The organism is Thioalkalivibrio denitrificans (assembly GCF_002000365.1).
Taxonomy (GTDB): domain Bacteria; phylum Pseudomonadota; class Gammaproteobacteria; order Ectothiorhodospirales; family Ectothiorhodospiraceae; genus Thioalkalivibrio_A; species Thioalkalivibrio_A denitrificans.
Map to the genome: position 1 here is coordinate 1 of NZ_MVBK01000040.1, position 56,378 is coordinate 56,378.

Below are 56,378 nucleotides of genomic sequence, written 5' to 3' on the forward strand. Positions count from 1 at the left end.
GCGGGCCGTGCCCGCCGTCAGCCGTGCCCGCCGTCAGAAGGCGGCCATGGGCCGCCCTATGAGCAAGCGCGACAGGCCGAGAGGCTGTAAGCCTGTAGGTCGGCCTTCAGGCCGATGACCGTGGCATGTTCAGGCACTGCTTGTCGGGCTGAAGCCCGACCTACGTCCAGGAAGCATAGGGCGGGCCGTGCCCGACGTCAGCCGTGCCCTCCGTAAGCAGGCGGCCATGGGCCGCCCTATGAGCAAGCGGAACAGGCCGAGAGGCCGCGAGCATCGCGACAGGACTCCGGCGGGAACAGTCTGATACGCTGATGTTTGGCACCATTCCAACGAATTCCCCCTTTTGTTTCGGCCTGTTGTGCGGTAGAGCCGGTGTCCGGCCGGGCCGTACATGGCGGGACCGGGAAAAGCCTGATAAAATCACTCAACTACTAATTCATTGATAGCAGGAGCGGTGAGCATGCAGGCTGTTGTGGACGGCAAGGTGATTCAGTTGAGTGAGGCCGGCTGGCTGGAGAATCTCGACGAGTGGAGCGAGGCACTGGCGGTGGAGATCGCCCGGAACGAGAACATTCCGGAACTGACCCAGGAACACTGGGACATCATTCACACGGCACGTGAGTACTTCCAGGACAACGGTGTGGTGGCGGAGCCCCGGGCGTTCTCCAAGATCATGAAGAACAAGTTCGGTGCGGAGCGCAGCGACCAGAAATACATTTACTCCCTGTTCCCCACGGGGTTGATCAAGTGCGCCAACAAGGTGGCCGGTCTGCCGCGACCGAAAGGTTGCAGCTGAGGCAGCCTCGCCCCGATGGTTTATCGAAGCGCCCGCACAGACCGTGCGGGCGTTTTCGTTTCTGTAGCTTTAGCTCACGATGGTTCGGGGCCCGGCCGCATGATCCGTGCATGACTCATGTCAAACGAGGGAGATTCGACAAGGCTCTGGACTCCGGTGGGGTCGCCCGGTCACTCGGCTCTTCGGTAGACTGCCGGGCAGCCACTCAAGCGATAGGGTAGTCGGCATTCCATGTTCAGGAGAATCCGGACTGGCGATATCGTCATTGCCGTACTGGTCCTGCTTCCGCTGGTGATTGCCTGGCCGGGCTCACGGCTCTTGCCGGGGGCCGGGGCGGGTGCCGTGCTGGGCGCGTGGGGGCAACTGGCCGGCGTGCTTGGGCTGAGTGCGCTGTTGGTCGGTGCCATGCTGAGCGTGCGCCTGCCGGGCCTGGATCGCTGGTTCGGCGGTCTGCCGCGCATCTGGACCCTCCACCGGATGCTGGGTTTCTCGGCCTTTCTCCTGATCATGCTGCATGTGGTGCTGCTTGCCTTGGGAGCCCTGCCGGTCTCACCGGAGATGGCGGCCACAGTGCTCTTTCCGCCCCTCGATGACGGTGCGGTGTGGATCGGCTGGGGGGCGCTGGTGCTGATGGTGATCTTTCTCGCACCCACCTTTCAATTTTTCGGCAGGCCGCATTACCAGCGCTGGAAGCGACTGCACCTGTTGTCAGTGCCCGCGTTTCTGCTCGCGTTCATGCACGTCGTCATGCTCGTGGAGCATGCGGCGCTCTGGTGGGCGCTGGTGATCCCGGCGCTGGGCGCGGTGCTCTGGCGCAAGGTGCTCTCACCCCGGCTGGGGCGCCATGACTACACTGTCGAGGCCGTCACCGCGCTGGCGTCGAACGTGGTCGAGATCACGCTCGCCCCGAGAGGCCGGCCCATGACATACGAAGCGGGGCAGTTCATGTACCTCACCCCCCACGACCCGGATCTGAAAGCCGGCCGCGGGGAGGAGCATCCCTATACCATTGCCTCGGCGCCGGGTGAGGACGCCTTAAGGGTGGGCATCAAGGCACTGGGTGACGCCAGCCGGGCATTGCAGACGGTGACACCGGGCACCGCCGTGCAGATCGAGGGACCCTACGGGCAGTTCTTCGAGCGACGTGAACCGCAACGCAGACAGCTCTGGTTCGGCGGCGGCGTCGGCATCACGCCCTTCGTGTCAGGCGCCCGGACCCTCAAACGGGAGCCCGGATCCGGACCGGACGTCACCCTGATCTACCTGGCCAATCGGCCGGAGCGCGCCTACTACATGGAAGAGCTTCGGGAGATCGCGCAGGGGCACCCGCACTTCGATGCACAGATCCATTACTTCCAGGAACGCGGCCCCGTTGACGAAGCGTTCATCCGTTCCCATTGCCCGGACCTGGAGGAGCGGGAGATCTATATCTGCGGGCCGCCCGGCATGGTGGATCACCTGATGGGCCTGCTGACCCGCGCCGGTATATCCAGGGGCCGAATTCATACGGAGGCGTTTGATTTCCTATGAGCATGAACCGGATCGCGTACACGGCCTTCGTGGCCTTCTGCGCCGTGATTGCCACCCTGTGGGCCGTCAGCGTGTTGGTGGCTGAGAACCGTGAGACCGATGATGATCGGCGCCTCATCACGCAGCAGGAACTCGCTGCCAACGACAGCCTCGAGAGCTGCTGGAAGGCCATCGACGGCAAGGTGTACGACGTAACGGAATACATTCCGCGTCATCCCACGTCTGAGGACGTCATGCTCGAGTGGTGCGGCCGTGATGCCACGGAGGGCTGGTACAACAAGACGCCCGGTCGTCCGCACAGCGCCAGGGCCGCCTCCATGCTGGAACAGTACCTGATCGGGGAACTGGCCGATGCGCCGGCGCCCACGGCACAGCCCGAAGAGCCGGCGCCCGCGCCTGATCCCGCCGCCCATCCGCAAGGCAGGGTGCTGCTGGGTCTGTCACCCGGGACCTATCTGGACGGACGTTACCGCGGCATGTTCTCGGACCGGGGGGCCATTCAGGTCAATATCCAGTTCGATCTGCGGGACCATCATTTCCACAACGTCCGTTTCCGGTACCTGAGCTACCGCGACGTGGATTATCTGGCGTTGGAGGAACACGAGGAACTCTACGCCGTGATGCGCCAGCACCGGCAGATCGTCGAGTACCTCGAGGGCCGGCCCTTGTCGGCGATGTTCGATCTCTATGCGCCGGAGAACGTGGTGGATGACATCGACGGCTTTACCGGCGCGACCCTGCGGGGCAACAAGCTGATCTCGGCCATTCGTGACGCGCTCAACCGCGGCGTGTATCAGTGGCCGTGACATTGCCGGCATCGCTCAGGACAGGAGCGCGGCGCGCAATGCCAGTATCTCCGAAGTGCCGGCCCACGCCCGCCACGCGGCCGTGAGCATGATGACAAGGGCCACCACCAGCATCGCCCATTCGGCGTGCACCACGTGGGTGGCCACCGCGCCGATCATGAAGGCGACAAGGCCGGCCGACGCCAGTGCCGAGATGCGCGGCACCAGCAGCGCGATGCCGCCGGCCACCTCCAGTGTTCCGGCCAGGTACATGAACCACAGCGGGTAGCCCCAGCGTGTGAAGGCCTCGATCTCGAACTCCAGCCCGGCCAGCTTGGCGCCGCCGGACAGCAGGAAGATGAGGGCAAGGATCCAGGAGACGATTCGGGTGGCGTTGTCGTTCATGTTCGGATGCCTCTTTGTTGATAGGTGACGCCCGGTGTCAGGCAGTGTGGGCGGGCCCACGTGAAGTCAGTACGCGGGTTGGCGGGAAATGGATGCACTTCGGGCGGGTTCCTCCGGTGGCGATCGGATGATTGTGAGCTAATCTGATGAGAACGCCATGTCCCGTCGGACGGCAGGAGTCGTTCATGTCCCGCTCCCCCGCGCTTGTGATTCGCAACCTGCGTGTGCGCACGGTCAGCGTCCCGTTACGCCTGCCCCTGGAGACCAGCGGCGGCACGATCGGTATGGCGCCCCTGGTGCTTGTCGATCTGGATACGGAGGAAGGCGTCACGGGGTGCGCTTACCTGTTCTGTTATACCCCCCTGATCCTGAGGCCGATGGCGTCCCTGCTGGTTGAACTGGGTGAAGTGATCCAGGGTGCAGAGGCCGCGCCCCGCTCACTTGAGGCGGTACTTCAGCGGCGCTTCCGGCTCCTGGGCAACAAGGGGCTGACCGCCATGGCGCTTGCGGGCATCGACATGGCCGCCTGGGATGCCCTGGCAAAGGCCAGTGATCTGTCACTGGTGCGCCTGCTGGGCGGTGAGCCCGGTCCGGTGAAGGCCTACAACAGCTGTGGCCTGGGCCTGATCGGCCCGGATCGCGCCGCCGAGGAGGCTGTGCAACTCCTGGAGCCCGGGTTTCGGGCCATCAAGGTCCGGCTCGGCTATCCCGACCTGCGCACGGATCTGTCCGTGGTGCGCGCCGTGCGTGCCGCGGTAGGCGACGACATCGTGCTCATGGCGGACTACAACCAGATGCTGTCCGTTCCCGAGGCCATCGAGCGCATACAGGCATTGGCGGACGAGGGGCTTTACTGGATCGAGGAACCCACCAATGCAGAGGACTACGCGGGGCACGCGCGCATACGCGAGAAGGCCGGGGTAGCGATCCAGATGGGCGAGAACTGGTGGGGCACCCGGGAGATGGCCAAGTGTGTGGCGGCCGGGGCCTCCGATCTGGTAATGCCGGACGCCATGAAGATCGGCGGAGTGAGTGGATGGCAGCGGGCTGCGGCCATCGCCGGAGCGGCGGGCCTGCCTGTGTCCAGTCATCTGTTTCCCGAGTTGAGCGTCCACCTGCTGGCCGTGACGCCTGCGGCCCACTGGCTGGAGTATGCCGACTGGGCGGAGCCGGTTCTGGAGACACCGGTGCGAATTGAGGACGGGCATGCACAGTGCCCGGATCTGCCGGGCGCCGGTATTGTCTGGAACGAGGAGGCCGTGGAGCGCTACCTCGTGCAGTGAGCGGCCGAAATCGCGCTGTTTCAGGCACCGCGGCCGCGCGAACCTTCAAGCAGTCCGTGTGGGGAGGGAAGAACCATGACCGAGTATCACGGCAGTTGCCATTGCGGCAAGGTGCGCTTTTCCTTCGAGTCTGCACCCATCGAGAAGGGCATTCGATGCAACTGCTCGATCTGTGCCCGCAAAGGCGCCCTGATGTCGCCGGATCCGCTGCCCGAGGAGGCGCTGAAGATCGAGGCGCCTGACGATGCGCTGGTGCTCTACCAGTTCGGGGCCAGGACCGCAAAGCACTTCTTCTGCCGGCACTGCGGCATTTATCCGTTCCACGAAACGGCCCGCAAGGCCGGCCACTACCGGGTCAATCTGGGTTGTGTGGACGGTGTTGACACCTTCGCCCTGCCGTTCGACGTCTTCGACGGCAAGCACCTGCTCTAGCCTGCATATCTCTCCACCGTTCGAGGTGGCGGCGTCGAGACAAGCGGGCCAGGTCAAAGGGCGGCCCATAGCCGCCTGCTGATGGCAGGCACGGCTGACGGCGGACACGGCCCGCCCTATGCTTCTTTTCCAGAGACGGCACGAGACAGGCCCGGAGACCAGAATCATTCGCGATCCCTGGTGCAACACCCCGGCTACCTGTGATCTCTCACCACCGATCGAGGTGAGGGCGTCGAGACATGCGGGTCAGTGTCCTGCCGCAAGAAAATCTTGAGGCAGATCAATCGGTCGCGAGTCCGTGGCGGACTCAGCGACGGCGACCGGTAAACTGGAGCCATGTACGCGACATCAACCCATGACGCGCGCGGCATGGTGCCCCGGGGCTCGCCCTTTGACCTCGACAACGAGGATGCCTATTGCCGCTGGCGCGACGCGAAGCTGGCCGGCTACCCGCAGCAGGCGGAGGCGCTCATCGTGGAGGTGGGCGACCCTCGTACGCTGTCCGACACGGAGGCGCATGAACTACTGCAGCAGGTGCGCAAGACCAACATGGCCGTCTATGCCGGCGCGACGGGGGACGATCCGGACAAGGGCATCCTCCGGGCGCTGGGGCGGCGCTTCGGCCTGCTGCGCATGGACAGCAACTACCTGGCCGATGATGACGGGATCACTTCGCTGACCGTCAATCCGCAGGGCGAGCATCCGGCCTACATCCCTTATACCAACCGGCCCATCAACTGGCACACGGACGGCTACTACAACCCCCTGGAGAAGCAGATCCGCGGCCTGATCCTGCATTGCGTCCACCCGGCGGGTGAGGGGGGCGAGAATCGCCTGATGGATCCGGAGATCGTCTACATCCTGATGCGCGAGGAGAATCCTGACCTTGTCCGTGCCCTGATGCGCCCGGATGTCATGACCATTCCGCCGGGCAGGGACAGCGAGGGGGGCGAGCGCGGCGCCGCCACGGGGCCGGTGTTCTCCTGGCACCCGGGTACGGACAGCCTGCACATGCGCTACACGGCGCGCCGACGCAACATCGAGTGGCGTGCGGATGCCGAGACCCGCGAGGCGGTCGCGTGTCTGGAGCGACTGCTGGAGAGTGACACCCCCTTCCGGTTTGCCACCCGGCTGGAGGCCGGCATGGGGCTGGTCTGCAACAACGTGCTGCATGACCGCAGCGGTTTCAATGATCCCCCGGGACATCCGCCACGGTTGCTCTATCGTGCGCGCTTCTTTGACCGGGTGGCGGGTACGGGGCTGAGGTCACCGGGTTAGCGCACCCCGGTTTTCAGACGGATCCTGCCCCGCTTTCGGCGGTCCCGTGGAATACAGATGAAAGTCCTATTTCGGCATGTCTTGCCTGAAGCGCAACCGCAATGCACTCCATCGGGCGTGCCTCGCGGGTGACGCCGTCCGGCATTGACTTCAGAACCCAGGTACCTGATTGGCCCCAGAGGCATGACCTATGACTCCGAGACCCTTTCGCTGGATCTACATCATCGTCGGGTGGCTGTTCACCGGTCTGGGCATCATCGGCGCCTTTCTTCCGGTCATGCCCACCACGCCGTTCCTGCTCGTGGCGGTGTGGGCCTTCAGCAAGAGTTCGCCGCGTCTCGAGCAGTGGTTGCTCAATCATCCCCGTTTCGGACCCACCCTGCGGGACTGGCACGAACACGGAGCCATCGGGCGGGGCGTCAAGGTGGTCGCCATCACGGCCATGGCGGCGAGCGTGCCGATGCTCTACTCGATGACGAACAACATGGTGGTGATCGCCCTGCATGGCACCCTGGTGACGCTCACGGCGGTCTTTATCCTGTCGCGGCCTTCGGGTCGCCCTGAGCCGGGTTGACCCGCTGCCTCTCTCCCCCGGGGGAGGTTCATTCACGGGCACGGCTTGTACCGGTGTCCACAATCCCCCGTTACTGGTTGAACGGGTGATTCGCAGGGGCGTATGCTCGATTGTGGGCCGTGTGCACCGGGCCGCAGGCCGGAGAGGCGGTTGATGGACATTCACAAGATCACGGTCGTCGGCGGTTTTGGCCGCGGCGGTGAGAAGGAGCCCCTGGAAGGGTTCGAGCTGGAGATGGGCGATGTGGCGAGCATCGTGGGTCCCACCGGCTCGGGGAAGACCGCGCTCATCAACGACATCGGCCTGTTTGCCGCCGGCAACACGCCGACCCGCCGGCGGATTCTGATTAACGACAGCGATCCGCCGCCTGAATTCCTCGAGGATCCGGCCCGCAATCCCATCGCGCTGATCACCCAGCATACGAGTTTCCTGTCCGATCTCCCGGTACACCGGTTTCTCTCCCTGCATGCAAAGATCCGCAAGCGGGGCCGTCCCGAAACGATCGTCGAGGAGACGCTGGATTTCGCCAACCAGCTCACCGGCGAACCGATCAACGTGGACAGCGCCATGACCGAACTCTCGGGTGGCCAGAGCCGGGCCCTGCTGATCGCCGATGCCGTCGTGATCGGCAATTCACCGATCATCCTGCTGGACGAGATCGAGAACGCGGGCATCGACCGCAGCCGGGCCCTGTCGCTGCTGCGCAATTATCAGAAGATCTTCCTGTTCGTGACCCACGACCTGCATATCGCGCTGCTGTCGAACGCCCGACTCGTCATGCGCGCGGGCGCCATGCAGGCACTGATCGCCACCGAAGAGAGGGAGCAACGCATGGCCGGTAGACTCAGGCAACTGGACGAGATGATGCTTCATTTCCGCGACCGCATTCGCGCCGGTGAGCGGCTCTCCGAGGAGGATCTGGAGGCGCGGCTGGCCGCATTGACGGGTGCGCAGCCATGAAGGTGGTCATCTGCGCGGGTCCGCCCACCAGCGGCAAGACCACGGTCCTCAAGCAGGCGGCGCGCAAGCTGCTGGACCGGGGTCGCCGCCTCGCCTATCTCAAGATCGACGTGCAATACGCCGACGAGGATGAGTTGTTCTCAGGGCAGCTTGGCATCCCTGCGCGCAAGCTCTATTCCGGTGAGCTCTGCCCGGACCATTGCAGCGTGCTGGTGCTGGGTGATGCCATCCGCTGGGCGGAGGGAGAGGGGGCCGGGATTCTCTTCGTGGAGACAGCCGGGCTCTGCCTGCGCTGCGCGCCCTATATCGAGCGTTCGCTCGGCCTGGTGGTGCTGGAGGCCACCTCGGGCATGAACCTGCCGCACAAGATCGGTGCCATGCTCACACTGGCGGATCTGGCCGCGGTGACCAAGATCGATCTCGTCTCGCAGGCGGAAAAGGAGGTGTTCCGGGCCAACATACAGGAGTCCGCCGACATTCCGGTGGTGGAGACGGACGCTCTGCACGGCATCAACATCGATCCCATCGTGGCGCGCATCGATCGCATGGAGGAGACCACCGAACCCTGGGTGCTGCGCGGCAATCCACCGGTGTCGACGTGCACCATCTGTGCCGGCAAGAAGGATATCGGCTGGGAGAAGCACTTCGGGATCGTGCGCGGGCTCGATACGGACCTGTTCTACCGGGGTCAGTGATGCAACATACCGTCGGAGATATCCTCGCGCTGCTGCCCGGCAAGGACTGCGGCCAATGCGGCTTTCGGACCTGCCGGGACTTCGCCGAGCATCTGCTCGCACAGCCGGCGGACATTCGCCGCTGTGTGCACCTGGATGCCGACAGCGTGAGGCATTTCCGCATTCCGCCCGTCACGATGGAACTGCGGCCACAGGACATCACCTGGCGGGACCTGCTGGACCGGGAATATGACGTGGTGCTGGAACCGTTCCCGGAGGATCCCGGGCCGCGAGAGGTGATCCTGCCCTTCAACCCCCTCAATGTGGAGCGACTGGACGTCGCCAAGGGCGATATCCTTTTCGGTCGCCCGGCGCAGGCGGCGTGCCCCATCACCCATGTGGGGCGGGTGATGGAGGCGCCGGATCTGCTCAATGCGCTCATCACCTGGTGCGTGGTCGGACCGCTGGCGGCGAGGGAGGCCGAATCCAAGGAGATCGGCAATTACACGCCGGTGGCCTATATGGGTCTGGTGCGTCATGCCCGGGTGGAACTGCAGGTGGGCCGCCGCTACCACTTCCTGCCCGGCCTGTGCATGCTCCAGTCACGCCACTCCGGCGTGATCACCGAACTGGCCCGGCGCCCCGAGGCGACACGCGTGCGCTTCGAGGGGATCTGGATCAGCTGAGAACGGCGATTCAAGATTCAAGATTCAATATTTAAAGGGATAGAGCGGGAGCCCCCGGAATACCTGCCAGGCCACTGCCTTCCCTTTGAATCTTGAATTTTGAATCTTGAATATCTCATATTCAGTTCGGCAGATAACGCCTGATTGCGGCTGTCAGTGCTGCCGGATCACTCGCATGGGACAGGGTCTCCCGCAGTTCTCCCCGGGGGTCGATCACGTAGGTGGAGGCCGTGTGGCTGACCGTATAATTCTCCCCCGGCTCGTGGGGATCGATGATGAACCCGGCGGCATACTGGCGCGTGATCCGCTTCAATTCATCAACGGAGTGTGTGGCGCCGATCATGCGATCATGGAAATAGCCGGCGAACTCGCCGAGGCTTTCAGGTGTATCCCGGTCGGGGTCGACACTGACGAACAGGCCGCGCACCTTCTCCTGTTCCGGCTGCTCCAGGCCGTTGAGGGCCAGACGCATGACGCTCAGATCGGTGGGGCACACGTCGGGGCAATAGGCATACCCGAAGTAGAGCACCACGACCTCGCCCTGCAGGTCGGACAGTGACAACGGTCCGTCTGCCGTCAGCACGGTGAAATCCCCGCCGGGTGGCAGCAGCTGCGGTGCGGCCACCTCCTGTTCGGGTGCCATGACCCAATGCATGGTCGTCCAGGCGGCCACGATCACCAGCACGATCAGTGATACGGAAAGTACGAATTGTCTGAACATTGGAACCTCTACGTCGTTCGCGGTTGTATTCGGGCAGCCCGTGGACCTTACATCGAAGCGATAGCCATGCGCTCGCCGAGACCCTGCATGAGATTGAACACGATCAGCGCCATCACCAGGATGATGACGAAAAAGATTACGGTGCGGTTCTGAAAGGGTGCACCACGATAGGCCTCGAGCTTTCTCAGGACCCAGTCGGAGAAGAAATACAGAAAGGCTCCTGCCAGGGTGAACAGAAGGATTTCCATTACCGGATTCATTTGATGCCCCTCCAGTCGGCGTGAGATTCGGCCCCGCGGGCGCGGTGCATTGTCCCGAACAGATGCTCAGGATTCACTATAAGGTTTGCCGGATGACCTGTCAGCCGTCCGATTCGAGTGTTCGTCATGAGGCCTCCCTGGACAGCCCGCGTATGCGATCCCGGAACGCATGAAGCGCTGAGTGGAGTGAGCCGGCATCGGCGGGTGAGGCCCAATGAACCAGCATGCGTTGCGGATCCGCGCGCAGACGCAGAACGGGCTCGCGGGTACCGGTGATGCGTTCCTCCATCCACCGGTTGCCCAACCGGTAATGGCAGTCGCAGGGCGCGCAACCGGTGATCAGAATCCCCGCCGCACCCTGACGGCGCAAGGCGAAATCGATCATGCTCGGCGGCAGCATGGCGATGCACGGAAGACTCACCCCGACCACGCCCGGTTCATCCAGTGCGGTTACGTCCACGCCGTGATCACAGCCATAGACAATGACCGGATCCGGCGCGGTGCATTCGGAAAGCCGGCGGGCGGCGGTGTCCCGCACCCCCTCAAGGGGAAGTCCGGGCAGGTCGATCCCGGTGGCCAGCTCGCTCTTGCGGCGGAAGGGGGAGGACGAGGGGCAGGCGCCGACACAGATTCCGCAGGCCGCGCACAGATCGGGATCGACCATCGCCTGATGGATGAAGCGGCGCCCGTCGTCGCGCTGCTGCAGACTCACGGCGTCGTAGGGGCAGTCATTCACGCAGCGCCCGCATCCGGTGCACAGGTCCAGATTGACCTCGACGGCGGGGGGCCGCTCCTTGCGTGGGATCAGGGGGAGTGCGGCCAGCAAGAGCGTCGCGGCGGCGAGGAACGCCCAGACGAAACCCTCGGATGTGACATCAATGAGCGGGAAGACCCACAGATAGAACCAGTCGATGGACAGCACGTCGGGGACCGTCCCCAGGTCCGCGAAGTCGTGGCTGACCGCGGGCTTGATCAGTGCCAGCACCAGCATGGCAGCCAGGGTGCCCAGGGCGAGCTGCCTCGGCGGATTCGTGATCGGCTTGGAAAGCCGGCTGATGTGAAACCAGATGCCGAACAACAGCATGACCGGGAGGCCGATCATGTGCAGGAAGGCCATTAGAGTGAAGAAGCGGTCGCTGAGCGTGTCCTCGGTAAGGAAGTTGCGCACCATGTTCTGGCCGAACCAGGGCCACCAGTCCATGAACTCCGAACTGGCTATGGCGATGTATTGCGCGAGCTTGTCCCAGACCAGCCAGTGCCCTGTGATGCCGAGCAGGATGACGAACCACAGCAGCGGCACGCCGGTGAACCAGGTGTACCACCGAAAACCGGTGTAACGGCCGAGAATGAATTCCCTGACCAGGTGCAGCGTCATGGTGATCACGGCGGCGTCGGTGGCGTAGCGATGGAAGCTGCGCATGATGCCGCCCAGATACCACTGATCGTGCGTCAGATACTCGATGGAGTGGTAGGCACCGTGGATACTGAATTCGAAGAAGATGAAGAGATAGATGCCGGTCAGAACCGCCACCCAGAAGAAGAAGACCGTGAGCGCGCCCAGGAAATGAAAGGGATTGTTTTCGGATCCGAAGGCGGCATCGAAGAGCCCCTCGACCCGATGCAGGGCGCGGCGTGGAAGCGGCTCACCGGTACTCATGTCAGCCATGGGTCGCGCTCGGCACGTGTCGGTCCGTCAGGCGAATCCCTGCTTGAGACGGTGGCCCGCAGGCAAAGAAACATGGTGCGTTCATGGTGAATAAAGTGTTGTCTCCCGTCTGGGCAAGATGCCGATTGCCGCGACAGATGGCCATCGTGACAGAGAGTCAACGGCTCAGCATGAAAGCATTTCTCTCCGCCCGGAAGTCGATGACCAGCAGGTGCGCGGGCTCCAGTTCGACCTGAACCGTCTTGACGTGGTCGAACCCCTCGGTGGTCACGTCGTCGCGCATGCGCACTTCAAGTTCGTGGCGTCCGGCCGGCACCTCAAAGCCTTCATAGATATAGGCCATGCCGTCGCGCGAGAGCCCCGAGGGACGCAGTACGGTCGCGAAGACCGGTTCTCCGTTCAGATCGAGCTCGATGGTGATGGGAGAGCGCTCGCGAGGGCAGTCCATCGGTGTGCGCATGTTGGGCGGGAGCCTCGCCAGCTCCTCCGGGGTTCGTTCCCGGCATTCGCCGACGGTCTTTCCATAGTGGGCGAAGCTGAGCTTGATCATGGCCTTGTCATCGGCCAGGTGCGTGTATGCGGGCGAAGTGGAGAGGTAGCCGATGAGGGCCATGAACACCGCATACGCGACAACCTGACCCGCGAATTTCATGCCGTTAGACATGATCGCCTCCCGCCGCCTGGCGGCCTGTGGCCTGCTTGGATTGCGCGTCATCGGACGGGCCACCCACCGATGACGCCTTGAGGTCGTTGGCGAACGCCTGGATCTCCGAGCGCAATGTCCGGGCCTCGTTCACGGACGCCCAGCGCACCCTGATCCGGGAGCGGTCCACACGGGCGCGCAGGCGGGGCTCCCGCTTGCCCTCGATACGTTCCTCCACCAGTGTATTACCCGTGCGGTACTGGCAGTCGCCGCTGCAGCAACCCGTGATGAACACGCCGTCGGCACGCTCCTCGCGCAGGTTGTACTCGATGGTGGAAGGCGGCAGGAGGCCCGTGCAGGGCAGGCTCACGGTGGCAACCCCGGGCATGTCGAGTGTCTCCACGGCAACGCCGTGATCGCATCCATAGACGACGATTCGTGGACGTTCCTCTGCCTTCGACAGGTTGTCCTCCACGGTGGCGTAGAGATGGCGCAGTGAAAACTGCGGCAGGTCGATGGCAGTGGCCAGTGGGTCATGCTTGCGAAACGGCGTGGCCTGCGGGCAGGACCCGGTGCAGATGCCGCAGCTGACACACATCGAGGGATCCACCACCGCTTCCTTGTGGGAGCGTTTCTTGTCCTCGCTGATGTGGTCGACCAAAGTGATGGCGCCATAGGGGCAGTCAAGGGCACAGAAGGTGCAACCGCTGCATTGGGACAGGTGCACCTCGGCGGCCGGTTGCTTCTTTTCCGGCGGCAGCCAGGGCAGCGCGGCGAGCAGGACGGTGCCCACCGCCAGCAGACCCCAGACAAACTGCGGGGACGTCAGGTCCATGACCGGATAGATCGCCAGGTAGAACCAGTCGAGATTGAGGCGCGTCGGTACCATGCCGAGATCGGCGAACTCATGGCTGACGGCGGGCTTGACCAGGGACAGAGCGAGCAGGGCGATCAGTGTGCCGGCCATGACGCTGCGCGGCGGATTGATCTTCGGATTCACCACGCGCAGCACATGGAACCAGATACCCAGGATCAGGAAGATCGGGATGCCCAGCAGGTGTAGAAACGCCATCAGGGTGAAGAAGCGGTCGCTGAGCGCCTCGTTGGTGAGGAAGTTGCGGGCCATCGGATCGGTGAAGATGGGTATGGCGTCCAGCAACTCGGCACTGCCGATGGCAATGTACTGCGCCAGTTCGTCCCACACCAGCCAGTAGCCGGTGATGCCCAGCAGGGTCAGCATCCACAGGAGCGGGACGCCGGTAAACCACGAGTACCAGCGCGGGCCGCGATAGCGGTTTCGCAGGAACTCACGCGCCACGTGAAGGAGGATGGCGACGACGGCCGCGTCGGAGGCGTAGCGGTGGAGGCTTCGCATCACACCGCCCAGGTACCACTGTTCGTGGGTGAGCCATTCCACCGAGTGATAGGCCCCGGTGACGTTCATCTCGAAGAAAATGAACAGGTAGAGGCCGCTGACCAGAATGATCCAGAACAGGTAGATGGTGATCGCACCCAGATAGGTGAACGGGTTCTGGTCCTGACCGAAGGCGTAGCCGTACCAGTCCTCCACCCGTCGGAGGGGACGGTATGCCAGGTTGCGGAGCGGGTTAGACAAGTCCGTGCTCTCTGGGGTTGATCGACTCAGGTTCCCGCTGCGATCCCGTCGGGGACGGGGTGATCTCGGCCGGCGTGGCCATGCCGGGCAAACGGGGTGTGTGACGCCATTATCCTGAATAAAACGCTCAGGTATCCTTGACTGAAGTCAAGCGAGGCGCCTTTTCCGGGGTCGCCGGCGGAATTCATGGATGAGAAACCAGAGGGTGGAGAGGATGACGGTCAGGCCGACGCCCATGCCGACGAACAGGGAATAATCGAAGTAGTAGCGGTCGGCGGCCGCGTCATAGGTGGTGCAGAAGAGGCGCACACGGGCGCCCAGGGCTTCGAAGGGGGATTCGGCGCGTCGGGCATCGAACACCAGCTCCTTGAGGGGTTCAACCAGCAGCGGGGTCTCGAAGACTTCACCGTACACGTGACGGTAGACCACGCGATCCTGGTCCAGCACCGTGACCTTGGCCATGTGATCGAAACCCCGTGGCGTGGCGTAGTAGATGAATCCCATCTCCGCCGAAAGGGCATCGATGGTGGCCTGGTCGGTGCTGAGGAACTTCCAGTTGGCCGCGTTGCTCATGCCCTGCTGCCTGGCATAGAGACGCATGGTCTCCGGATTGTCGCGCGCGGTGTCGAAGCCGATGGTCAGGATGGTGAAGCTGTCCTGGCCGAGGGCGTTGCGTGCGATCTGCGCGATCCGTGACAAGTGCTTGGTGGATATCGTGCAGGTATGGTCGCAGGCGCTGTAGACCATATTGATCAGCACCGGCTGCCCTTCGAAGTCGCTCAGGCGAACTGTCCTGCCCTCGGTGTCAAGGAACTCATGGTCGCTAAGCGTGCGCCGCAGCGCCGCCTGGCTGTAATCCAGGGCGGCACGGGCATCGAACTCCCGAAAATCCGCGGAAGCAAAGGATGGCCGACCTGCCAGGACCGCAGCCCCGGCCACGATGAAGAGCAGTGCCAGAAGCAGGGGGGAGAGGCCGCTGCGCGCGTGGGTGCACATGGATGCGTCCGAAGGTTGATGTGAGTTCATGAGCATGCGGTTCGGCGGAACCCTTGGGACTCCGTTATGGGTGTTTCAGGCACCCGGCGCCTCAGCCGAGCAGCCAGGCATCCAGGATCGCGGCCGTGAGCAGAATCGTTAACTGGATCAGCGAGGCATGGAAATTCTGCATTGCCTTGCGGGGCGTGGGGTCCCGAAGCAGTTCGATGTTCCTGTAAAGGAAGAATATCCCGCCTGTGATCGCGCCGAGCAGGTAAAGCCAGCCCATGCCGTACCAGAAGGGAATCAGGGATACGCCGACCAGGAGCAGCGTGTTGATGAAGATGGCCTGTGCGGCGCGATAATCACCCACCACCACCGGCAGCATCGGCACACCCGCGGCTTCGTAGTCCTTGTGCAGGACGATGGCAAGGCTCCAGAAGTGGGAAGGCGTCCACAGAAAGAGCACGACGGCCAGCAGGATCGGCACCGCGCTGAGGCCGGGATCGACCGCGGCGGCTCCGGCGAGGACGGCAAAACTGCCGGCCAGGCCGCCCAGCACGATATTGAGCCAGGTCCTGCGCTTGAGCCACGCCGTGTAGACAACGGCGTAGAAGAAGGCGCCCAGAAATACGTACAGGGCGGCCATCAGATTGAGGGAAACGGCCGCCAGCACCACCGATGCCAGGAGCATCAGGGCGATGATGACCAGGAAATAAGGTCCGTGACGAATGGCCCCGGTCACGAAGGGGCGGTTGGCGGTACGGGCCATGCGGGCGTCCAGATCCCGCTCCACGTACTGGTTGTAGCCGCCGGCGCTGGCCGAGGATATCAGCACGGCGAGGGCGAGGGCCACGATCTGCCATAACTCAGGCGTCGGCCCCGGTGTGACTGCGATACCGGCCAGCGCGGTGAAGGTGATCGTGACACCAATACGTAGCTTGAATACGTTGGCAAGCTGCCTGGCAATACCGCTCATGCTAGCCTCACGTTGCTTGGCAACCGGCCGTCCACGGACCTTCCCGTCGCAACCAACACGATGCACGGGTCCGTCGTCCAGTGGCTGCGGCCAATGGTATGGGTGGAGGTGTCCCTGCTTCCGGGGTCATGGTCACCGGGCTGTAGCCAATGGATGTGCATGCCCCTCTCCAGTTCCCCGTCCGGTCCCGGACGGCCCCCGATGGATGCGGGGCCGCCCGGAGCGGATCAGTGGCTCCCTGCGTCAGCTCATCGGCCAGACGGAGGACAGGTAGCCGAAGTTGAGGAAGAAGTACACGACGAATGTCGCCAGGAACACCAGGGCCAGGATGAAGGTTCCCGGGGCCACGAAACCTGCCACGCCGATATTGCTGTGATCGGGTGCGGGTTCGGCCCTCGGAAGCCGTGCCGGCCGTTTGGTGGTGTACTCGCTCTTCTCGCTCACGCGTTTGCCGAACAGAATGGTCCCCACCATGATGATGATGAAGGCCGCGGCGCCGATCGAGGATATTACCCCGAAGAATCCCGCGAGGCCCATCATCATGTGCGCAGTGCCACCATATTCAAAGCTGAACGGCGAGCCGGCGAAGGCCATGTCCCAATGGCGTCGTGACACGCCGAGCGTTCCGGCACCCATCTGGAACAGCCCCATGAGGGAGGTTCCTATACCGAACAGGTAGGGTTGCCATTTCGCCAGGGTGGGCAACACCAGTTCTCGCTGGAACAGGGCAGGCACGAGATAGTAACTGATCGCCATGAAGGCCAGTGTCGTACCCACCGCCACAGTCGGATGGAAGTGGCCGGGCACGTACATGGTGTTATGGATGATCAGGTTGAGCTGCTCCGTACCCATGATGACGCCGGTGATGCCGCCCAGGAAGCCGAAGCCCACCAGCGAGATGAACATGCCGGAGAACACCGGGTTGCCCCAGGGCGCCTTGCGCAGCCACTCGAACAGGCCGTTGTTGAGACCCTTCTCACGCTGCGAGACCTCGATGGCGCCGGGCACCGTCAGGCCATGGATCATGGAGGCCAGCACCGCCAGGTACATGGCGTAGGAGGTGTTGAACAGCTTCCACTCGGTGCCGACGCCCGGATCCACCAGGATGTGATGGGCGGAAGCCAGCTGCAGGAAGAAGATGTACAGCAGGAAGGCCATGCGGCTGACGCGTTCCGACATGGGCCGCGCGCCGAACACGATGGCGGCGATGGCGTACCACACCGAAATGTGTGCCGCGACATTGATCTGCTGCGACGAGTGCCCCATGGCCCACCAGATCACCCGGTACATCAACGGATCGATCTGGCTGATGTAGCCGACCGACCAGAGGAAGGTGGGTACCAGGATCACGGCGCCCGACGCGATGGTGAAGATCGCGATGATGCAGGCGGTGAGCGCGCCGAAGGTCACCAGGGGAATGGAGCCTTCATAGGTGCGCTCGGCCCTGGCGATCACCAGGGTGCCCAGGAAGATGAAACAGCCTATCAGGGCGCCTACTGCAAAAATGATCAGACCCAGATAGAACTGTGGCGCCGCCGGCATGGGCACGTAGGAGGTCATCATGACGCTCGAGCCGCCCTGCAGGATGGCTATTGCCGTCATGGCCGCGCCGATCATCATCAGGCCGAAGGCCAGCCAGCCGAGCCGGGGTGTGGCCAATCGACTTCGGAGCAATGTACTGGCGCAGAAATACAGCAGTGCGATCTCGAAGAAGATGATCCACACCAGCAGGGTGATGACGCCGTGTCCGGTAAGTGCCTGGTAGAAGGTGTCCGGCCCGAGCAGGTGCACGGCCTGCCATCGGGTCAGCACGACCAGCAGCCCGAGGAAGCCTCCGACCAGCAGGAATACCACGGCGGCGACGGCGTTGGCCTTGATCAGGTTCTCCGCCGGCCTGTGAAATATGAGCCCGGTACGCGGGCAAGTTCGGAATTGTTCTCTCATTGACGTAGCCCCCGATCAATCAACGACATAGATTTTGCCGAGCATCTGGTGGTGCAGGATGCCGCAGTACTCGTTACATACAATGGTGAACTCACCCGAACTGTCGGGGGTGATGGTGATCACCGTCTCGTAGCCCGGCAGGATCTGCATGTTGATGTTGAGTGGCTGCAGAGAGAAGCCGTGCTGCCAGTCCATCGATGACATGTGCAGGCGGTAAGTCTCGCCCTTTCGCAACTCCAGGGCCGGATACCAGTCCCAGAGACGTGCCAGGAGGTAGACGTCGCTGCCGGCGGGAGGACGAACCACCGGAATATTGCGGTCGGTGACGTGCCGTACGGTATGGTTCTGGACCATTTCCTCCACCTTGACGGAGAAGGCGGCAGGCGTGGTCCGATAGGCTTCGCCCTTGTAGTTCTGTTTTCCGTATACGTGCCAGTACGGCATCATGAAAAACATGATCAGACACCAGACCAGCGCGATGGCGACCCAGGTGCCCTCCGCCCGGTCGATGGGCTGTTTCCACCAGATGCGTTCTGAGGGTGGCAATATCGCAGACATGTGGATTATCCCCTTGTTATGACTCGTGGGCGGTCGATCACTGGGCCATGGGAATGGAGATGATCTCCATGATCCCCCAGACGATGTAAAAGACCGTGGGCATCGCTATACCGATGAACAGCAGCAGAAAGGGATTGTCCAGAAGATGCTGCATTGCGGGTATGCGCTCGATCTCTTCTTCTTGCCCTTCATCGGGCTCGCGGTTCTCTATATCGCTCATGATCAACCCTCCTGCTGAACGGCTCTCGATTGGTGGACGGACAAACTACCGGCAAATCAGTTGTTCAGTGTTTTCCGGGACGCAGACGGCCCTCGCGGTCAGCCATGGCCGGCTTGTCGCCCCCCGGGTTCTGGCCGGAGCGGCGGGTGTGTTGCCCGGTGAATCTTGTTAATGTGGCATTTCACACACACCTTTTAGCGCATCCTAGCCAAGGATCGGAGCCCTTCGGTAGAAATAAAGAATTGCTCCTTGATCTGCATCAAAATGCGAACGGCATCAGGCTGGGCAGAAATGCTCCAATCATTGTCTATCCAGGCTGGCAGGGGGCCTGTCCGCACCGTCCCGCATGGACTTGCGGCGCGGCCTGAACCTATCCACTATGGCGCCAGCCGGGGGCGTCGCGGTGGCGGCCCTTGGGCCCGGCCCGCATGGACGGTGCGGTGGAATGCTCCGAAGCCATGAAACAGGCGACGCGCCCAGTCCTTCGGGTCGTGGGAACCTCCAGAACCATGAATTAACGAGTCATCTCGGGAAGAAAGCATCATGAAACGACCCAATCTCACCCGGTGCGGCCGTCCGGCGGTGACCGTCTGCGCCGTCCTGCTGCTGGCCGGTTGCGGCCAGTCCCAGCCGATCGAGTTCCTGTTCGAACCCGTGGGTTCCGACGGCGAGGAATACACGGGCGGCGGTTCCTTTTCCCGCGATCCGTGGCAATGTGTCCGGGATCTGCGCACCAGTCTGGTCTGGGAGGTCAAGACCCGTGAGCCGGGGCTGCATCATGCCGACCATACCTATACCTGGCATTTCAGTGATGATTCAGGGGTTTACAATCGGGGTGACCCCGGCAGGCAGGACGGCGGCGAGTGCACGGGCAGCGCCTGCGACACGCAGGCGTATGTCGAGGCCGTGAATGAGCAAGGCCTGTGCGGCCACCACGACTGGCGCCTGCCGACCAAGGAGGAACTCGGCAGCCTGGTCGATCCGCGCATCCGTCCCCCCGGCCCCACGCTGGACATACGCTATTTCCCGCACATGAAATCGGCGGAGTACTGGACGTCCACGACCTATGCCTACCATGCGCCCACGGCGTGGGTCTGGGGTTTCGAGCACGGGCTGGACCGCGTCGATTACAAGCATGAGCCGAAACACATCATGCTGGTGCGCGGGGAGGTCGAGCTCAAGGATCTGCCGAAATCGCCGCGCCAGCGGCGCTGAGGGCCCAACGTGCAGGGGTCGACACCGAGCGGTTTCTCGCGCCTTGCGCTCGGCATCCTGCTGCTGGCACTGGCACTGAGCCTCGTCAGTGTTCACATCCGTCTGCTGAATGCGGGCCTGGGCTGCCCGGAGTGGCCGGACTGCTATGGGCAACTGAGCCAGGTGATGGCGGCGGGAAACGGGCCAGGGGCCGTTGAGCCTTCGGCCCGCGCGGCGCCCCCATGGGCCACCGTGGCCCACCGTCTGCTGGCAACGGCACTGGCGCTGATGATCCCGGTGCTGGCCTTCAGTGTGCTGCGCCAGGGCGGGCATGCGCCGGAGCGTAGGCGCCTGGCACTGGCGATGCTGGCATTGATGGTGGTACTCGCCGTGCTCGGTATCTGGTCTTCCGGCCTTCAGTTGCCGGCTGTGGTCCTCGCGAACTTCGCCGGGGGCATTGCGCTGGTCGGGTTGGCGTGGTGGCTTTATCTGGGCACGCTGTCGCCCCGGGCTCCGCCACGGCCGCCGGCCGGCGCCGGGTTGCGGCGCGGGGTTCGGGTTGCAACGGCGCTGTTGATTGCGCAGTTGCTGCTCGGCGGCCTGGTCACGGCCTATTTCGCCGGCATGGCCTGCGGGACATCCATCACCTGCAACGGGGCGTGGCCGCGGTTGCCGTTCATCGAGCTTGCCGCCCTGTTCCGGCCGCTGGAGCTGGATGCGCTCGGCCGGGTGGTCATGGACGACAGCCGGGCCGGACTGCTCATGACCCATCGTATGCTCGGATTGACGCTGCTGCCGATCATCGCCGCATGTGCGTTTCTGGCCTGGCAATCGGGTCGGTGGCTTTCGGCGGCGGTTCTCTTGATAATTGTCATGGCCACAATCTTGCTTGGCGTGGTTACCATACATTCCGAGCTCGCCCCGGGGCTCGCGCTGGGGCATTACGCCCTGGCGCTTACATTGCTCATGACCCTGCTTTGGCTTGGACATGACATGGCGCATGAGCGCCTGCGCAGTGTAGGGGCTGCCCGTGTATTGAACCCTGCCTGAACGAGGACCGGACCGTTGGCTACCTACGAAGCTCTCCAGAGAAACGACCGGCAGATCGCCGTGTGGCTGCTGGCCTGTTGTGCCCTCGTCTTCGTCATTGTGGTCGTGGGTGGGCTGACGCGGTTGACGGGATCGGGCCTCTCGATGGTCGAGTGGAATCCGATCTTCGGCCTGTTTCCCCCCATGAGTGATGCCGAGTGGCAGGCCGTGTTTGAGCAGTACCGGACGTCCCCCGAGTATCTCCACGTCAACAGGGGCATGACGGTTGAAGAGTTCAAGGGCATCTACTGGCTGGAGTACATACACCGAATGATCGGGCGCGGTATCGGTCTGGCCTTCCTGCTGCCGATGCTTTACTTCTGGGTACGCGGCAAGATCGAGGCTTCCCTGCGTCCCAAGCTGGTGGCCATGTTCGTGCTGGGTGGCCTGCAGGGCGTGCTGGGCTGGTACATGGTCAAGAGTGGGTTGATCGATGTGCCCCAGGTGAGTCCCTACCGGCTCACCGCCCACCTGGGCCTGGCCGTGGTGATCTATGCCTACATGCTCTGGGTGGCCATGGATTTGCTGAGCCGGGGGCGGCCCACGGCCGCGCCCCCGCAAGGACAGTCACCCGTGCTGCGTCGCGTGGTGATGGTGGTCACGGGCTTTGCCTTCGTAACCATTCTGTCCGGCGGTTTCGTGGCGGGCACCAAGGCCGGGTACGCCTTCAGTACGTTCCCCCTGATGCAGGGCCAGTGGATTCCGGACGGGCTGTTCACGCAGGAGCCGCTGTGGAGGAACTTCTTCGAGAACATCCTCACCGTCCAGTTCACCCACCGGGTGCTGGCCATGGGCCTGTTGCTCGCGGTCTTCCTGATGTGGTTGCTGGCCTGGCGCCTTGAACCGCGCGGGGGAATGCGCCTCGGTTTTCACCTGGCGCTGGGAGCGGTTGTGGTGCAGGTGATCCTGGGCATCTCCACCTTGCTGATGTACGTTCCCATCTCACTGGCGTCCGCCCATCAGGCATGGGCGCTGGTGCTGTTCACCGTGTTGTTGGTGCTCGTGCACCGGTTGCGGCAGCCGGTGGCCGCGGCCCACGCCGAGGCCCGGGCGGCGGCATCCACCCGGCAGGTGGAGGCATCGGGGGCGTAACCCTCATCTCGACGCCCTCGCGCCAAACGGTGACGAGACAGGCGGGTGAGTGTCTTCAGCGGTCGTCCCGGCTGCTGCTCTCTTTTCCGGGTGCGGGCCGGTGGGGTTTGATCTGCCGCAGGACCCACCAGATCAGTACGGCCGCCAGGGTGACATTGAAGGCGATGCCGATGATCCAGAATGCACCCAACTCTTCCAGCACGCTCACAAGAGAACTCCCACGTTGATGAAGGCCGCGACGGTGTCACCCGTCCGGCGGGGCGTGCACGACGCTCCGCCTATGCGTATCGGGTGCTCAGTATACCCGCATACCTCACCGGGATCGTGGGAGCAGGCGAAGACGAGCCTGAACCGCGATCCCGGTTAGATATGTGGGTATACGCCGTTGTGGTGTAGGGTGAAGCGCAGACCTTCGGGAGGACGGTTATGGACCTGCTCACCTGGATCGCCATCTTGCTGTGCCTTTCCCAGTCGGCCATGTTGTCGGGGCTCAACCTGGGTCTGTTTTCCCTGGGCACACTGGAGCTGGAGGTGGAGGCCCGCAAGGGACACCCGGGAGCGCAGCGGGTGCTGGAGCTGCGCAGGGATGCGAACTTCGCCCTGGTGACCATCCTGTGGGGCAATGTCGGCGTCAACGTGTTGCTGGCGTTGCTTTCGGGTTCCGTACTGGGCGGCGTGGCGGCGTTTTTCTTCTCGACGGTGGTGATCACCGTATTCGCGGAGATCATTCCCCAGTCCTACTTCACGCGCCACGCCCTGCGAATGGCATCCGCGCTCGCGCCGCTGCTGCGCGCCTATCAGTATCTGCTGTACCCGGTGGCCAAACCGACGGCCCTGGTGCTGGACGCGTGGCTGGGTGGCGAAGGGATCCGCTATTTCCGTGAACGGGACCTGCGTCGGGTGATCCAGCTGCACATGGAGTCCGGCGAGAGTGACATCGCCCGGGTCGAAGGGCAGGGGGCGCTCAACTTTCTGGAGCTGGATGACGTGCCGTTGGCCGAGGAAGGCGAGCCGGTGGACCCTGAAAGCGTACTGGTCATGAATTTCGACGATGGCGGGCGGCCGCAGTTTCCACCCATACAGGCGAACGCCGGTGATCCGTTTCTGTGCGACGTGAACCGTTCCGGCAAGAGCTGGCTGGTGATCGTCGATCCGCAGGGAGAACCCCGGATGGTGCTCCGTGCGGAGGACTTCATCCGTGAGGCGCTGTTCGCACCGGAGCGCTTCAGCCCCTACCGGCACTGCCACCGGCCAATCATGGTCCGCGACGCCAGTACGAAACTGGGTGAGTTGCTGCCACGGTTCCGGGCCGGATCGGCCGGTCCCCACGACGATATCCTGGAGAACGACATTATCCTGCTCTGGGGGGAGCGGCCACGGGTGGTTACCGGCACGGACATCCTCGGCCGGCTGCTGCGCGGCATCGCCCGGGCCGCACCGGCTCACAGGCCGGCGGCTGCGGTGGGCGGGATGTGAGGTGGTCGCCCTGAATGGACAGGATGAACAGGATTTTTCAGGATTAACAAGTAAGGACAAGTAACAAGAACAAAAGGCTTTCAGACAGGATTAACATGATTTACATGATTGTTCTGAAGAGCTTTTAATCATGTCAATCATGTTAATCCTGTCTATTCCTTGTTCATTGTTCTTTCACCCTGTTAATCCTGAAAAATCCTGTTCATCCTGTCCATTGCCTTTTACTCACCGGCGCCCGTGGCCGCCTGCGCCGCAGCGCTTCGGTGAAGGCGCAGAATCCAGGGCAGGCAGATGAGCACACACAGCGCTTCCAGGCCGCCCACGACGAAGAACACCCCCGGGTACGGCGCCGCGCCTGCGGCCTGCAGACCGGTGAGCACCCCGACGCCCACTAGCGGGCCCAGCATGAAGCCCAGTGAACCGGCCAGGTGAAAACCGCCCATGGCGGTGGCGCGCTGGGCAGGGTCGGCCAGCCGGGCCACCAGCACCAGCGACGGTGCGAACATGAGCGCCGCCACCACGCCGCCCAGGGCCATCCACATCAGCACCATGTTGTCGGCGACCAGTCCGAGGCCGGCCAGCACACCGCCATAGAGCAGACTGCCCACGGCCATCATCAGGGCGGCATCCCAGCGATGGCACAAGAGGCCGGCGGGGTAAGTCAGTACGGCAAAGGGCAACAGGAAGGCGGCCATGACGATGCCGATGCGCGCGGCGTCGAAACCGAGCACGGTGGCGAAGTACAGCGAGACCGTTGAAATAATGAATCCCACGGTGAGCCGGTCCACGAAGGTGAACGCATAGGGCACCAATAGGGCGCGTCGTTCAAGCGTGAGATTCAGCAGCGAGCGCAGGTTGAGCGGTCGGCCGGTTGCGGGTGTGTCGCGCACGACCCGTGAGGCGGCGAGGGCCAGCATGATCATCAGAATGCCTCCCCACAGGAACACCCGTTCCGGCACCTCCGCGCCCAGTTGCCCGCCCAGCACGCTGCCGCTGGCCACGCCCAGGCTCATGGCGGCGCCCACCAGTCCCATGGCGCCCCCTTCGCGGCCCTTTCGGGCGGTGTCCGCGGCAAGCGTCATGGCGAGGCTCAAAGCAGTCATGTGCGCGCAGCCTTCGATGAAGCGCAGGCCCAGATACACCGGGTAGGGCCAGTGCCCCAGCATGAGCAGCAGGGCAAAGCCGTTGATGGCCAGGGCCGGTACGATCAAGGCCTTGCGCCTGCCCAGGCGGTCCGAGAGCAGGCCGGCCAGTACCGCAAAGATCAGTGCTCCGGCCATGTTGGCGGACATGAACAGGTGGCGGTCCAGATCCGACAGACCGGGATATCGGCCTTCGGTCAGCTGGTAGAGCAGCGGCACCATGGCGGTGACCGGCAGCATGAGCAGGTAGATGCCGAGCGCTAGGGGCCAGATCTTCATGGCAGGCGGAATTCCGCGCACAGTTGTGTGCACCGGTGTCCCGGTGGTGCAGTCGGGAGCCTTTTCACGGTCTCTTGCGTGCCAGGCTAAGCCCGTCGCCGATGGGCACGAGGCTCAGGTCGATGCGCGGATCGTCCCGCAACATGCGGTTGAACTCGCGGATGGCCAGCGTATCGGAATCCGTCACGGAAGGATCCGCGACGCTGCCGCCCCACAACGTGTTGTCCACCGCGATCAGTCCGCCCGGGCGCAGCAGCCGGAGGCACAGGTCGTAGTACGTGGCGTAGCCCGCCTTGTCCGCGTCGATGAAGGCGAAATCGAACCGACCCGACTCACCCTCGCTGACCAGGCGGTTCAGCGTGTCCTCGGCAGGCCCGAGTTCAAGCCGGATGCGGCTGTCAACGCCTGCCGCTTCCCAGAATCGCCGGGCCATGGCGGTCCATTCCTCGCTCAGATCGCAGGTGACCACCTCGCCATCCGCGGGCAGCGACAGCGCCATGGCCAGACTGCTGTATCCGGTGAAGGTACCGATCTCCAGGCAACGACGCGCCCCGCCAAGGCCGATGAGCAGTTGCATGAACTGGGCCTGTTCCGGAGCGATCTGCATGTTGGCCTGCGGCAGGGCTGCGGTCTCGTCGCGCAGTCGTTTCAGGAGGGGGTGTTCCCGCAGGGAGTATTCGAGCAGATAGGCGTGCAGGGCCTCTGTGAGCGGTGTGGTGCGCCTGGACATGGATGAATCCCGTTGATCGGTTTGCGAAGCATGCGGCCATGCGGGCAAGCTATGCTCAGGAGCAGTCCGGTACTCGGCAACTGCCTGATGCCGCAGCCCCTTTTCTGCGCCCCGGGCCGGGACATGTCAACCCGCCGGGCGCAGGTTCAACGGCCCCGGAGGACAGGACATGCCAAAGAAAGCCGACCTGCGCGAGAAGATCGTCGATGCGGCCGTGGCGCTGGCCGAGGAGCGGTCCTGGGAGGAAGTGCGCCTCTTTGACGTGGCGAAGGTTCTGGGCGTGGGACTCAACGACGTGCGCGCCCACTTCCGCGAAAAGGAGGACGTCATCGAGGGATGGTTCGACCGTGCCGACGCCGCGGTGCTGGACGCCAGCGCCGAACCCGGGTTCACGGAACTGCCGGCCCGTGTACGCCTTCACCGCCTGATCATGACCTGGCTGGAAGCGCTGGCCGGACACCGCCGCGTGACCCGGGAGATGATCTACGGCCGCTTCGAGCCCGGGCACGTGCACATGCAGGCACGTGGCCTGCTGCGCGTGAGCCGCACGGTGCAGTGGATCCGTGAGGGGGCCCGGCGTGACGCGGCCTTTCTCACCCGGGCATTGGAGGAGACGGTACTCACCAGCATCTACCTGGCGACCTTCTTTTACTGGATGAACGACGACTCCACCGACTCGGCGGCCACCCGGCGCCTGCTGGACCGCCTGCTGCGGGCGGCGGAATGGCTGCCGTCCTTCATGTTCGTGCCGGAGCGCACGGTGCACCACCTGGGTCCGGTCTCCGGGGAGGATACCGAGGAGGAAGTGCCAACGTCCGGTTCCTCTTCATCGGCCTCCTGACAGGAATTCGTGGACACCCTGACCCATGCCCTGAGCGGCGCGCTGCTGGCCCGCGCCGCCACGCCTGCACGTATTTCCCCCGGGGCGCCGGGTGTGCGGGGTCGTGTGCTGGCCGGTTTCGCCGGCGGCGCCTTTCCCGACATCGATTTCGTGATGCGGGGTGTGGATACGCTGTGGTATCTGAGCGTGGTGCACCAGGGGGCCACCCACTCGCTGGTGCTGCTGCCCCTGTGGGCGCTGCTGGTGGCCTGGGTGATCGGGCGCATCTCCGGGCTCGGCTGGCGCGGCTATTTCCTGCCGGCGGCGCTGGGTATCGGCATCCATATCGCCGGCGACGTCATTACTGCATACGGGACGATGCTGCTGTTTCCCTTCTCGGACTGGCGTGCGGCGCTTTCCTGGGTCTACGTCATCGACCCGTACTTCACTCTGATCATCGTGGCCGGCCTTGTGGCCGCCTGGCGCTGGCCCCGGCATGCGCGGGCGGGGTCGGCTGCCGCGCTGGTGGTTCTGGTGGCCTACGTGGGGATGCAGGGCATGGTGCACCACAGGGCGCAAGCGGTGGCAGAGGGCTTTGCAGAGTCCATGGGGCTTCCTGAGGCGGGGGCAGAGGCGCTTCCCCAGCCGTTCTCGCCGGCCCACTGGATGCTGGTGGTGAGCAACGACGATCTCTATTACAAGGCGTGGGTGCGTTTCCGTGACGGGCGGAGCCTGGCGGAACGGTTGCCGCTGCCGGACCCGTTCGACGAGATGTCCCGGCAATATGCACGGGAGCCCGTCTGGCATCGTGCACCGCGCTTCGGGCGGGAAGGGGAGGAATCGGAGTTTGCCCGGGTCGCGTGGGACCGTGACGAGTTCCGGCACTTCCGAAATTTTGCGCGCGTCCCGGTTCTGCACGAGGTGACTGAGGACAACAGGCATCTCTGCGCGTGGTTCCGGGATCTGCGTTTCACGCTGCCCGCCCTGACCCCGTCCTTCGTATTTGGCATGTGCTTCGACACGATGGACGGGACCTGGCACCGGGAACGGCGCCGCGGCGCCATGTGGCTGGACTGAAGAGCAGGAGCCATCAGCCGAATTCGCGCTCCAGCGCTTCGCGCCATTCCTCCACGAAACCTTCGATGGTCTCAACGAATTCCGGGTCCTGTTCGGGCCGGTTGATGGTGGCATGGACGGTCACGGCGTCCGGCTGCGGAGGATGTCCGGTGGTCAGTGACCAGGTGAGGGCGTTGGCGCAGTCGGTGAGCACGAAGCGCACGCCCCCGGTGACGGGGAGGCGCACGATGTCGAACTCGCCCCATACGGTCCAGGCGCGGGCATGGTCGTCGTCGTGCACGGTCACCAGACGTTCGATGGATGGAGAGAACTGCGGCAGCCGGTCCATCGTGATCCGCCGGAGGCCCTCCGCGTTCGTGTGGATCCGGGCGATTGCGAAGAATTCCATAGGTCGTTGTCATCCATCCGGCGCCCATGCGGGGCGCGGGTCGGGGTGAGGGGCGTAGGTTGGGGTGAGCGAAGCGAACCCCAACAGCCTGAAGCATGGGGGTTGCACTTTTCAGAGTGCGTCGCGCCCATCCTGATTTGTCATGATAATGCCGCAGCGATTTATTTCACCTCATACAGATGCACGTCCCGCTGCGGGTAGGGGATGTTGATGTTGTTGGCGTCGAATGCAGCCTTGATCTTCTCCAGCAGGTCGGCGCGCACCGGCCAGAAGTCACCGCTGTTGACCCACGGGCGCACCGCGATATTGACGCTGCTGTCGGCCAGATCGGCGAGCACCACGGCGGGTGCAGGGTCCTTGAGAATCCGCTCGTCGGCCTCGATGACCTCCATGATCAGGTCGCGGGCCCGGGCCAGGTCGTCCCCGTAGCCGATACCGAACACCAGGTCCACGCGGCGGGTGTCGCGGGCGGTGACGTTGACAATGATGCCGTCGCTGATGCGCCCGTTGGGTACCGTGATCTCCCGGTTGTCCGGGGTGCGCAGCACCGTCTGGAAGATGCGAATCTGCTCCACCACGCCAGCGGTACCTGCCGCCTCGATGAAGTCTCCCACCTTGAAGGGCTTGAACAGGATGATCATGACACCTGAGGCCAGATTGCCCAGGGAGCCCTGCATGGCCAGACCGATGGCCAGGCCAGCGGCACCGAGCACCGCGATCAGGGAGGTGGTGTGTACGCCGAGCTGATCCAGCGCCGCGATGATCACGAACACGGTGGCCAGGGCGCGAAGAATGGAGGCGAAGAAGCCGGTGAGCATGGGATCCATCCCCGTGCGCTGCATGAGCCGGTCGGCGATGCGGACCAGGTACTTCACCAGCCACAGACCGATGACCAGGATGGCCAGGGCCAGGGCGATGTTGACGGTCCAGGGCATCACGTACTCGTTGACGATCATGGCGGTATTAATGGTGTCCATTGGAGGCTCCCGGCGGGGTGAATGTAGACGTCTTATAACACCGATTCCGAAACACGTCGGACGATGTGTGGGCGCGTTTCGGGTCGGATCGGCCCGGGGTACAATCGGCGCCCATGAACAACGCAACCCATGACACCGTGCGCGCCGTGCAGTGGAGCGGCAATCACCTTCGACTGCTGGACCAGCGTCTTCTGCCCGCGGAGACCGTCTACCTGGATATCCGGGACGCTGGCGCAGTCGCCGAGGCCATCCGCGACATGGTGGTGCGTGGCGCACCGGCCATCGGCATCACGGCGGCCTACGGCGTGGTGCTGGCGGCCCGAGCCCTGCCCGCGGATACGGCCGACTGGCCGGCGGCTCTGGAACCGGACATGCAACGGCTGGCCGCCGCCAGGCCCACCGCGGTCAACCTGTTCTGGGCCCTGGCCCGGATGCGAGGCGTGCTCGAGGCGGGCGCAACGGATGTCCCGGCCGCGCTGGAGGAAGAAGCCCGCCGCATTCACGACGAGGATCTGGCAGCCAACCGACGCATGGGGGAACTCGGCGCCGCGCTGCTCGGTGGCAGCGACGCGGTGCTGACCCATTGCAATACGGGCTCACTGGCCACCGGCGGCTACGGCACGGCCCTGGGCGTCATTCGCAGCGCATTCGAAAACAATCGCATCAGCAGGGTCTATGCCGACGAGACCCGTCCCTGGCTGCAGGGGTCGCGGCTGACCGCCTGGGAACTGGTGCAGGACGGCATACCCGTGGACCTGGTCTGTGAGGGCGCCGCGGCCAGCCTCATGCGCCAGGGGCGGGTGTCCTGGGTGGTGGTCGGGGCCGACCGCATCGCCGCCAACGGCGACACCGCCAACAAGATAGGGACCTATGCTCTGGCCGTGCTGGCCCGCCATCACGGCGTGCGTTTCATGGTGGTGGCCCCCACCTCCACCATCGACATGGATACCCCCGACGGCGCCGGCATCCCCATCGAGGAACGCCCGCCCGCCGAGGTGCTCTCCCTGGCCGGCCACCCCGTGGCTGCCGACGGGGCAGGCGCCTGGAACCCCGCCTTCGACGTGACCCCCGCGGACCTGATCGACGCGATTGTCACGGAAAGGGGGGTGGTGGAGCGACCAGATCGGGGGAAGATGGAGACGCTGATGGGAAGGATGAAGGATGAAGGATGAAGGATGAAGGATGAAGGATGAGTGGGCGGCGTTGTCGGCATCATTCGCCTTCATTCATCCTTCAACCTTCCACCTTCATCCTTCAGAAAGGCTCTCAGGCGCTCGCAGAGCGCCTGAGAGCCTTTCTGAGCCCTTTTCTCAATCGACCCTGACCCCCCGGGCATGGTACAATTTTCGCTTTGCCAGCCTCCCCTGAGTGAGGGTTTTCCGCCGCATGGCCGAGTTCGCGAAAGAAGTCCTGCACGTCAATCTCGAAGACGAAATGCGCCAGTCCTACCTGGATTACGCCATGAGCGTGATCATCGGGCGGGCGCTGCCCGATGTCCGGGACGGACTCAAGCCGGTGCACCGCCGGGTCCTGTATGCCATGCAGGAGCTGGGTAACGACTGGAACAAGCCCTACAAGAAGTCGGCCCGTGTGGTGGGTGACGTGATCGGTAAGTACCACCCCCACGGCGATACCGCGGTCTACGACACCATCGTGCGCATGGCCCAGCCCTTTTCCATGCGCTACATGCTGGTGGACGGGCAGGGCAACTTCGGCTCCGTGGACGGCGACTCCCCGGCGGCCATGCGTTACACCGAGGTGCGCATGGCGAAGCTGGCGCACCAGCTGCTGGCGGACATCGACAAGGAGACGGTGGACTTCATCGAGAACTACGACGGCTCCGAACACGAGCCCTCGGTGTTCCCGACACGCCTGCCCAATCTGCTCATCAACGGCTCCGCGGGCATCGCCGTGGGCATGGCCACCAACATCCCGCCGCACAACCTGCGCGAGGTGCTGGACGCCTGCGTCGCCCTCATTGAAGACCCGTCCATCGGCATCGCGGGGCTTATGGAGTACCTCCCGGGGCCGGATTTCCCCACCGCCGGCATCATCAACGGCGCCACGGGCATCCACGAGGCCTACCACACGGGCCGCGGCCGCATCTACCTGCGGGCACGTTCGCACGTGGAGGAGGATGAGAAGACGGGGCGCCAGAGCATTGTGGTGACGGAGCTGCCCTATCAGGTGAACAAGGCCCGTCTGCTGGAGAAGATCGCCGAACTGGTCAAGGAGAAGAAGCTCGAGGGCATCAGCGAGCTGCGCGACGAGTCGGACAAGGACGGCATGCGCATGGTCATCGAGCTGCGCCGCGGCGAGGTCCCGGAGGTCATCCTCAACAACCTCTACCAGCACACCCAGATGCAGAACGTGTTCGGCATCAACATGGTGGCGCTGGTGGACGGGCAGCCGAGGCTGCTGGACCTGAAGCAGGTGCTGGAGGCCTTCCTGCGCCATCGGCGCGAGGTGGTCACGCGGCGCACCATCTTCGATCTGCGCAAGGCCCGCGAGCGGGCCCACGTGCTGGAAGGCCTGGCGGTCGCGCTGGCCAACATCGACGAGGTCATCGCGCTGATCAAGGCCTCCGCGAGCCCGGCCGAGGCCAAGGCCGGCCTGATTGAACGGGCCTGGAAGTCGGGTGTGGTGGAGGAGATGCTCCGCCGGGCCGGGGCCGCTGCCTCACGGCCCGAGGATCTGGACGATGCGTTCGGGCTGAAAGACGACGGCTACCACCTCTCGGAGGCCCAGGCCCAGGCCATCCTGGACCTGCGCCTGCACCGCCTCACCGGACTGGAGCAGGAGAAGGTGGTCTCCGAGTACAGGGAGTTGCTGGAGAAGATCGACGATCTGCTGGATATCCTCTCCAGCCCGGACCGGCTCATGCAGGTGATCCGTGAGGAATTGCTGGAGATGCGCGAGCAGTTCGGCGATGACCGGCGCACGGAGATCGTCGAGACGCGCCTGGACCTGACGCTGGAGGATCTCATCACCGAGGAGGACGTGGTGGTGACCCTCTCCCATGCCGGCTACGCCAAGTACCAGCCGGTGAGCGCCTACCGGGCCCAGAAGCGGGGCGGGCGGGGCAAGTCCGCCACCAGCTTCAAGGACGAGGATTTCATCGACCGTCTGGTGGTGTGCAGCACCCACGACACCATCCTGTGCTTCTCCAGCCGCGGCAAGGCCTACTGGCTCAAGGTGTACGAACTGCCCCAGGGCAGCCGCGCCGCCCGCGGCAAGCCCATCGTCAACCTCCTGCCGCTGGAGGAGGGCGAGCGCATCAACGCGATCCTGCCGGTACGCGAGTATCAGGAGGATCTCTACGTGTTCATGGCCACCAGCTCGGGCACGGTGAAAAAGACCTCGCTGGTGGATTTCTCCAGGCCGCGCAGCAGCGGAATCATCGCCGTCGATCTGCGCGAGGGCGATCAACTGGTGGACGTGGCCGTCACCGACGGCAGCCGCGACGTGATGCTGCTGACCTCCGCGGGCAAGGCCATTCGCTTCAGTGAGGACAACGTGCGCCCCATGGGCCGCACGGCCTGCGGTGTGCGCGGCGTGCGTCTGGGCGAGGGACAACGGGTGATCTCACTGATCATCGTTGACGAGGGCAACGTCCTCATCGCCACCGAGAACGGCTACGGCAAGCGTACGCCGCCCGAGGATTTCCCGGTGCACAACCGGGGTGGCCAGGGCGTGATCGCAATCCAGACCGGCGGGCGCAACGGCGCGGTGGTGGGCGCGACGCTGGTGGGTGACGAAGACGAGGTGATGCTGATCACCAACGGCGGCACCCTGGTGCGCACCCCCGTGGATGATATCTCCGTGCTGGGCCGCAACACCCAGGGCGTGCGCCTGATCCGGCTTTCCGATGATGAGCTGCTGGTGGAACTGGCGCGGGTGGCCGGCCTCAACGGCGAGGACGATGAGGAAGGCGACGCGCCCGCTGAAGAAGAAGCGTGATCCGCGCTGACGGCGGGTTGGCCCGGACGTTTCGCCACGGCGCGCGCCAACCTGCAATGACCGGACGGACCCGAAAGCATTCGGATAAACATCTAGAGAACACCAACCAGAGGTCCCCATGACACGCGTTTTCAATTTCAGTGCAGGTCCCGCTATGTTGCCCGAGCCGGTGCTCGAACGGGCCCGGGAGGAGATGCTGGACTGGAACGGAACCGGCATGTCCGTCATGGAGATGAGCCACCGGGGCAAGGCGTTCATGTCCATTGCCGAGGAGGCTGAGCGCGATCTGCGCGCCCTGCTGAGCATCCCGGACAACTATCGGGTGCTGTTCCTCCAGGGGGGCGCATCGGCCCAGTTCGCCATGGTGCCCATGAACCTGCTGCGTGGGAAAACGCGTGCCGACTATATCAACACGGGTGCCTGGTCCAAGAAGGCCATCGCCGAGGGGCGCAGGTTCGCGGACGTGAATGTGGCCGCGACCGGGGAGGCCGACGGTTTCAACTCGATTCCGGTCTTTGACACCTGGCAGCTGAGCGGTGACGCGGCCTATGTGCATTACACGCCCAACGAGACCATCGGCGGGGTGGAGTTTCACTGGATCCCGCGGACGGGCGACACGCCCCTGGTGGCGGACATGTCCTCCACGATCCTGTCACGTCCGGTGGACGTGTCCCGCTACGGTGTCATCTACGCCGGGGCGCAGAAGAACATCGGCCCGGCCGGTCTGACCATCGTCATCGTGCGCGAGGACCTGATCGGCGATGCCACCGAAGGCACGCCCACGATGTTCGACTACAGGACGCATGCCGAGAACGGCTCCATGTACAACACGCCGCCCACATACGGATGGTATCTGGCGGGCCTGGTGTTCAAGTGGCTGCTGGACCTGGGCGGGCTCGCGGCCATGGCGGAGATCAACCGGCGCAAGGCCGAGAAGCTCTACGCCGCCATCGATGCCTCGGACTTTTACACCAACCCGGTCGCGATCGAGAGCCGCTCCTGGATGAACGTGCCCTTCACCCTGGCGAAGCCGGAGCTGGACGGGGAGTTTCTCAAGGAGGCCGAATCCATGGGTCTGACCAACCTCAAGGGCCACCGCTCCGTGGGCGGCATGCGCGCAAGCATCTACAACGCCATGCCCGAGGCGGGCGTGAGCGCCCTGGTTGATTTCATGACGGACTTCGAACAACGCAAGGGCTGAATGATGGTTTAGCCACAGAGGTCACANNTGTGACCTCTGTGGCTAAACGTCCTTTGTGGCCTCTGTGGCAAGAGAGAAGAAAAGAATTGTTCTCGCAAAGACGCGAAGCACGCCAAGAGATCATTACTGTTAAAATCACTCTTTCGTCTTGGCGCACTTGGCGTCTTTGCGAGAGACATCTGCCTTTTGTTGGCAAAAGGTATTTCAAGGCATACCCCACATGTACAAGATACTTACGCTGAACAATATTTCCGTTAAGGGGCTGGACTGCTTTCCGCGGGATCACTACGAGATCTCTTCGGAGATGTCGCATCCGGATGCGATTCTCGTGCGCTCCCACAACATGCGCGACATGAAGATTCCGGACGAGGTGAAGGCCATCGGCCGCGCCGGTGCCGGGGTCAACAATATCCCGGTGGAGGAGATGAGCGAGCGCGGCGTCGCCGTGTTCAATGCCCCGGGCGCCAATGCCAACGCGGTCAAGGAGCTGGTGGTGGCGGGCATGCTCATCGCCGCGCGCAACCTGTTCGGCGCCTACGATTACACCCGTACCCTGGATACCGCATCGCCGGATCTTGAGCGGCACGTGGAGGCGGGCAAGAAGAAGTTCGTGGGGTTCGAGCTGCCCGGACGTGTGCTGGGTGTGATCGGCCTCGGAGCCATCGGGGTTCAGGTGGCCAACGCGGCGCGGGCACTCGGAATGCACGTGATCGGCTACGATCCGAAGATCACGGTGCACAGGGCCTGGCAGCTCTCGTCCGACGTGCAGCACGCGGCCACCGTGGACGAACTGCTGAGCAAGGCCGATTTCCTGACCTTCCACGTGCCCCTGGTGGAAGCAACCCGGAGCATGATCAACGCCGACCGGCTGCAGCGCATGAAGCCCGGGGCGGTCATTCTCAACTTCGCACGCGCCGGTATCGTTGACGATGAAGCGGCCTGCGTGGCGCTGGACGAGGGGCGCCTGCATGCGTACGTGTCGGATTTTCCGAGCCCGCAACTGATGGCGCACCCGAGGGTCGTCGTGCTCCCCCATCTGGGTGCCTCGACCCGCGAGGCGGAGGAGAATTGTGCCGTCATCGTGGCCGAGGAGTTGCGCGAGTACCTGGAGAACGGCAACGTGCGCAACTCTGTCAACCTGCCCGACCTGTTCCTGCCCCGGGCGGGAGATCACCGCGTGACGGTGGTCAATCGCAACCTGCCGGACATGGTTGGCCAGATGTCCCATATCCTGGGCAAGGCGAACCTCAACATCGTGCACATGGTCAACGAGTCCCGGGGCGCCATCGCCTACAGCATCATGGACGTGGAGGGCGAGATCACCGAAGATGCAGCCAGGGAGCTGGACGCCATCGACGGCGTACTGCGAGTGCGGGTGCTGTAAAGACTCATGAGCGAACGGGATCCACTGGAGACGATCCGGGCGCGCATCGATGCCCTGGACGACGAACTGCTGAAACTGATCAGCGAGCGTGCCCGTTGTGCCCAGGAGGTGGCCCAGATCAAGCGGGCGCAGGATCCGGACGCGGAGTTTTATCGGCCTGACCGCGAGGCGCGCATCCTGCGCCGGGTCCAGGACAACAATCCCGGCCCTCTGGATTCCGAGGAGGTCGCGCGGCTGTTCCGGGAGATCATGTCCGCGTGCCTGGCGCTGGAGGAGCCGCTCAAGGTGGCCTTCCTGGGGCCCGAAGGGACGTTCACCCAGGCGGCCGCGGTGAAGCATTTCGGTCATTCCGTCACCACCGTGCCCCTGGGCGCCATCGACGAGATCTTTCGCGAGGTGGAGTCGGGCGCGGCCCACTACGGCGTGGTGCCGGTGGAGAATTCCACCGAAGGCGTCGTGACACACACCCTGGACCGCTTCATGCAGTCCCCCCTGCACATCTGCGGTGAGGTGGAGCTGCGCATTCACCATCACCTGCTGGCGGCGGAGCATCTCACCCGGGACCAGATCCGGCGTGTCTATTCGCACCAGCAGTCGCTGGCCCAGTGCAGGGAATGGCTGGACGCAAACCTCCCCCAGGCGGAACGTATTGCCGTCAGCAGCAACGCGGCGGCGGCGAAACGGATACAGGAAGAGAAGGGCACATCGGCCGCCATCGCCAGCCAGGCGGCTGCCGAGCGTTACGGGCTGCAGACGGTCAGTGCCAACATCGAGGACATGCCCGACAACACCACCCGTTTTCTGGTGATCGGCCCGCGCTCCAGCGCCCCGTCCGGCCGGGACAAGACCTCGTTGCTGCTATCGACCGGAAACAAGCCGGGCGCGTTGTTCCGATTGATTGAGCCCTTCGCCCGCGCCGACGTGAGCATGACGCGTATCGAGTCCCGGCCGTCCCACTGCGTCAACTGGGAGTATGTGTTCTTCATCGACGTGGAGGGCCATTCGCAGGACACCAAGGTGCGCAAGGCCCTGGCGGCGCTGGAGAAGGAAGCCGAACTGGTCAAGATCCTCGGCTCCTATCCGCGGGCAGTGCTTTGAGGGCGGTCAGTTGTCAGTGGTCAGTGGTCAGTTGTCAGTTGTCACTGGCCCGCTCTCGTGATCTGCTCCTCTACAACTGACCACTGACAACTGACAACGGACCAAACCCATGAGTTGTGATTATCGAGCCCTGGCGTTGGCCGGTGTGCGGGATCTGACCCCTTACCAGCCGGGCAAGCCCATCGAGGAGCTGGAACGGGAGCTGGGCATCCGGGAGAGCATCAAGCTGGCCTCCAACGAGAACCCGCTCGGTCCGAGCCCCCATGCCCTGGAAGCGTTGCGGGGGCACCTGGGCGGCATCTCGCTGTATCCCGACGGCAACGGTTTTGCCCTCAAGCGTCGCCTGGGCGAGTTGCTCGACGTGGATCCGGCATGCATCACTTTGGGCAATGGCTCCAACGAAATCCTGGAACTGGTTGCGCGGGCGTATCTCGAGCCCGGGCGCAATGCCGTATTCAGCGCCCATGCCTTCGCGGTGTACCCCATCGTCGTTCAGGCAGTCGGTGCCGACGCAAGGGTGGCGCCCGCCAATCCGGCCGACCACGCGATGCCCTACGGTCACGACCTGGACGCCATGGCGTCGCGCATCGACGCCGATACGCGGGTGGTGTTCGTGGCCAATCCGAACAATCCCACCGGGACCTGGCTGGACGAGGCCGCGGTGCACGGGTTCCTGAAGCGCGTGCCGGACGAAACGCTGGTGGTCATGGATGAGGCCTATTTCGAGTACGTGCAGGCGGACGGCTATCCGGATGCGACCCGCTGGCTGAAGGCGTTTCCCAACCTGCTGGTGACGCGGACCTTCTCCAAGATTCACGGCCTCGCGGGCCTGCGCATCGGCTATGGCGTGTCCGGCGAGGCGGTGGCGGACATCCTCAACCGGGTGCGCCAGCCCTTCAATACCAACAGCCTGGCGCAGGCCGGCGCCCTGGCGGCCCTGGATGACGGCGACCACGTGACGGAGAGTGTGCGCATCAACACACTGGGGCTGGCGCAACTGACGGCGGCCTGCCGCGAGCGCGGGCTGGGCTACATTCCCTCGGTGGGCAACTTTCTCTCCATCGACGTGGGCCGCGAGGCAGGGCCCGTGTATCAGGCGCTGCTGCGCGAGGGCGTGATCGTGCGGCCCGTGGGCGGCTACGGTCTGCCGAATCACCTGCGCGTGACCGTCGGTCGGGAGCAAGAGAACAGGCGTTTCATTGACGCGCTGGACCGGGTTCTGCGGGGATGATCCGCAGGCTCTGCATCTTCGGTGTGGGTCTGATCGGTGGTTCCCTGGCGCTGGCGCTGCGGCGCAGCGGATTCTGCCAGTCCGTGGTGGGCTGCTCACGCTCCGAACAGCACCTGGCGCTGGCGGTGGAGAAAGGCGTGATCGACACCTACTGCCTGGATGCGGCGGAGGCCGTGCAGGACGCGGACGTGGTGCTCCTGTCGGTGCCCCTGGGTGCCATGGGTCCGGTATGCACCAGCATCCGCGAGGCCATCCGGGAGGATGCGGTGCTCACCGACGTGGGCAGCGCCAAGGCCAGTGTGGTGCATGCCGTGAGCGCGGCCTTCGGAGGCGCGCCCGCGGGTTTCGTTCCGGGTCATCCCATTGCGGGCACGGAGCGGAGCGGCGTGGAAGCTGCCTTTCCGGAACTGTTCGAGGGCCGGCGCGTGATCCTGACGCCCCTGGAGAGCACCGCCGCGGAGGCGCTGGAGACGGTGCGCGCCATGTGGCAGGCGACGGGTGCGGAGGTGGAGGAGATGTCCGTGGCCCATCATGACGAGGTGCTGGCGGCCACCAGCCATCTGCCTCACCTGCTGGCCTTCGGCCTGGTGGACAGCCTGGCGCGCATGGGTGAGCGCGAGGAGATCTTCCGTTACGCGGCCGGGGGCTTTCGGGATTTCACCCGTATCGCCTCAAGCGATCCGGTCATGTGGCGCGACATCTGCCTGGCCAACAGCGAGGCCATCCTCAAGGTGATGAAACACTACCGCGAGGATCTGGACGCCATCACCGAGGCCGTCAAACACGGCGACGGCGACACCCTGCTGGCCATCTTCCGCCGCGCCAAGTCCGCCCGCGACAGGTTCTGTGATTGAACGGGTTTGGCGGATTATCGCGGAGGGCGCAGAGACGCAGAGGACGCAAAGAAATGCTTTTTTGACAGGATTAACAGGATTCACAAGATTAATAATAAACAGTGCAATCTCGTGGTCATCCCTGTCATGAAAATCATGTAAATCCTGTTAATCCTGTCAGGAGTTTTTGAATTCCAGTTTGCGTCCTCTGCGTCTCTGCGCCCTCCGCGTTAATACCCTAATAAGAAACCACTCACCCAAACAAGAAATCAACGCATGTCATCAGGAGAAGAAATCGCATTCCACGTCGACCCAGGCGGAAAACTTAACGGTCGGATCCGCGTGCCGGGGGACAAGTCTATTTCCCACCGGGCTGTCATGCTCGGGTCGCTGGCGGAGGGGGTCACGGAGGTGACCGGGTTCCTCAACGGCGAGGACTGCATGGCCACGCTGGCGGCATTCCGGGCGATGGGGGTGGAGATCGACGGGCCCGAGGACGGGCGGCTGACCGTCCACGGGGTCGGGCTGCACGGCCTCAAGGCGCCCGCCCAGGCTCTGGATCTGGGCAATTCAGGCACGTCCATGCGCCTGATGGCGGGGCTGCTGGCCGGCCAGTCCTTCGACACCACGCTGGTCGGTGATGCCTCGCTGACGCGGCGCCCCATGCGCCGGGTCACCGAACCGCTGGCTGCCATGGGGGCCCGGATCGACACCGCCGAGTCGGGTACACCGCCGCTTCGCATCCACGGCGGACAGCCGCTTCGGGGCATGGCGTACGCGATGCCGGTGGCCAGCGCCCAGGTGAAATCCAGCCTGTTGCTGGCGGGTTTGTATGCCGACGGCACCACCTGCATCACCGAACCGGCGCCCACCCGGGATCACACGGAGCGCATGCTGACAGGGTTCGGCTACCCGGTGACGCGCACCGACGATACGGTCTGCCTCCAGGGCGGTGGACGGCTCAGGGCGACACGCATCGATGTGCCCGCGGACATCTCCTCGGCGGCGTTCTTTCTGGTGGGTGCCTGCATTGCCCCGGGTTCGGACGTGGTGCTGGAGCATGTGGGCATGAATCCCACGCGCGTAGGCATGATCGACATCCTGCGCCTCATGGGCGCGGACATTCGTGTGGAGAACCCGCGTGAGGCCGGCGGCGAGCCCGTGGCCGACCTGCGGATCAGCAGTGGCGTGCTGCGCGGGGTGCGCATTCCCGAGGAACTGGTACCGCTCGCCATCGATGAGTTTCCGGCTATCTTCATTGCCGCCGCCTGTGCCGAGGGCGAGACCGTGCTCACCGGGGCGGAGGAACTGCGCGTCAAGGAAAGCGATCGCATCCAGGTCATGGCCGACGGGCTCGTGGCCTGCGGCATCGACGCCCGGCCGACGCCCGACGGCATGCGCATCCGGGGAGGACATCTGCGGGGAGCCACGGTGGACAGCCACGGCGACCATCGCATCGCCATGAGCTTTGCCATGGCGGCCCTTCGCTCGGACGGGGCGATGCGCATACGCAACTGCGCCAACGTGAACACATCGTTCCCCGGGTTCGTGGAGCTGGCGGCCGGCGCGGGACTCGGTATCCGCCAGGAGGCGCAGTCATGACGGCGCCGGTGATCACCGTGGACGGGCCCAGCGGCTCCGGCAAGGGCACGGTCAGCCGGCTGGTGGCCGAGCGCCTCGGCTGGCACTGGCTGGACAGCGGCGCGTTGTACCGTCTGGTGGCGCTGGCGGCCCTGCGCCGCGGTACGGACCCTGCCGACGTGCAGGCACTGGCGACGCTGGCACGCAATCTCGATGTCCGGTTTGAGGTGGATGATTCCGGGGATCCGGTCATCCTGCTGGACGGCGAGCGGGTGGGGGGCGAACTGCGTACCGAACAGACTGGTGACGCGGCCTCACGGGTGGCTGCGCACCAGGCCGTGCGCGACGCTCTGCTGGAGCGCCAGCGGGCCTTTTGCCGGCCGCCGGGGCTGGTTGCGGACGGCCGGGACATGGGCACCGTGGTGTTCGCCCAGGCGCCGCTCAAGGTGTTTCTGACCGCCAGTTGCGAAGAACGCGCGAAACGCCGATATAAGCAGTTGAAAGAACAAGGACTTAGTGCTAATCTTCACGCCCTTTCGGAGGAGCTCGCCGAACGCGACCGCCGGGACGCCGAGCGGCGCGTTGCGCCGTTGAAGCCGGCCGATGATGCCGTGGTGGTGGATTCCACTCAAATGGACATCGACGCGGTGCTCGAACAGGTGTTGCGGCTTGCCCGTGAAAGAGGTTTAACCAGCTGAGGCCGGGGCAGGACTGCCCGGGTCCCGATATTCATCAACCAACCGGCTTGTGAACGGATCTTGCCAAGCCCTTTTTCAGGTTCAGACAACTCATGAGTGAAAGTTTCGCGCAACTGTTCGAAGAGAGCATGGCCTTCACGCAGATGAAGCCAGGCAGCATCATCAACGGCACCGTGATCAACGTGACGCCCGACGTCGTCGTGATCAACGCCGGACTCAAGTCCGAGGGTGTCGTCCCCACCGAGCAGTTCCTCAATGAAAAGGGGGAAGTGGAAGTCAAGGTGGGCGACGTGGTGGAAGTCGCGCTGGAGAGTCCCGAGGACGGCTTCGGCGAGACACGCCTGTCCCGCGAGAAGGCAAAGCGCGCCAAGGCATGGGAGCGTCTGGAATCCGCAATGGAGAACGACGAGACCATCACCGGCATGATCTCCGGCAAGGTCAAGGGCGGATTCACCGTGGAGCTGGGCGACATCCGTGCGTTCCTGCCGGGTTCGCTGGTGGATGTGCGCCCCGTGCGCGATACCGCCTACCTGGAAGGCAAGGAACTGGAATTCAAGCTCATCAAGCTGGACCAGCGGCGCAACAACGTGGTGGTCTCCCGCCGCGCCGTGGTGGAGAAGGAATACAGCGCCGAGCGCGAGGAACTGCTCAAGAACCTGCAGGAAGGCATGGTGCTCAAGGGCATCGTCAAGAACCTCACCGACTACGGCGCCTTCCTGGATCTGGGCGGCATCGACGGCTTGCTGCACATCACTGACATGGCCTGGAAACGCGTCAAGCATCCCTCCGAGGTGGTGGACATCGGTCAGGAGATCGAGGTCAAGGTGCTCAAGTTCGACCGCGAGCGCAACCGCGTATCCCTGGGCCTGAAGCAGCTGGGCGACGATCCGTGGGAGAACATCACCCGCCGTTACCCCGTGAGCACCCGCCTGTTCGGCAAGGTCACCAACATCACCGACTACGGCTGCTTCGTGGAGATCGAGGACGGTGTGGAAGGCCTGGTGCACGTCTCTGAGATGGACTGGACCAACAAGAATGTCGCCCCCGGCAAGATGGTCGCCGTGGGAGACGAGGTCGAGGTCATGATCCTCGACATCGACGAGGAACGCCGCCGCATCTCCCTGGGCATGAAGCAGTGTCAGGCCAATCCCTGGGACGAGTTCGCCGCCACCCACAACCGCGGCGAGAAGGTTTCCGGCGTCATCAAGTCGATCACCGATTTCGGCATCTTCGTGGGCCTCGATGGGGGGATCGACGGTCTCGTGCACCTCTCCGACCTGTCCTGGAACATGGAAGGCGAGGAGGCCGTGCGCAACTACAAGAAGGGCGACGAGATCGAGGCCGTGGTCCTGTCCGTTGATCCCGAGCGCGAGCGCATCTCGCTGGGCATCAAGCAGCTGGACAAGGATCCCTTCTCCAACTTCGTCGCTGAGCATGCCAAGGGAAGCATCGTCAAGGGCAAGGTCAAGGAAGTGGACGCAAAGGCCGCCATCGTCGAGCTGGCCGAAAGCGTGGACGGTGTGCTGCGTGCATCCGAACTGTCCCGGGACCGCGTCGAGGATGCCCGCAGCGTGCTCAACGTGGGCGACGAGGTGGAGGCCAAGTTCATGGGCGTGGATCGCAAGAACCGCACCGTGACGCTTTCCATCAAGGCGAAGGACTACGAGGAAGAGGCCGAGGCCCTGCAGGATTACAGCGGGTCCGGCAGCGCCACCACCTCGCTTGGGGATCTGCTCAAGGAGCAGATGGGCGGCAAGCAGGACAAATGACGTCCCGTGGGGCCGGCCGCCGTCGGGGCGTGCCGGCCCGTTTCGGGGGATAACTGCGCGGTTGATCCGGCATGCCCGGCCTTACACTGACATGCCGTTTCCGGCCGGCGCCACCTGGAGTTGCTGACATGACCAAGTCTGAGTTGATCGACGTACTGGCCAGAAAGCAGAGCCATCTGGCCTACAAGGACGTGGAGTTGTCGGTCAAGACGATGCTGGAACACATGAGCCAGGCGCTGGCCTCCGGAGACCGTATCGAGATCCGAGGATTCGGCAGTTTCTCCCTGCATTTTCGCCCCCCCCGGGTGGGCCGCAATCCGAAGACGGGCGAGACGGTTTCGCTGCCGGGCAAGTACGTACCGCATTTCAAGCCCGGCAAGGAACTCCGGGAGCGGGTCAACAGGACGGAGCCGGTCACGGAAGCGGTCGCCGCGGACGGCGGCTCCCTGTAGTCTCCCGAGGCCTTTGCCTTGCGCAAGCTCATCCTCGTGATCATCCTGATCCTGGCGGTCCTCGTGGGCGCCAGCTTCACACTGCTCAATGCCGATCCGGTCCTGGTGAATCTCTACGCGTTGCGTGTGGAATTACCGTTGTCCGTGGTCATTTTCTCGAGTCTTCTGGTCGGCGCCGTTCTGGCGTCGATTGCCTGTGTGGGCCTCATGCTCCGCCGGGTTCGTGACAACCGTCAGCTTCACAAGCGTGTGAGATTGGCAGAGGACGAGTTGTCCAAGCTTCGCAAGATACCCATCAAGGATCACTACTGATCATGACCGGGCTCCTATGGCTGCTTCTTCCGATAGCAGCCGCCTCGGGCTGGATCGCCGCTCGTCGCAGCGGACGAAGGATCAGCCGCACCCCCCGCGGCACGCTGTCGGAAGACTACATCAAGGGTTTGAATTTTCTGCTCAACGAGCAGTCTGACCGCGCCCTTGAGGTGTTCATCCAGATGGTGGACGTGGACGCCGACACCGTGGAGACGCACCTGATCCTCGGGAGTCTGTTCCGTCGGCGCGGCGAGGTGGATCGCGCCATCCGCATCCACCAGAATCTCATTGCACGGCCCAATCTCGAACCGGCGCAGCGCGCCAACGCCCTCATGGAACTTGGACGGGATTACATGCGGGCCGGGGTGCTGGACCGTGCCGAAGGCCTGTTCCGCGAACTGATCAATACCGGGTATCAGCGCGCCGAGGGTTATGCCCGTCTGCGCGACCTCTACGAACAGGAGAAGGAATGGGAGAAGGCGATCTGGGCCGCGGAGCACCTGGGGGGGCACACGACGGACTCCCAGAGCGTGCGAATTGCCCACTATTGCTGCGAACTGGGTGAGCAGGCGGCTCGCAACGGCGACCCCTCCAGTGCCGCACGGCATGCCCGCCGCGCACTGGCCAATGACAGGGATTCCGTCAGGGCCAGTATCCTGCTGGGGGACCTCGCCGTGGAAGGGGGCGACGACCGCCGTGCCCTCAAGCACTATGCTCATGTGGCGGACCAGCATCCGGATTTCGCCTGCCTGGTGCTTGAGCGCGTGCGTGAGCTCCATGGCCGGCTCGGGGATGCGGCCGGGTATGAACGATTCCTCGCACAGCTGTCACGACGCGACAACTCTCTTGCCACGCTGCTGGCGCGTCTCGAGGCACTGCGCGGCCAGGGACGGCAGGCGGAACTGGACGATCTGCTGAACAAGGAACTGGTCCGGGAGCGGGTTGCGCTGCCGGTACTGCAGGTCTTTCTGCGGCACTGGTCCGGTCGGGTTGAGGATGCCGAGGCCGGCGACGTCCTCAACCGCGCGTCCCACGTGCTTGAGCGCTATCTCGAGCAACGCCCTGTCTACCGCTGCATGAACTGTGGGTTCAGCGTGCGGACCCACCTGTGGCATTGTCCCGGCTGTCACCAGTGGAGCACGATCAAACCGCGGGAACTGCACGTTGAAAGGCCGCAAACGGCCCTGAGCCACTAGCTGTGATCTCTCAATACGTTGTTCATCCGGGGTGAGCTGCTGGCAGGCAGGACCGGTTGTAGGAGCCCAGCCCTCTGGGCGAACGCAGCACGGGTGCAACGCCGGTTCGCCCAGAGGGCTGGGCTCCTACAACAAGCATCGCAGGACATGCTTCGCTCCTTCGCGAGAGCCTCCTACGCTTTACCTGTGAACAATCTGTTGGCTTAACACAACTAGCCCGCGATCCCGGCGAAATATGCGGGCTAAAACCGGAAGCGCTCATGTCCATTGAATCTCCCGATCCCAAGGTAATCGTTGCCCTCGACTTCCCCGATCCCGGCGATGCCCTGTCTTTCGCCCGGCGGCTCTCGCCGGGCAGCTGCCGTCTCAAGGTCGGTTTCGAGCTGTTCGTCAGCGGCGGACCCGCCCTGGTGGAGTCGCTGCAGGAAGCGGGGTTCGAGGTGTTTCTGGACCTCAAGTTCCACGATATCCCCAATACCGTGGCCTCGGCCTGTCGCGCGGCAGCGCGCCAGGGCGTGTGGATGATGAACGTCCACGCCTCCGGCGGGCGGCGCATGCTGGAGGCGGCGCGCGAGGCCGTGAACAGCGAGATACATCGGCCCCTGCTGATCGCCGTCACCGTGCTGACGTCCATGGATGCGGGGGACCTTGCCGAGCTGGGTTACCAGGGGGAGGTTTCCGCGTTGGCCGAGTCCCTGGCCGGCCTTGCGCGTGACGGCGGCCTGGACGGTGTGGTCTGTTCCGCACAGGAGGCCCCCCTGTTGCGGGCGCGTTCCGGACCCGGCTTCTTGCTGGTTACTCCGGGCATCCGTCCGGCAAGTGCCGCCGGTGATGATCAGCGTCGGGTCATGACCCCGGCGGACGCCATGCGCTCGGGCGCGAGCTACCTGGTGGTGGGCAGGCCCGTCACCCGGGCCGAGGATCCCGTGGCGGCGCTCGAGGAGATCAACGCGGACGTGCGGGCTGCCTTGCAATCTCCATAGACTTTGATAGTCTTACGCGGTCCGCAGCACCAGGTACTCATGGATCGGGGCTGCACGGACGACCATGGAACGCCAAGGAAACCCAAACGGGAGGCTTAGGTTATGAAGCAATACCTTTCTGCAGTTCTCATCGTGATGTTTCTTCTGCTGTCCGCACCGGCGCTCGCCGAACCCGCGGGCTCCGTCAATGTGAACACGGCGGATGTTGAGGCGCTGACGATCCTCAGGGGTGTCGGTCCCAGCAGGGCGGAAGCCATCATTGCCTATCGCGAAGCCAACGGGCCGTTTCGTTCCCTGCATGAGCTGATGCAGGTGCCCGGCATCGGTGAACGCACCCTCGAAGAAAACATGGACGTCATCGTCCTGGAGTGATCCGGTCGCACACGTGATTGGAAACGGCCCCGTCCCTCTACGGAAGGGCGGGGCCGTTATGCTATGTTTAATAGTCTCACCAACACGGTTTTCCCCGGACTTTCATGCACAAGAAGATTCGCAAGGCAGTCTTTCCGGTCGCGGGCATGGGCACGAGGTTTCTGCCCGCCACCAAGGCCAATCCCAAGGAGATGCTCCCCGTCGTCGACAAGCCGCTGATCCAGTACGCGGCGGAAGAGGCGGTGGAGGCCGGCATCGATGTGCTGGTGTTCGTCACGGGCCGCAACAAGCGTTCCATCCCGGACCATTTCGACAAGGCCTACGAGCTGGAGACGGAGCTGGAGGAGCGCGGCAAGGACAGGATGCTCGAGATCGTGAAGAACATCCTTCCGCCGCATGTTTCCTGTGTTTACATCCGCCAGGCCGAAGCGCTGGGTCTCGGTCATGCGGTAGGGTGCGCACGTCCGGTGGTCGGTGACGAGCCGTTCGCCGTGATACTGGCCGACGATCTGGTCGACGGCGAAGGAAGCGGCGGTGCACTCCGGCAGATGGTGAACGTTTACGAGCGTTTCAGTTGCAGTGTGCTGGGTGTTGAGGAAGTTCCGAAGGACGAGACCCACAAGTACGGGGTCGTGACGCCCGAGGACATGGAACCCGACCTGTGGGCGGTCAAGGGCATCGTGGAGAAGCCGGCGCCCAGGGACGCGCCCTCCAACATGGCGGTGGTCGGCCGCTACATCCTCACGCCGCGTATCTTCGAACTGCTCGAGAACACCGGCAAGGGGGCCGGTGGCGAGATTCAGCTCACGGATGCCATCGCAAGCCTCCTGAAGGAGGAACAGGTGCTGGCCCATCGTTTCAAGGGCAAACGCTACGATTGCGGCAGCAAGCTGGGATACCTGCAGGCGACAGTGGAGTACGCCCTTAAACACCCCGAGTTGCAGGACGACTTCGCTGCTTACCTGGATGCCTTGTGTGCCGAAAGGCGTTGAAAAGCTGACCACGAAGGGACGCCAAGGTATGCGCGAAGGTTCGCAAGGGGTTTTCTGTCAGAATCCTTCGCGCCCTTCGCGCATACCTCCGCGTTCCTTTGCGGTTCGCTTTAAAAGGGTCTCCACTCAGGCCCCGTAAACCGCCATAGCCGCCGCCACCGCGCCTCCGGACCGGATGTCCGCGCCCTGGGCGGCCATGGCGCTCTCCAGCGCGCTCAGGCAAAGCAGCACATTCCTGCGGTTGGCGCCGTAACCCATGAGCCCGATGCGCCACACCTTGCCGGCCAGCGGCCCCAGGCCGGCGCCGATCTCCAGGCTGAAGTCGTCCAGCAGCATCTTGCGCACCGCGGCCTCGTCGATTCCGTCCGGCACCCTGACGGCGTTGAGCTGCGGCAGTCGATGGTCGCGGGGCACGATCAGCTCCAGACCCAGGCTCTCCAGCCCGGCTCTCAGGGCCTCGTGGTGGGCGCGATGACGGGCCCAGGAGTTTTCGAGCCCTTCCTCCTGCAGGATCACCAGGGATTCATGCAGGGCGTACAGGGCATTGATGGGTGCCGTGTGGTGGTAGGCGCGCTTGGTGCCGCTGCCCCAGTAACCCATGACCAGGGTGAGATCCAGGAACCAGCTCTGCACCTTGTGCTCCCGGGCCTTGATGCGCGCCACTGCCGCGTCGTTGAAGCTCACCGGAGAGAGTCCCGGTGTGCAGGACAGGCACTTCTGGCTGCCGGAGTAGATGGCGTCGATGCCCCAGTCGTCCACGCGCAGTTCCACGCCGCCGAGTCCGGTGACGCTGTCCACGATGACGAGGCAATCATGGCGGTGGGCGATTTCGGTGAGCGTCTTTGCGTCCGAACAGGCGCCAGTGGATGTTTCGGCGTGCACGAAGGCAACCGTATTCGCCTCCGGGTGGGCCTTGAGTGCGTCCTCGAGCTTCTGGGGATCCACCGGGTGACCCCAGGTGTCCTCCACGACCACGGCCGTGGCGCCGCAGCGCTCGACGTTCTCCTTCATGCGCATCCCGAAGACCCCGTTGATGCACACGATGACGGTGTCCCCCGGCTGCACGAGGTTGACGAAGCACATTTCCATGCCCGCGGACCCCGGTGCCGATACCGGCAGGGTCAGTTCGTTCTTCGTCTGGAAGGCGTACTGCAGCAGGGCCTTCATCTCGTCCATCATGTCCACGAATACCGGGTCCAGATGCCCGATGGTGGGCCGGCTCATGGCGGCCAGCACGCGGGGGTTCACGTCGGACGGGCCGGGGCCCATGAGGGTGCGGACGGGCGGATGAAAGGAGCTGGTTGTCATGTCTCTACCTGGGATGTGGGTTCGGGCGAACCCTGATCGGCTCGCTTGGGTGGAGCAGTATAGTGAGCCGGGTACTCGGGTCACAAGTTCCTTCAGGAACGGGGTGATGCCTGCAACAGCTCGTCCAGGAGCTCAAGCCAGTGCAGCACCGGGACGCCCGCATGGCCTGACAGGTGGGTCTGGCAACCGACATTGGACGTGACGATCACCTCAGGTGTGCCCTCTTCGAGCGTCTGTACCTTGCGATCCCGCAACTGCGTGGACAACTCCGGCTGGAGCAGGGCGTAGGTGCCCGCGGCACCGCAGCAGAGGTGGGCGTCCCTGACGGGCGTGAGGCGGAGCCCCGCGGCCTGCAATGCGGCTTCCGCGGCCTCGCGCAGGCGCATGCCGTGTTGCAGGGTGCAGGGGGGGTGAAAGGCCACGGGGCGCCCGGCCGCATTCACCCCGAGTCGTTTGACAGCCTCAGCGTCGATCACTTCGCACGGGTCGCGCACCCGCTCCACGATGGCGGCCGCCTTGTCCGAATAGGCCGGGTCGGCCCGAAGCAGGTGGCCATAGTCGCGCACGTGCACGCCGCAGCCGCTGGCGGTGACCAGGATGGCCTCGGCGCCCGCCTGGATCTCGGGCCACCAGGCGTCGATGTTGTGTCTTGCCCTCTGCCGCGCGGCCTCCTCGGCATCCAGGTGGTGTTCAACGGCGCCGCAACAGCCATCCGCCGCACGTTGCAGGGAGATGCCCAGTCTGTCCAGGATCCGGGCGGCGGCGGCATCCACGTTGGGCGTCAGGACACCCTGGACGCACCCGGCGAGAACCAGCATGCGGCGTTCATGGCGGGCATCAGGCCACGGACCGGCGGGACCGGTATCTGCGGGCATCTTGTCGGCCAGCCGCGACGGGAGCACCGGCCTGAACCAGCGACCGATGTTCAGGGCCGCGGCGAAACGGCGCCGATACGGCAGAACGGCCCGCAACAGGGCCCGTTCGATGCGCTCGAGAACGGGGCGGCGGACACGCCGGTTCACCTGGTTGCGGCCGATGTCCACCAGGTGCCGGTAATCCACCCCCGACGGGCAGGTGGTCATGCAGTTGAGGCAGGTCAGGCAGCGATCCAGGTGCCGCTGCGTGGTGCGCGTCGGTTCGGTGCCTTCCAGAACCTGCTTGATGAGGTAGATACGGCCCCGCGGTCCGTCCAGTTCGTCACCGCGGAGCTGGTAGGTGGGGCAGGTGGCATTGCAGAAACCGCAATGCACGCAGGTCCGCAGGATGCGTTCCGCCTCCCGGCCCTGTGCCGTATCCCGAACGGATGGCGCCAGATGCGTTTCCATGCTCAGCACGCCCCCATGGGGTGGCCGGGGTTGAACACGCCGTCCGGATCCAGTGCCTGCCTGACCCGGACTTGCAGGTTCGAGAGGGCCGGGGGCAGTGGATGGCAACGGGGCACGCCGTCGGGGGCATGACGGAACAGGGTGGCATGACCGCCGGCGGCCTCGACGGTGCTGCGGATCTCGCCGGCAGGGGCGTTGCTGGTCAGCCAGCGCTGGGCGCCGCCCCAGTCCGTCAGCCAGTGTCCGGGCAAACCCAGGGGCGCAGTGGCGGGCGGCAGGCTGAGACGCCAGAGAGGAGTGTCCGTGGAGAAAAACCGGTGTTCGTGTTCGCGCACGGCCCGCCAGAACTGTTCGGATTCGGGCAGTTCGTCCCCACCGATCGCTTTGCCGGCGGCCTGCAGGGCTGCCGGACCGCCGTCTAGGCGCACGTAAACCGTGCCGTCCAGGTGACATGCCGCGGTCACGGGAAGGGGCTGGGTGGCCCACCGGGTGAATAACGCCAGCGCCTCAACCGCGGTGATCCCCTCGCGGCACAGGGTGACGCTGCGTTCCGGCACCGGCATGACCTTCAGAGAGACCTCCAGGATCACGCCCAGGGTACCCCAGGAGCCGGCCACCAGCCGGGAGACGTCGTAACCCGCCACGTTCTTCATCACCTGCCCGCCGAAGGCCAGCGACTCGGCGCGGCCCGTGAGCAGGCGTACGCCCAGCACCGCATCCCGGACCGAGCCGCTGTAAGGGCGCCGTGGCCCGGACAATCCGGCACTCACGACACCGCCCACGGTGGCCTGCGCACCAAAGGCCGGCGGCTCGAAGGGCAGCTGCTGACCTTCGCCGGCCAGGGTCTGTTCCAGTTCGCTCAGCGGGGTGCCGCAACGGACGGTGACCACCAGTTCGCTGGGTTCGTAGGTGACGATGCCGCGATGTTCCGTGACATCCAGCGCCGGCAGACCCGCCAGCCCCGCTCCGCCCAAAAAATCCTTGGTGCCGCCTGCACGAACGTGGAGGGTCTGGCCGCTAGAGCGTGCTTCGCGCACACGCTCGGTCAGGGCCTTGGCATGATCGGACATGGGTCAGGTGTCTGCCGCTTGATGAGGCGGACAGTCAATCACAAATCCGCGGACAAGACAAAATGATGGCCGGGCGCTCAGTCAGCTGCCGCGTTGGTCCCGGTGGGAAACTCCGTGAGCACCTGCTCCGGATGAATCTGCAGGATGCTCAGCTTGGCCTCGGACAGCACATCGGCGTAGGCGGCACCGGTGTCCAGGTAATAGATGTTGGCGGCATGCACCGCCTGCTGGAGCGGGGTATGACCCATGATGACCAGGTCGATGCCGTCCACAGGCGGGACTTCGCCGCTGGCCTCGGAGAGATTGATGCGTTTGCGCGACCAGACCGCGTAATCACGCAGGCGTTCGTCGTCGGCCAGCTTGTCAACGAAGTCCTGCCAGCTCAGCTCCAGCGGGATATCGGCATGCACGAGACCCACCTTGCCCTGGTCGGTATCCACTTCCATCAGGTAGGGGAGATCGCGCATTCGGCGGCGAAAGCGGGCCTGCTCCGCTTTGTCCACATCACGCCACCATTCGCCACCGTTGAGCGCCACCCAGGTGCAGGCCATGTCCGCATCCGATTCGGAATCCAGAAGGAGGCGTTCGTGATTGCCCTGGATGGCATGAAACCAGGGGCGTTCCAGGAACTCCAGGGCCCTGTGGGACTCCGGCCCCCGGTCGATGAGATCGCCCACGGACAGCAGCCGGTCCAGCTCGGGGTCGAACTCCAGGGCCTCCAGGGCGTGCTCCAGATGGGTGAACATCCCGTGCAGATCACCCACAGCGAAGTCACGACCCCGGCTGTTCTTCTTGAGGCGCTCGATGATCTTGCCGCTCATGGCCCAATGATACGACGGCCCCGGGCATTTGGGGGCAACGAGCCGATGCACGGTGCAACCACGGGCGTGGTCGGATTACTCTTAACCCGCATATCTCACCGGTGCATGCCGGTTCAGAATTGCCGCGCGAACTGTACGCCGGCCCCGCGCCGGGCGCCGGCTTCCACCTGGAACGAGATGCGGCCGGTGGCGTCCACCAGCAGATCGAGGGCGGCCCGAACGGTCACGGCCTCGTCCTCGGAGAGGCTGCGGGTATGCCGGATGGGGCCGCGGGCCCGCTCATCACCGTCGATGGCCGTGTAGTCGGCCCCGAGGCGCAGGGCCAGCGACTCGCCCCGAATGACCGATTCCACGCCGGCGCCGTACTGATGCCAGCTGTAGCGGGTGTCCTGATCGCCCACGCGGTCGTCGGCCTCGTGGTAGGTGTAGCGTCCGGACAGGTTCATCGACACCGCCCCGACACGCAGGAAGCGCCAGCGGGCGGACGTACCCAGGTACCAGCCGGACAGGTCCATGCCCTGGGTGGCGGAATTGCCACTCTGGCTCAAACTCAGGTAACCCCCGTGGAGACCGATCCACAGGCCCTCGGCCACGTGGTCCCGGATACTCAGCCCGACCCGGTTGACGCGTGTTTCCACCGTCGGGCCGTCCTCGATGCGCCAGTCACTGATCTCGCGGCTGAGATAGACCTCCAGTTCCGGCCCGGGACTGAGCGACTGGGCCTGCAGGACCAGCGGGAATGCCGATGCCAGGAACAGGAACAGAACGAGCGAAGCGGTGCGCAGGGACATGGCGGAAGAGGCCTGGTGGGGTGATGCGGACTGTAACAGGGCGGGACGAACCCGTGAAGGGACGGGTTCGTCACCGTGGATTCATGATGACGGCGATCATGAGGCGCTCACCCGGCGCCGCTGCAGCACAACGACGATCGCCAGGACAGCCAGCGCGGGGAGGTAGAACCACTCCGGTGCGGGACGATCGGCGGGCACCAGCACTTCCGTCACCTGCCAGCCGCTTTCGATGCCCACGCGTTCGGCCGGGCTGCCGAAGGTGACGAAGCTGACGCTGACCCGGTCACCGAGGACCATGATGCCGAGTCCGGCCCGGGTCAGCCGCTCCTGACCGCTGCCGGCGGCCCCCATGGGCAGCATCACGGTACGCGAGACATCCCGACCGTCCCTGTCCACGCCCTCCACCGTCAGACGCAGATGCCCTCCTGGGGATGTCTCCTCGGCCACCTGCTGCAGCTGCGTGACCTCGACGGTCTCAAGCGGCGGATGCAGACGGTCCATCCAGTACCCGGGGACGAACAGGGTGAATGCCACGAGCAGCAACAGCGCCGTCTCCGCGACGCGGTTGCGGGTGATCATCCAGCCCTGGGTGGCGGCGGCGAAGACCAGCATGCCGGCCAGCGCGCCAAAGAACGTGAGCAGCAGTTGCCACACGCTGGTGATGCCTATGAGCAGCAACTGCGTGTTGAAGACGAAGAAAAAGGGCAGGGCCACCGTGCGCAGGCTGTACCAGAAGGCCTGGACACCCGTGCTGATCGGGTCTGCCCGCGCCACGGCGGCGGCCGCGAAGGAGGCAAGGCCCACGGGCGGCGTGACGTCCGCCATGATGCCGAAGTAGAACACGAACAGGTGAGCGGCGATCAGCGGAATGAGCAGGTTGTGCTGTGCGCCGAGGTCCACGATCACCGGCGCCATCAGCGTGGCGACGATGATGTAGTTGGCGGTGGTGGGCAGCCCGAGCCCCAGGATCAGGCAGATCAGTGCCGTCAGCAGCAGCATCAGCAGGATGTTGCCGCCGGAGAGCAGTTCCACGAGGTCCGTCATGACCAGCCCGATGCCGGTCATGGCCACGGTGCCGACGATGATGCCCGCGGCGGCGGTGGCCACCCCGATGCCCACCATGTTGCGGGCGCCCTGGACCATGCCGTCCGCCAGTTCCACCACGCCGCGGCGCAGGGCCGAAGCGTAGCCGTGGGTGCCCCGCAGCATGGCCATGATCGGGCGCTGGGTGAGCAGAATGAAGCACATGAACATCACCGCCCAGAAGGCGGACAGACCCGGCGAGAGGCGTTCCACCACCAGGCACCAGATGAGCACGATCACGGGCAGCAGGTAATGCAGGCCGCTGCGGATGGTGGGACCCGGATCGGGCAGCACCAGGTGGTCCTCGTCCACCATGTGCACCTCGTCGACGCGGCTGGCGATGAACATCAGCCCGAGGTAGGCCCCCAGCACCAGCACGCCGATGATCCATATGGCATCGTCCCCCGCCACGGTCTTGATCCAGCCCAGTCCGTAGTAAACGACCCCGGCAAGGATCAGAAGCCCGGAGACCGTGAGACCGAAACTGACCAGCCGCCGTACCAGTGTCACCTCGCGCAAGCGGGGCAGACCTTCCAGGCCCATCTTCAGGGCTTCCAGGTGCACGATGTAGAGCAGGGCGATGTAGGCGATCACCGCGGGCAGGAAGGCATGGCGGATCACCTCCACGTAGGGGATGCCCACGTACTCCACCATGAGAAAGGCGGCCGCGCCCATGACCGGGGGCATCAGCTGGCCGTTGACGGAACTGGCCACCTCCACCGCGCCCGCCTTGGGTGCAGACAGGCCCACCTTTCTCATCAGGGGAATGGTGAATGTGCCCGTGGTCACCGTGTTGGCGATGGAGGATCCGGACACCACGCCCGTCAGCCCCGAGGCGACCACCGCCGCCTTGGCCGGTCCGCCGCGCAGGTGCCCGAGCAGGGCGAACGCGACGCGGATGAAATAACCGCCCGCTCCGGCGCGCTCCAGCAGCGCCCCGAACAGGACGAACAGGAACACGAAGCTGGTGGACACCCCCAGCGCGATGCCGAATACCCCTTCGTTGGACAACCATTGCTGCGACATGGCCCGTCCGAAGGAGGCGCCCCTGTGCGCCAGAAGGTCCGGCATCCAGGGCCCGGCGAAGGTATAAAAAAGGAACGCGCCGGCGATGATCATCAGGGCGGGGCCCAGCACCCGGCGCGTGGCTTCCAGCAGCAGGGCCATGCCGCAGCCGGCCACCACCAGATCGAGTGGGGTGGGGCTCCCGGGGCGCCGCGCAAGCTCCTGGTGATAGATGAACAGATAGGCGGCGCAGAAGGCCGCCAGGATCGCCAGTCCCCAGTCCATGGCCGGTACGCGCGTGAGCGGCGCGGGCCGAAGGTTGGGCCAGGACATGGCCACGATCACCGCGCCGATGATGGCGAACACGCCGGCGCGTGGCAGTTCCGAGAGATGGTTGTAGGCGGCCAGGCCCAGCACACCCAGGCCGAAGATCACGAAAAACACGCCCGCAACGGGCCTGTGCCGACGGGCCAGGGGTGACCAGCCGGGAAACGCCAGAAATGCCAGAAAAACGGCAAAGGCCAGGTGAATCGCCCGGGCCTGGGTTTCGGGAATGACCAGGAAACCCAGCCAGTACCCGAACGGCGAGGCAATCCAGACCTGGAACAGCGACCACGCCAGGGCGGTGGCGTAGATGAGGGCGCGGGTCAGGGCGCCCGGATCCCGGGCGCCCGCCTCCATGGAGACAACCAGTTGCGCCGCCTCAGGGGCGGCCGAAGCCCCGGCCCGGGGGGCCGGGGTCTGATCAGGCGCCGTCATGGGTACGACGCGCGCTATACCAAGGCGTCAGTTCCCGAGCAGGCCGGCCTCGCGGAAGTAGCGCTTGGCGCCCTCGTGCATGGGGGCGGAGAGGCCCTGTCCCACCATGGATTCCTTCTCAAGTACTTCAAATGCAGGGTGCATCCCCTTGAAAGCACTAAAGTTCTCGAACACCGCCTTGACCAGATGGTAGACGGCATCCTCGGAGGTGTCGGTGGAGGACACCAGGGTGGCGCCCACGCCGAACGTCTGGATGGAATCCTCATGTCCCGGGTACATGCCGCCCGGAATGGTGGCGCTGAAGTAGTAGGGCGTCGCCTCCACCAGGCGGTCGATGACCTCGCCTTCCACCGGGATGATCCGGGCGTTGCAGGTGGCGATGGGCTCCTGGATCGCGGCGGACGGATGCCCGACGGTGAACAGCACCACGTCGATACGGTTGTCGCACAGCGCCTGGCCCTGTTCGCGGGACGGTAGTTCCGAGGCCAGCGAAAAGTCAGACATGCTCCAGCCGTATTCCTCCATGAGGCGTTCCACGGTGCCGCGCTGACCGGAGCCGGGGTTGCCCACGTTCACGCGCTTGCCCAGGATCTCCTCGAACTTCGTGATGCCGCTGTCGGGGCGCACCAGGACCGTGAAGGGCTCCGGGTGCAGGGAGAACAGCGCACGCAGAGACTCATGCGGACCGGCTTCCTCGAAGCGATCGCTGCCGTGATAGGCATGGTACTGCCAGTCGGACTGCACCACGCCCAGGTTCATCTCGCCCTGACGGATGGCATTGAGGTTGAACACCGACCCGCCGGTGGATTCGGCGTTGCAGCGAATGCCGTGTTCACTCGTGCCCCGATTCATGAGTCGGCAGACGTTCTGGCCCGTCGGATAGTACACGCCGGTTACACCGCCGGT

The 56,378-nt window shown here is 64.4% G+C and carries 55 protein-coding genes (1 of these 55 running past the window's edge); 32 read left to right on the forward strand and 23 right to left on the reverse strand.

The window, feature by feature from the left end; all coding sequences use genetic code 11:
* Positions 1 to 460: 460 nt before the first annotated feature.
* From B1C78_RS06910 to B1C78_RS06920, 3 genes are all read left to right on the forward strand, one after another.
* Complete coding sequence (locus B1C78_RS06910) at positions 461 to 796, forward strand: TusE/DsrC/DsvC family sulfur relay protein (protein ID WP_077278427.1); 336 nt, start codon at positions 461 to 463, stop codon at positions 794 to 796.
* A gap of 231 nt (positions 797 to 1,027) precedes the next feature.
* Positions 1,028 to 2,326 (forward strand): ferredoxin reductase family protein, encoded by a 1,299-nt coding sequence (locus B1C78_RS06915; protein WP_077278428.1) that lies wholly within the window; start codon positions 1,028 to 1,030, stop codon positions 2,324 to 2,326.
* Positions 2,323 to 3,132 (forward strand): cytochrome b5 domain-containing protein, encoded by an 810-nt coding sequence (locus B1C78_RS06920; RefSeq protein WP_077278429.1) that lies wholly within the window; start codon positions 2,323 to 2,325, stop codon positions 3,130 to 3,132. The genes B1C78_RS06915 and B1C78_RS06920 overlap by 4 nt, the downstream gene beginning before the upstream one ends.
* Positions 3,133 to 3,147: 15 nt before the next feature.
* Here the strand turns inward: B1C78_RS06920 and B1C78_RS06925 are convergent, their stop codons facing one another.
* Entirely contained in the window at positions 3,148 to 3,516 is a 369-nt protein-coding gene (locus B1C78_RS06925) for a DoxX family protein (RefSeq protein ID WP_077278430.1), read from the reverse strand.
* A gap of 185 nt (positions 3,517 to 3,701) precedes the next feature.
* On the opposite strand from B1C78_RS06925, the gene B1C78_RS06930 reads away from it, so the two are divergent.
* The 7 genes from B1C78_RS06930 (at position 3,702) to B1C78_RS06960 (ending at position 9,403) form a co-directional block, all read left to right on the forward strand.
* Positions 3,702 to 4,799 (forward strand): enolase C-terminal domain-like protein, encoded by a 1,098-nt coding sequence (locus B1C78_RS06930; RefSeq protein WP_077278431.1) that lies wholly within the window; start codon positions 3,702 to 3,704, stop codon positions 4,797 to 4,799.
* Positions 4,800 to 4,874: 75 nt separating this feature from the next.
* A complete protein-coding gene (locus tag B1C78_RS06935; protein ID WP_077278432.1) occupies positions 4,875 to 5,231 on the forward strand; it encodes a GFA family protein in 357 nt (118 codons plus the stop codon).
* Between the two features lie 336 nt (positions 5,232 to 5,567).
* Positions 5,568 to 6,509 (forward strand): TauD/TfdA family dioxygenase, encoded by a 942-nt coding sequence (locus B1C78_RS06940; RefSeq protein WP_245795347.1) that lies wholly within the window; start codon positions 5,568 to 5,570, stop codon positions 6,507 to 6,509.
* Between the two features lie 190 nt (positions 6,510 to 6,699).
* The gene (locus tag B1C78_RS06945; protein WP_077278434.1) at positions 6,700 to 7,083 is read left to right on the forward strand and encodes a YbaN family protein; all 384 of its coding nucleotides are present in this window, start codon (positions 6,700 to 6,702) and stop codon (positions 7,081 to 7,083) included.
* Positions 7,084 to 7,236: 153 nt separating this feature from the next.
* Positions 7,237 to 8,043: an ATP-binding cassette domain-containing protein gene (locus B1C78_RS06950; RefSeq protein WP_077278435.1), complete on the forward strand. Its 807-nt coding sequence runs from the start codon at positions 7,237 to 7,239 to the stop codon at positions 8,041 to 8,043.
* The gene (locus tag B1C78_RS06955; protein ID WP_077278436.1) at positions 8,040 to 8,738 is read left to right on the forward strand and encodes a GTP-binding protein; all 699 of its coding nucleotides are present in this window, start codon (positions 8,040 to 8,042) and stop codon (positions 8,736 to 8,738) included. The genes B1C78_RS06950 and B1C78_RS06955 overlap by 4 nt, the downstream gene beginning before the upstream one ends.
* Positions 8,738 to 9,403, forward strand: coding sequence for a (Fe-S)-binding protein (locus B1C78_RS06960; RefSeq protein ID WP_077278437.1), 666 nt, complete (start codon positions 8,738 to 8,740; stop codon positions 9,401 to 9,403). Before B1C78_RS06955 ends, B1C78_RS06960 begins: the two co-directional genes overlap by 1 nt.
* Positions 9,404 to 9,524: 121 nt before the next feature.
* On the opposite strand, the gene B1C78_RS06965 is transcribed toward B1C78_RS06960, so the two are convergent.
* From B1C78_RS06965 to B1C78_RS07010, 10 genes are all read right to left on the reverse strand, one after another.
* Positions 9,525 to 10,124 (reverse strand): SCO family protein, encoded by a 600-nt coding sequence (locus tag B1C78_RS06965; RefSeq protein WP_077278438.1) that lies wholly within the window; start codon positions 10,122 to 10,124, stop codon positions 9,525 to 9,527.
* 47 nt (positions 10,125 to 10,171) lie between these two features.
* On the reverse strand, positions 10,172 to 10,372 hold the full coding sequence (locus B1C78_RS06970; protein WP_077278439.1) for a hypothetical protein: 201 nt from the start codon (positions 10,370 to 10,372) through the stop codon (positions 10,172 to 10,174).
* Positions 10,373 to 10,508: 136 nt separating this feature from the next.
* Positions 10,509 to 12,050 (reverse strand): hydrogenase iron-sulfur subunit, encoded by a 1,542-nt coding sequence (locus B1C78_RS06975; RefSeq protein WP_077278440.1) that lies wholly within the window; start codon positions 12,048 to 12,050, stop codon positions 10,509 to 10,511.
* Between the two features lie 157 nt (positions 12,051 to 12,207).
* Positions 12,208 to 12,714 carry a hypothetical protein gene (locus B1C78_RS06980; RefSeq protein WP_139349841.1) on the reverse strand — a complete coding sequence of 169 codons (507 nt, stop codon included), beginning with the start codon at positions 12,712 to 12,714 and terminating at the stop codon, positions 12,208 to 12,210.
* Entirely contained in the window at positions 12,707 to 14,308 is a 1,602-nt protein-coding gene (locus tag B1C78_RS06985) for a hydrogenase iron-sulfur subunit (RefSeq protein WP_077278442.1), read from the reverse strand. Before B1C78_RS06985 ends, B1C78_RS06980 begins: the two co-directional genes overlap by 8 nt.
* Before the next feature lie 147 nt (positions 14,309 to 14,455).
* Positions 14,456 to 15,304: an SCO family protein gene (locus B1C78_RS06990; RefSeq protein ID WP_077278443.1), complete on the reverse strand. Its 849-nt coding sequence runs from the start codon at positions 15,302 to 15,304 to the stop codon at positions 14,456 to 14,458.
* A 91-nt stretch (positions 15,305 to 15,395) separates the two neighbouring features.
* Positions 15,396 to 16,262 carry a heme o synthase gene (cyoE, locus tag B1C78_RS06995; protein WP_077278444.1) on the reverse strand — a complete coding sequence of 289 codons (867 nt, stop codon included), beginning with the start codon at positions 16,260 to 16,262 and terminating at the stop codon, positions 15,396 to 15,398.
* 243 nt (positions 16,263 to 16,505) lie between these two features.
* Complete coding sequence (locus B1C78_RS07000) at positions 16,506 to 18,206, reverse strand: cbb3-type cytochrome c oxidase subunit I (RefSeq protein ID WP_077278445.1); 1,701 nt, start codon at positions 18,204 to 18,206, stop codon at positions 16,506 to 16,508.
* Positions 18,207 to 18,221: 15 nt separating this feature from the next.
* Positions 18,222 to 18,764, reverse strand: a complete 543-nt coding sequence (locus B1C78_RS07005) for a cupredoxin domain-containing protein (RefSeq protein ID WP_077278446.1) — start codon at positions 18,762 to 18,764, stop codon at positions 18,222 to 18,224.
* Between the two features lie 37 nt (positions 18,765 to 18,801).
* Positions 18,802 to 18,984: a hypothetical protein gene (locus tag B1C78_RS07010; protein ID WP_077278447.1), complete on the reverse strand. Its 183-nt coding sequence runs from the start codon at positions 18,982 to 18,984 to the stop codon at positions 18,802 to 18,804.
* A gap of 543 nt (positions 18,985 to 19,527) precedes the next feature.
* Here B1C78_RS07010 and B1C78_RS07015 point away from each other — a divergent pair.
* Genes B1C78_RS07015 through B1C78_RS07025 form a run of 3 tightly spaced genes read left to right on the forward strand, consistent with a single transcriptional unit; the run spans position 19,528 to position 22,359 of the window.
* Entirely contained in the window at positions 19,528 to 20,199 is a 672-nt protein-coding gene (locus B1C78_RS07015; protein ID WP_077278448.1) for an Lcl C-terminal domain-containing protein, read from the forward strand.
* Positions 20,200 to 20,208: 9 nt separating this feature from the next.
* Complete coding sequence (locus B1C78_RS07020; protein WP_077278449.1) at positions 20,209 to 21,228, forward strand: COX15/CtaA family protein; 1,020 nt, start codon at positions 20,209 to 20,211, stop codon at positions 21,226 to 21,228.
* Between the two features lie 15 nt (positions 21,229 to 21,243).
* Positions 21,244 to 22,359, forward strand: coding sequence for a COX15/CtaA family protein (locus B1C78_RS07025; protein WP_077278450.1), 1,116 nt, complete (start codon positions 21,244 to 21,246; stop codon positions 22,357 to 22,359).
* A gap of 55 nt (positions 22,360 to 22,414) precedes the next feature.
* Here the strand turns inward: B1C78_RS07025 and B1C78_RS17605 are convergent, their stop codons facing one another.
* On the reverse strand, positions 22,415 to 22,567 hold the full coding sequence (locus B1C78_RS17605) for a hypothetical protein (RefSeq protein ID WP_175628253.1): 153 nt from the start codon (positions 22,565 to 22,567) through the stop codon (positions 22,415 to 22,417).
* A 218-nt stretch (positions 22,568 to 22,785) separates the two neighbouring features.
* Between B1C78_RS17605 and B1C78_RS07030 the strand changes: the two genes are divergently transcribed.
* Positions 22,786 to 23,835, forward strand: a complete 1,050-nt coding sequence (locus B1C78_RS07030; RefSeq protein ID WP_077278451.1) for a DUF21 domain-containing protein — start codon at positions 22,786 to 22,788, stop codon at positions 23,833 to 23,835.
* Positions 23,836 to 24,056: 221 nt separating this feature from the next.
* Here B1C78_RS07030 and B1C78_RS07035 read toward each other — a convergent pair whose 3' ends face one another.
* Together B1C78_RS07035 and B1C78_RS07040 are read right to left on the reverse strand one after the other, a co-directional pair.
* Positions 24,057 to 25,256: an MFS transporter gene (locus tag B1C78_RS07035; protein ID WP_077278452.1), complete on the reverse strand. Its 1,200-nt coding sequence runs from the start codon at positions 25,254 to 25,256 to the stop codon at positions 24,057 to 24,059.
* Between the two features lie 64 nt (positions 25,257 to 25,320).
* Positions 25,321 to 25,986 (reverse strand): class I SAM-dependent methyltransferase, encoded by a 666-nt coding sequence (locus B1C78_RS07040; protein WP_077278453.1) that lies wholly within the window; start codon positions 25,984 to 25,986, stop codon positions 25,321 to 25,323.
* Positions 25,987 to 26,155: 169 nt separating this feature from the next.
* On the opposite strand from B1C78_RS07040, the gene B1C78_RS07045 reads away from it, so the two are divergent.
* Together B1C78_RS07045 and B1C78_RS07050 are read left to right on the forward strand one after the other, a co-directional pair.
* A complete protein-coding gene (locus tag B1C78_RS07045) occupies positions 26,156 to 26,827 on the forward strand; it encodes a TetR/AcrR family transcriptional regulator (protein WP_077278454.1) in 672 nt (223 codons plus the stop codon).
* Between the two features lie 9 nt (positions 26,828 to 26,836).
* The gene (locus tag B1C78_RS07050; RefSeq protein ID WP_077278455.1) at positions 26,837 to 27,883 is read left to right on the forward strand and encodes a metal-dependent hydrolase; all 1,047 of its coding nucleotides are present in this window, start codon (positions 26,837 to 26,839) and stop codon (positions 27,881 to 27,883) included.
* 13 nt (positions 27,884 to 27,896) lie between these two features.
* On the opposite strand, the gene B1C78_RS07055 is transcribed toward B1C78_RS07050, so the two are convergent.
* Both B1C78_RS07055 and B1C78_RS07060 read right to left on the reverse strand, forming a co-directional pair.
* The gene (locus B1C78_RS07055) at positions 27,897 to 28,271 is read right to left on the reverse strand and encodes a TolB-like translocation protein (protein ID WP_077278456.1); all 375 of its coding nucleotides are present in this window, start codon (positions 28,269 to 28,271) and stop codon (positions 27,897 to 27,899) included.
* 161 nt (positions 28,272 to 28,432) lie between these two features.
* Positions 28,433 to 29,248 carry a mechanosensitive ion channel family protein gene (locus tag B1C78_RS07060; RefSeq protein ID WP_077278457.1) on the reverse strand — a complete coding sequence of 272 codons (816 nt, stop codon included), beginning with the start codon at positions 29,246 to 29,248 and terminating at the stop codon, positions 28,433 to 28,435.
* Between the two features lie 113 nt (positions 29,249 to 29,361).
* Between B1C78_RS07060 and mtnA the strand changes: the two genes are divergently transcribed.
* The 16 genes from mtnA (at position 29,362) to galU (ending at position 47,310) form a co-directional block, all read left to right on the forward strand.
* Positions 29,362 to 30,420, forward strand: a complete 1,059-nt coding sequence (gene mtnA, locus B1C78_RS07065) for an S-methyl-5-thioribose-1-phosphate isomerase (protein WP_077278458.1) — start codon at positions 29,362 to 29,364, stop codon at positions 30,418 to 30,420.
* 214 nt (positions 30,421 to 30,634) lie between these two features.
* Entirely contained in the window at positions 30,635 to 33,208 is a 2,574-nt protein-coding gene (gyrA, locus tag B1C78_RS07070) for a DNA gyrase subunit A (RefSeq protein WP_077278459.1), read from the forward strand.
* A 118-nt stretch (positions 33,209 to 33,326) separates the two neighbouring features.
* The gene (gene serC, locus B1C78_RS07075; RefSeq protein WP_077278460.1) at positions 33,327 to 34,409 is read left to right on the forward strand and encodes a 3-phosphoserine/phosphohydroxythreonine transaminase; all 1,083 of its coding nucleotides are present in this window, start codon (positions 33,327 to 33,329) and stop codon (positions 34,407 to 34,409) included.
* A gap of 220 nt (positions 34,410 to 34,629) precedes the next feature.
* Complete coding sequence (locus tag B1C78_RS07080; protein ID WP_077278461.1) at positions 34,630 to 35,793, forward strand: phosphoglycerate dehydrogenase; 1,164 nt, start codon at positions 34,630 to 34,632, stop codon at positions 35,791 to 35,793.
* Between the two features lie 6 nt (positions 35,794 to 35,799).
* On the forward strand, positions 35,800 to 36,891 hold the full coding sequence (gene pheA, locus B1C78_RS07085) for a prephenate dehydratase (protein WP_077278462.1): 1,092 nt from the start codon (positions 35,800 to 35,802) through the stop codon (positions 36,889 to 36,891).
* 109 nt (positions 36,892 to 37,000) lie between these two features.
* A complete protein-coding gene (hisC, locus tag B1C78_RS07090) occupies positions 37,001 to 38,122 on the forward strand; it encodes a histidinol-phosphate transaminase (protein WP_077278463.1) in 1,122 nt (373 codons plus the stop codon).
* Positions 38,119 to 38,976, forward strand: a complete 858-nt coding sequence (locus B1C78_RS07095) for a prephenate dehydrogenase (RefSeq protein ID WP_077278464.1) — start codon at positions 38,119 to 38,121, stop codon at positions 38,974 to 38,976. Before hisC ends, B1C78_RS07095 begins: the two co-directional genes overlap by 4 nt.
* Before the next feature lie 255 nt (positions 38,977 to 39,231).
* A complete protein-coding gene (aroA, locus tag B1C78_RS07100) occupies positions 39,232 to 40,557 on the forward strand; it encodes a 3-phosphoshikimate 1-carboxyvinyltransferase (RefSeq protein WP_077278465.1) in 1,326 nt (441 codons plus the stop codon).
* Positions 40,554 to 41,234, forward strand: a complete 681-nt coding sequence (gene cmk / locus B1C78_RS07105; protein ID WP_077278466.1) for a (d)CMP kinase — start codon at positions 40,554 to 40,556, stop codon at positions 41,232 to 41,234. Before aroA ends, cmk begins: the two co-directional genes overlap by 4 nt.
* Positions 41,235 to 41,326: 92 nt before the next feature.
* Positions 41,327 to 43,003, forward strand: coding sequence for a 30S ribosomal protein S1 (gene rpsA / locus B1C78_RS07110; protein ID WP_077278467.1), 1,677 nt, complete (start codon positions 41,327 to 41,329; stop codon positions 43,001 to 43,003).
* 128 nt (positions 43,004 to 43,131) lie between these two features.
* Entirely contained in the window at positions 43,132 to 43,455 is a 324-nt protein-coding gene (locus B1C78_RS07115; protein WP_077278468.1) for an integration host factor subunit beta, read from the forward strand.
* 18 nt (positions 43,456 to 43,473) lie between these two features.
* Complete coding sequence (locus tag B1C78_RS07120; RefSeq protein WP_077278469.1) at positions 43,474 to 43,767, forward strand: LapA family protein; 294 nt, start codon at positions 43,474 to 43,476, stop codon at positions 43,765 to 43,767.
* Between the two features lie 2 nt (positions 43,768 to 43,769).
* Positions 43,770 to 44,963: a lipopolysaccharide assembly protein LapB gene (gene lapB, locus B1C78_RS07125; RefSeq protein ID WP_077278470.1), complete on the forward strand. Its 1,194-nt coding sequence runs from the start codon at positions 43,770 to 43,772 to the stop codon at positions 44,961 to 44,963.
* Between the two features lie 260 nt (positions 44,964 to 45,223).
* Entirely contained in the window at positions 45,224 to 45,946 is a 723-nt protein-coding gene (gene pyrF, locus B1C78_RS07130) for an orotidine-5'-phosphate decarboxylase (RefSeq protein ID WP_077278471.1), read from the forward strand.
* A 135-nt stretch (positions 45,947 to 46,081) separates the two neighbouring features.
* Positions 46,082 to 46,318, forward strand: a complete 237-nt coding sequence (locus B1C78_RS07135; RefSeq protein WP_245795350.1) for a ComEA family DNA-binding protein — start codon at positions 46,082 to 46,084, stop codon at positions 46,316 to 46,318.
* Between the two features lie 104 nt (positions 46,319 to 46,422).
* The gene (gene galU, locus B1C78_RS07140; protein ID WP_077278473.1) at positions 46,423 to 47,310 is read left to right on the forward strand and encodes a UTP--glucose-1-phosphate uridylyltransferase GalU; all 888 of its coding nucleotides are present in this window, start codon (positions 46,423 to 46,425) and stop codon (positions 47,308 to 47,310) included.
* 126 nt (positions 47,311 to 47,436) lie between these two features.
* On the opposite strand, the gene B1C78_RS07145 is transcribed toward galU, so the two are convergent.
* The 7 genes from B1C78_RS07145 to B1C78_RS07175 all read right to left on the reverse strand — a co-directional run.
* A complete protein-coding gene (locus B1C78_RS07145; protein WP_077278474.1) occupies positions 47,437 to 48,618 on the reverse strand; it encodes a pyridoxal-phosphate-dependent aminotransferase family protein in 1,182 nt (393 codons plus the stop codon).
* A 92-nt stretch (positions 48,619 to 48,710) separates the two neighbouring features.
* Positions 48,711 to 49,943, reverse strand: a complete 1,233-nt coding sequence (gene glcF / locus B1C78_RS07150; RefSeq protein WP_077278475.1) for a glycolate oxidase subunit GlcF — start codon at positions 49,941 to 49,943, stop codon at positions 48,711 to 48,713.
* 2 nt (positions 49,944 to 49,945) lie between these two features.
* Positions 49,946 to 51,013: a glycolate oxidase subunit GlcE gene (glcE, locus tag B1C78_RS07155; RefSeq protein ID WP_077278476.1), complete on the reverse strand. Its 1,068-nt coding sequence runs from the start codon at positions 51,011 to 51,013 to the stop codon at positions 49,946 to 49,948.
* Positions 51,014 to 51,090: 77 nt separating this feature from the next.
* Entirely contained in the window at positions 51,091 to 51,834 is a 744-nt protein-coding gene (locus tag B1C78_RS07160) for a metallophosphoesterase (RefSeq protein ID WP_077278477.1), read from the reverse strand.
* A 113-nt stretch (positions 51,835 to 51,947) separates the two neighbouring features.
* A complete protein-coding gene (locus B1C78_RS07165) occupies positions 51,948 to 52,625 on the reverse strand; it encodes a hypothetical protein (RefSeq protein WP_077278478.1) in 678 nt (225 codons plus the stop codon).
* A gap of 96 nt (positions 52,626 to 52,721) precedes the next feature.
* Positions 52,722 to 55,472 carry a TRAP transporter permease gene (locus B1C78_RS07170; RefSeq protein ID WP_077278479.1) on the reverse strand — a complete coding sequence of 917 codons (2,751 nt, stop codon included), beginning with the start codon at positions 55,470 to 55,472 and terminating at the stop codon, positions 52,722 to 52,724.
* Between the two features lie 27 nt (positions 55,473 to 55,499).
* Positions 55,500 to 56,378: the 3' portion of a TAXI family TRAP transporter solute-binding subunit gene (locus B1C78_RS07175; protein ID WP_077278480.1), read on the reverse strand. Its footprint extends 108 nt past the window's final position; the window shows 879 of its 987 coding nt (coding positions 109–987); the start codon falls outside the window, past its right edge; it ends in the stop codon at positions 55,500 to 55,502.

Excerpts from the sequence above, each read along its gene's own strand:
- B1C78_RS06910 (WP_077278427.1), top strand. The coding sequence starts at position 461 with ATGCAGGCTGTTGTGGACGGCAAGGTGATTCAGTTGAGTGAGGCCGGC.
- B1C78_RS06915 (WP_077278428.1), top strand. The coding sequence starts at position 1,028 with ATGTTCAGGAGAATCCGGACTGGCGATATCGTCATTGCCGTACTGGTC.
- B1C78_RS06920 (WP_077278429.1), top strand. The coding sequence starts at position 2,323 with ATGAGCATGAACCGGATCGCGTACACGGCCTTCGTGGCCTTCTGCGCC.
- B1C78_RS06925 (WP_077278430.1), bottom strand. The coding sequence starts at position 3,516 with ATGAACGACAACGCCACCCGAATCGTCTCCTGGATCCTTGCCCTCATC.
- B1C78_RS06930 (WP_077278431.1), top strand. The coding sequence starts at position 3,702 with ATGTCCCGCTCCCCCGCGCTTGTGATTCGCAACCTGCGTGTGCGCACG.
- B1C78_RS06935 (WP_077278432.1), top strand. The coding sequence starts at position 4,875 with ATGACCGAGTATCACGGCAGTTGCCATTGCGGCAAGGTGCGCTTTTCC.
- B1C78_RS06940 (WP_245795347.1), top strand. The coding sequence starts at position 5,568 with ATGTACGCGACATCAACCCATGACGCGCGCGGCATGGTGCCCCGGGGC.
- B1C78_RS06945 (WP_077278434.1), top strand. The coding sequence starts at position 6,700 with ATGACTCCGAGACCCTTTCGCTGGATCTACATCATCGTCGGGTGGCTG.
- B1C78_RS06950 (WP_077278435.1), top strand. The coding sequence starts at position 7,237 with ATGGACATTCACAAGATCACGGTCGTCGGCGGTTTTGGCCGCGGCGGT.
- B1C78_RS06955 (WP_077278436.1), top strand. The coding sequence starts at position 8,040 with ATGAAGGTGGTCATCTGCGCGGGTCCGCCCACCAGCGGCAAGACCACG.
- B1C78_RS06960 (WP_077278437.1), top strand. The coding sequence starts at position 8,738 with ATGCAACATACCGTCGGAGATATCCTCGCGCTGCTGCCCGGCAAGGAC.
- B1C78_RS06965 (WP_077278438.1), bottom strand. The coding sequence starts at position 10,124 with ATGTTCAGACAATTCGTACTTTCCGTATCACTGATCGTGCTGGTGATC.
- B1C78_RS06970 (WP_077278439.1), bottom strand. The coding sequence starts at position 10,372 with ATGGAAATCCTTCTGTTCACCCTGGCAGGAGCCTTTCTGTATTTCTTC.
- B1C78_RS06975 (WP_077278440.1), bottom strand. The coding sequence starts at position 12,050 with ATGGCTGACATGAGTACCGGTGAGCCGCTTCCACGCCGCGCCCTGCAT.
- B1C78_RS06980 (WP_139349841.1), bottom strand. The coding sequence starts at position 12,714 with ATGTCTAACGGCATGAAATTCGCGGGTCAGGTTGTCGCGTATGCGGTG.
- B1C78_RS06990 (WP_077278443.1), bottom strand. The coding sequence starts at position 15,304 with ATGTGCACCCACGCGCGCAGCGGCCTCTCCCCCCTGCTTCTGGCACTG.
- cyoE (WP_077278444.1), bottom strand. The coding sequence starts at position 16,262 with ATGAGCGGTATTGCCAGGCAGCTTGCCAACGTATTCAAGCTACGTATT.
- B1C78_RS07000 (WP_077278445.1), bottom strand. The coding sequence starts at position 18,206 with ATGAGAGAACAATTCCGAACTTGCCCGCGTACCGGGCTCATATTTCAC.
- B1C78_RS07005 (WP_077278446.1), bottom strand. The coding sequence starts at position 18,764 with ATGTCTGCGATATTGCCACCCTCAGAACGCATCTGGTGGAAACAGCCC.
- B1C78_RS07010 (WP_077278447.1), bottom strand. The coding sequence starts at position 18,984 with ATGAGCGATATAGAGAACCGCGAGCCCGATGAAGGGCAAGAAGAAGAG.
- B1C78_RS07015 (WP_077278448.1), top strand. The coding sequence starts at position 19,528 with ATGAAACGACCCAATCTCACCCGGTGCGGCCGTCCGGCGGTGACCGTC.
- B1C78_RS07030 (WP_077278451.1), top strand. The coding sequence starts at position 22,786 with ATGGACCTGCTCACCTGGATCGCCATCTTGCTGTGCCTTTCCCAGTCG.
- B1C78_RS07035 (WP_077278452.1), bottom strand. The coding sequence starts at position 25,256 with ATGAAGATCTGGCCCCTAGCGCTCGGCATCTACCTGCTCATGCTGCCG.
- B1C78_RS07040 (WP_077278453.1), bottom strand. The coding sequence starts at position 25,986 with ATGTCCAGGCGCACCACACCGCTCACAGAGGCCCTGCACGCCTATCTG.
- B1C78_RS07045 (WP_077278454.1), top strand. The coding sequence starts at position 26,156 with ATGCCAAAGAAAGCCGACCTGCGCGAGAAGATCGTCGATGCGGCCGTG.
- B1C78_RS07055 (WP_077278456.1), bottom strand. The coding sequence starts at position 28,271 with ATGGAATTCTTCGCAATCGCCCGGATCCACACGAACGCGGAGGGCCTC.
- B1C78_RS07060 (WP_077278457.1), bottom strand. The coding sequence starts at position 29,248 with ATGGACACCATTAATACCGCCATGATCGTCAACGAGTACGTGATGCCC.
- mtnA (WP_077278458.1), top strand. The coding sequence starts at position 29,362 with ATGAACAACGCAACCCATGACACCGTGCGCGCCGTGCAGTGGAGCGGC.
- gyrA (WP_077278459.1), top strand. The coding sequence starts at position 30,635 with ATGGCCGAGTTCGCGAAAGAAGTCCTGCACGTCAATCTCGAAGACGAA.
- serC (WP_077278460.1), top strand. The coding sequence starts at position 33,327 with ATGACACGCGTTTTCAATTTCAGTGCAGGTCCCGCTATGTTGCCCGAG.
- B1C78_RS07080 (WP_077278461.1), top strand. The coding sequence starts at position 34,630 with ATGTACAAGATACTTACGCTGAACAATATTTCCGTTAAGGGGCTGGAC.
- pheA (WP_077278462.1), top strand. The coding sequence starts at position 35,800 with ATGAGCGAACGGGATCCACTGGAGACGATCCGGGCGCGCATCGATGCC.
- hisC (WP_077278463.1), top strand. The coding sequence starts at position 37,001 with ATGAGTTGTGATTATCGAGCCCTGGCGTTGGCCGGTGTGCGGGATCTG.
- B1C78_RS07095 (WP_077278464.1), top strand. The coding sequence starts at position 38,119 with ATGATCCGCAGGCTCTGCATCTTCGGTGTGGGTCTGATCGGTGGTTCC.
- aroA (WP_077278465.1), top strand. The coding sequence starts at position 39,232 with ATGTCATCAGGAGAAGAAATCGCATTCCACGTCGACCCAGGCGGAAAA.
- cmk (WP_077278466.1), top strand. The coding sequence starts at position 40,554 with ATGACGGCGCCGGTGATCACCGTGGACGGGCCCAGCGGCTCCGGCAAG.
- rpsA (WP_077278467.1), top strand. The coding sequence starts at position 41,327 with ATGAGTGAAAGTTTCGCGCAACTGTTCGAAGAGAGCATGGCCTTCACG.
- B1C78_RS07115 (WP_077278468.1), top strand. The coding sequence starts at position 43,132 with ATGACCAAGTCTGAGTTGATCGACGTACTGGCCAGAAAGCAGAGCCAT.
- lapB (WP_077278470.1), top strand. The coding sequence starts at position 43,770 with ATGACCGGGCTCCTATGGCTGCTTCTTCCGATAGCAGCCGCCTCGGGC.
- pyrF (WP_077278471.1), top strand. The coding sequence starts at position 45,224 with ATGTCCATTGAATCTCCCGATCCCAAGGTAATCGTTGCCCTCGACTTC.
- B1C78_RS07135 (WP_245795350.1), top strand. The coding sequence starts at position 46,082 with ATGTTTCTTCTGCTGTCCGCACCGGCGCTCGCCGAACCCGCGGGCTCC.
- galU (WP_077278473.1), top strand. The coding sequence starts at position 46,423 with ATGCACAAGAAGATTCGCAAGGCAGTCTTTCCGGTCGCGGGCATGGGC.
- B1C78_RS07145 (WP_077278474.1), bottom strand. The coding sequence starts at position 48,618 with ATGACAACCAGCTCCTTTCATCCGCCCGTCCGCACCCTCATGGGCCCC.
- glcF (WP_077278475.1), bottom strand. The coding sequence starts at position 49,943 with ATGGAAACGCATCTGGCGCCATCCGTTCGGGATACGGCACAGGGCCGG.
- glcE (WP_077278476.1), bottom strand. The coding sequence starts at position 51,013 with ATGTCCGATCATGCCAAGGCCCTGACCGAGCGTGTGCGCGAAGCACGC.
- B1C78_RS07160 (WP_077278477.1), bottom strand. The coding sequence starts at position 51,834 with ATGAGCGGCAAGATCATCGAGCGCCTCAAGAAGAACAGCCGGGGTCGT.
- B1C78_RS07165 (WP_077278478.1), bottom strand. The coding sequence starts at position 52,625 with ATGTCCCTGCGCACCGCTTCGCTCGTTCTGTTCCTGTTCCTGGCATCG.
- B1C78_RS07170 (WP_077278479.1), bottom strand. The coding sequence starts at position 55,472 with ATGACGGCGCCTGATCAGACCCCGGCCCCCCGGGCCGGGGCTTCGGCC.